The following is a 57,671-nucleotide window of genomic DNA, read 5'->3' as shown; positions in this document are numbered from 1 at the left end:
CCGGCTGATAAATGAGCTTCACCGTTCCCACAAGGTCCGGTTCCAACTCTTTAAGAAGGTAGGCCGCAGCCGTTACCATCGTCATATGCCCGTCATGGCCGCAGGAATGATTAGCCTGATAAACACCGTCCACTTCCTGCATCAGAGCATCCATATCCGCTCGCAGCCCAACAATTGGCCTTCCACTCCCAATCGTAGCTGTAAGTCCCGGTATATCACCAAACGTCTCCACCTGTATCCCTGCCGCTTCCAGCTCATGCTGAATATAATTCGTCGTTTCCCACTCACTCCAGCTCGGCTCAGGATGCACATGTAAATGATGAAACCACGCGTAGATCTTATTTTCTATACTCGTAGCCCGCATACAAGCCCCCTCCCTTCTTCTACTTAACATCCCTAGTTTACCAGAATTTTCGAAATTAGGAGACGGGAAAAGTTGCTTTTGGCAAATGAAGGGCTTAGAAGGGCAAGAGCGTAGAACAAGGGATCATGTTGTGGTTTTATCAACTCTATAGAGAAGGGTTAATTAACAAAGGGACAATAATCCTTAGCACCCTTGTTAGTATCCATTTCAGGAAATTTAGTGTAGATGGTTTGCTCTGATAAATCTGTATGAACATCTGAAAAGGCAGGGCTGTTCTCTTTAATTGTAGATTGGTCATAGTTGATAACGTTCATTGTTAAAACAGTTGAATATTTCATAGCTTTATACATTAAATGCTTAATCCCATTACGAGCAGCATAATGGCCACCATAATTGGTCCAATGTATTTCATTTTCGCGAATAATCACAATTAATTCATCGAAAAAATCAGCCTGTTGGTAAATAGGAGTAGGCATAGCCATGCCACTAACAAGATATAGTCTATTATTTTTTCTCTCATCAATAAAATCTATGTCCGGGTCTAGCCTTGTCCCCTTCGTCATGGGGTAGCTTATACATGATAAATTACTTTCCATCTTAAACCCGCCTTGCGCTTTTCCTATTTCTATTCCTTTAGCCTGTACGGCTCTAACTCATACGTCTTCTTTCTTCTTCCACCACGGTAATGATTTTTTCCAATAGACTTCCGTTCCTTTCAAGTGTCTTCCTTTGCTCGTCGAATTCAACCGCTCACGCCCGTCTTGTTTAATGTCTCATAGAAAAGGGTAGAAATGACGGGGTTGTATAGGCTGGAAGGGAAAGCTGCCATAGGTGGTTTTCCTGCTGTGTTTTATGGAGGATCATGCTCGGTAGATGCTCTGGTTACAAGGTTAGGACCTCTTGTCTTCTTCTCAATCGACGGTCTTAATTGAGCCTATACGGTCTACCCTGTAAAATACATAGTAGAAAATGAGCGAGAGTATAGGTTGAGGAGGCAGCCCCTTGACATTCGATGCGTTTATTACAGGTTTAGCTTTTATTGCTATTCATTTATTGACGAACCATATTCTCCCTGCTTCGAGGGTGCAGCGGTTGCGTTGGCTTTCGTTTTCGGGCGGGGTAGCGGTGTCTTATGTGTTTGTTTATATACTTCCAGCTTTGCATGAAGAGCAGTCCGATTTTGGGGATCAGACTGAGGGCTTTGCGATGGAATCCGAACTTTATTTTTTCGGTCTGATCGGTTTATTATCTTTATTTGCGGTACAAAACACGGCCAATTACTTTTTAAGACAGCGGGATGATGAAGAGGGCGGCCCTTTTTTTTGGGTTCAGGTGTCTTTCTTTTCTGTCTATAATTTATTAATTGCCTATATTGTTATTTCTGCTGATGTGGAAGGAGTGCAGGCTCTCTTTTATGTGATTGCGATCGGGATGCATTTTGTGGCGGTGGCCCATGATTTATGGCGTGAAGATGCCCGCCGTTATAATAAATTAGGTCGTTACATTTTGGCCTGTGGCATTATTATTGGTTGGCTTTGTGGAATGTTTCTTACCCTTACTCCGTTTGCGTTATCCATCGTCTTTGCGTTTATTTCCGGCGCGATGATTTTAAACGTGGTGAAATTTGAACTTCCTTCCGAAGCGCAGGCTCATTTCCCGATTTTTTCACTGGCAGCGATCGGCTATGCGGTTATCGTGATGACACTTAAATTCTTCTTTGAGTGGTAAGGGCTGTCAGCAAAAGTCGAGACCACATGGGCAAGATCCCCGTTCGCACGATGTTCACATAAATGGGAAGGGACCGGAATAAAAACTGAGAATATAAATATATAGAGAGAAGCAAACAAACGACGGCTACTATCTTACGAGGTGGGGATAACCTTGAGTGACCGCACAAACAAAAGGTTCGAATCCAGTTACCAACAGTTTGAAAAAGAAAGAAATGAACATGACTTGCCAGGGAAAGGCAAGCCGCTTTCGGACAAATTTTTAAAAGAAGATGCTTTGTCAGGTATTGTGAAACAGGCGAATTACACACCTCCGTGGATTGAGGTGCAGCAAGAGATCGGCCGGGAGATGGCTAGGGTTGTGAAACGAATGGAGGCAGGCGCGGCGGTTGCTTCAGATATTGAAGTGATTAACGAGCACATTCGCACCTATAATCGTATGTGCCCGTCTCCATCTATGCAGCGAGGATTAGTTTCTCAAGATACGATTAAACAGAAGGTTGAGCATTGGCGGTAATGCTCAACCTCTTGTTTTCATGATGGCTGTTTTTGGGCTTGAAGCAGAATAGACTGGCCGCTGAAGCTTTCAACGCTGCCATCCAAGGCTTGGTCAATGGAGAATGCTTGCTGAAACCGTTCGTCTTGGCTCAACATATAGGAACTAAGTTTTTCTTGTTCAGCCGCAGGGACTTTCATGCGGTCACACCAGTCGTTAAATGTGAATCGTTTTGAAAAGGAGCGGACCTGTTCAACGTTAAAGGAGTGCGCTTCGATCAGCTGCATCCACTCTGTTTTTTTAAACGCACGGTTATGGCTGGGATCGCGCCATTTTTCGATTTTATTATAAAAGTGGTCCAAGTCTTCGTCTTCCGGTGCTACATTATCAAGCACGTACAGCCGCCCGCCCGGCTTGAGCACGCGCCATGCTTCTTTAATAAAAGCTTCCGTCGCTGCGAAATGATGAGCGGCTAAGCGCGTGATGACAAGGTCAAATTGCTCGAGTGCGAAAGGTAATGATTCGGCAGCGGCTTCGGTGAAAGTTACGTTGGTATGGCCTTTGCTCGCCACAAAAGCTTGCGCTGTTTCTAGCATTTCCGGGGTCATATCTGTGGCTGTTACACGCTTTACGTGAGGGGCAACCGTATGGACAACATGACCTGCGCCGGTCGCTACATCCAGTACCTCCTCCTTGCCTGCTGCTGGTTGGATCGCCTCAAGCAGCGCCTGCAAATCCTCTCCTTTGGCGTGGAGCTCACTTTTGACATAATCATCAGCAGCTGCACCAAATGCTTTTTTCACTTCTTCGTTACTCATCGAATTCCCCCTTCCTTTCTTGTTATTATACACCCTGCACGAGAAAAAAATGGAACTCTTTTTTTCGGAGAACAAGAGCCGTTGCCGAAAAAAAAAACAGCCGTGAGCAATGATCACAGCTGAGTGTTTATCCTTATGGCAGCGCAGACGGTCATGTCTTCCGCTACGTTCTAAAAACCTCTCGATTTTTTAAAATAAAGGACTAGATGTCCGTAACGAAATCCCGCTATCGCTGCTCTGCATTGTCCTTTACGGCATGGATACGTCCGGCGAGGTCATGGCCGGGTCCATCTGATTCATCTCACCCGTCCCGGCGGGGGCGTTTAGCATGGGATCGAGCGATTGGTTCATATCAAAGCCGCCGCTTCCGCTCCCCATGCCGGGATCCATGCCTTCATTCATACCGCCCATGAATTGCTGGAGAAGTGCATCGATCACTTCAGGGTCGCCGCCTTCCATCAGTTCTTCCTCAAGTGATCCGAACATATCACCATCTTCTACGGTTTCATTTAGGAGATCGTCTTCGGGAGCGGTCTCTTGCTGCTCCGTGGCTGATGCTCCGCCAGGCTCAGCTCCAGCTGGTTCGTCATGCCCTTCAGGCGCTGGTTCGCCGGCAGGAGCTCCGCTGTCCATTTCTTCTTCCAACTCGGCAACACGCTCAGGTACACCGAAGGTTCCCTGTTCATTTCCGTCGAAGCTCTCAGCGGACGCGCCATCACCGGAACCTTCCCAAATATCGACTTCTTGATTGTCGCCGCCATTAAAAAAAGCATCACGCGATTGGCGGTTGCTATCTCCAAACGAGCTTTCTCCAGATTCTTCATCCTGATTAAAAACGTTGGAACTGTTGTCGCCAAAAGATGTATTCTCGTCTTCAAATGAAGAGGATGGAGCGGTGCCAAAGGAATCGTCCCCATTATTCATGCTTTCATTCATCTCAAAGGCATCTGTTTGATTCGGTACGAGGAACAAGGCTAACGTTGCGGCCGCTACTCCTAATTTTTTCAATATCGTTCACTCCATATGTATCATTCTTTGTACTTACATGCTTTATTCATAGCCTAACATATACAGCTTGTTTGTGAATCCTTCGATGCTACTCTCTGGATAGAATAAATGCGCCGGTCGGGGGAGGCCGGTACTAATCATTTTCCGCAACATACAAATCATTCCACAGCAAATACAAATCACTCGCCCAAAGAGATCAGCTCCTGCTTCAAGCGCGTAAAGAAAACTTGACCAAGCCAAGTCTACGACGTAGGCTGAGCCTTCGTTGCACGTATACCGTTTCCTTCAACTATTTTTACATGCTTTCGGTGTAAAAAAGCGTCAGCGGTTTTTCCGCTGACGCCGTTGCTTCATATCCCCTTAGCTGTCACCATGTTCTTTAGCTAATTTAACGAGAATGTGGCCCATCGCATGTTTTTCATCCTCATCAGCGACTTTCCACATTTCTTGAAGCAGCTTTTCTTCAGTGTTGCGCGGTTCTTCATGTCGCTTTAAATATTCAGCTACTCGTTCGGCACCTTTAGCAATTTGATGTTCGTTTAAGCCTAGTGCTTCGCCTTTTTCTATTTTTGACTTCAGGTAATCCTGAAATTGATTATAGCTCTGTAAGATGTCTTCCTTTTTTTCTTCTGGAATCTCTTTGATTTGGTTTTCCGCCTCACGTTTTGGGTCTGTCACATTATCACTCCTATTTTAAGATTGTGATAATCTATTGCCACCCATCGTAAAACTGAAACATAAATGCGGATATTTCTAAAGAGGAAGGTAAATATGATTCCAAAGTCTGTACATACACATATATATGGAGAGCCTCAGATAAGCAGGAAGGCTCCCATTTTAAAACGTTCTCTCCGTTGTTACATTTCATCTTCAAAATAAGATAAAGCTTCTTCTGCTTCATCTGTTTTGTACGTGACGCCTTCATGGTCCAAAATAAGATAAACTGGGAGTTCTTTTTCAATATCTAACGCGTTTACATAATCCCCCATCCGATGTCCGTCTTGCTGATGGACGGTAGCATAGCTCTCGAGCGGGGTTTCTGCCAACACTTCATTGAAGTCCTCTTCCTCTACGGATTCTTCGAGCACTTGTCCTTCGTCATGGACGATAATGATGCGGTAAGCTTCCTCATCATCAGGAAGTTGAGCGCCGATTAGTTCGTCCTTACCGGCCCCGTCGTCTAAAATCAAATGATCCAATTCAATGGTTGTCTGTCCGGTATTGTAGGTGCTAAGATCGTAATCGATATACATGCGGTCATGTGGATCTAACTCGTCCCACTCGATCGCCTCTCCTTCACTATTTGCTACTACCAGTTCATCTGTCTTTTCCACCTGCACCAAATGAACCATCGAATCGGTTACATCCGCGCCCTGTTCTTTTAGATGCTGCGCTCTGGCATCGGTAATATCCAGAATAACCCGCCCGTCTTCAATTCCTTCAAAATAGGCCACAATATGGTCATCCGTAATGACCTCCTCCTCCAACTCCTGGCCGCTGCTTCCTTGTCCGCAGGCCACCAACACACTTAAGCTGACAATAGAAAGAAGTGCAACCATACTATGTTTCATAACGCCCTCCTTTTACTGTGCACCACGACCCCTCTATCACAATAATGAATCAACGTGATAGACACCGTTCGCACTCAAGCACACGCGCGCTCATGTTTGGCTCCTTCATATACTTTTAACATAAAATCTTTAGGACTGTTTCTGTTCTATTCATATAAAACGATCTCGAATGAGAACTATTTTTGTATACAAATTCCCCGCTAGAAGCAGAAGTAAACCGCTCTCAAATCAAAAAATATGTAATAATGAGCTTAGAGGAGACCTGAAATTAACAAAATTATACGTGAAAAAACGCCGCCGATATACTAAAAGGGGGCGAGCGAGTGCGCAAGCGGGAGGAGTCCCTGCGCAACGAGAAGGGGTGACCCCGCACTCGAGAGGAGTAACGCCACAAGGAAGAGACGTCACTCCACACTAACTCGGAGCGAGGCCACATTCGGTTCGCGCCGCTCACATTGAATCGTAGGAAGAGAAGAACGGAGGATACGAATGACGGAAGCTCCAACCATATCTAAACTGACACAAACAGATTGGCCACGTGTACGTGAGATCTATCAAGAAGGGATTGATACGGGGGAGGCAACATTTGCCCAGGACGTGCCGTCATGGGAGGAGTGGGATCGAAGTCATCTTGATGCCTGTCGCTTCGTCGCTCGCCACCGAGGTCGTATCAGCGGCTGGGTCGCTTTAAGCCCCGTCTCCACAAGAGAGGTTTACGCAGGTGTGGCTGAAGTGAGTATTTATGTAAGCGCAGAAAGCACAGGCCAAGGCATTGGAAGCATGCTGCTTGGGACTTTAATAGAAAGCAGTGAGGATCATGGCTTCTGGACCCTGCAAGCAGGCATCTTTCCAGAAAACAAAGCCAGTATCCAGCTTCATATAAACCACGGATTTAGAGAAGTCGGCAGACGCGAGCGTATTGGCAAGATGCACGGTAGATGGCGGGATGTCATCCTTTTCGAGCGCAGAAGCGACCGAGTCGGAATCTAACGAAAGCAAACCTCCAACTAGCTGCTGAAAGAAGCTAGCTGGAGAATTTATAGCTGTTTTGCCAACACAAGAGCACCATCTTCTTTATGCATCTTTTACACAATAATACATCTCCTGTGTTTCAACCTCGCCACAGAAACCAGGCACCGGTTCATCCGTATGATGATTGCTAAGTTCCCCGACCGTAAACTCTAACCTAATGTCCTCTGCGACCCGAAGTTCTTCAACATGGTCATTACCTCTCTCTACGTCCTCACTTTCAACTGTCTCGGCAGGCTGGTGCCAGGTGAAGTCTTCGCTGCTCTTTTGTTCGATAACATAAGCAGTGACCCCATTGTGATCTGCAATAATGAGTGTGTGTTGCCGCACACTAATACGGTCTACAATCTGCTCTTGGTCCAGCTCGTTTTCTGCTTTTAATTCGTTCACAGCTATTCTTTCAGAAGGATATGTAGCTTCTTCCTCGCCACATGCTGCCACCCATCCCATCACAACAACTAACACGATGTAAAAAAGCCCTGTCCTTTTCACAGTTAACACCTTCTAGTCATTTTTTCACTCATACTTTGCATGAGATCTCTTCACCATGCTAATAAACCCGCCAACCAAAAGACCTGCAAAGACAAGGCCCAACCATAAGGAAATGAAATAAGCCCCATCAATTGGTTCACCAATGAAAAAGCGAAAAATAAGATGGGCCCCAACAATTACCACCGGAAAGAAAACCGTAGTAAACAACATAATCTTTACCCACTGCGGCACCGTAATCCCCCGTTCTCCACTACTTATCCTTTGTCGTTACCACTATGTACGAAGAGCTGTCAGCCTGTGATTCACTCTTAGCAAAAAAAGTCTTACCCTTCCATTATTTTCAACTACGAATACCGAAATTTGAAGGGAATTTCGACCTATTTCTCACCTTCCCGACATCCTAAATTTGTAAACCGATCCCCCTGCCCTGCATAATCTTCCTTCATTTCGCGCAAAGTAACAACAACCGTGCAAAGGAGGAATCACCCATGACTAGTTTCGTCCTTAAACTCTTGATCATACCATGTGTCCTCGTCCTCTCTATGCTGCTCCTTCCAAACGTCGACTACCCATGGTTCTGGGAACCCCTCATACTCGGTGTCGCGCTGGCTGTCGTCGGTGTTATTATGGAATACTTCATTTTAAAAAAAGGCCGCTTCTGGCTCAGCATTGCCATTGACTTCGGCGCCAGTGTCCTTTTCATCTACTTGGTCTCCAATTTACTACCAGACGCCCGCGTTACTTTCTTTGGCGCCGTCCTAATAAGCATCATCTTAACCATCATAGAAATCTTCATCCACCGCCACCTGCTCACCAGCGGCAAAGCCCAAAACGCCCCAGCCTAACAACCAACACCTTTCCTTTTAAAAAATACCAAGTTATACACACAAGCATAAGCCCTCGTCTATCGGACCAGGGCTTGCTTTATGTTTAGGCAGCCTTCGCCCCGCGTCTAAGGGGAAGAATTTAGCAGCTGTTATTCATTAAAGATGTGCCTCTCCACGTACGGATGATAAAAGGCTTCCGCCACCGACAAAAGGATCGCCGCAATAATGGAAGCATAGCCAAGCGGCACAAGCGTATCCAATAAGGCATAGGGCACGAAGAAAATCCCGGCAATTAACCAAATAAAGCTGACAATGATACAAAATTCAGTTAACACCGTCATGGAATTTCCCCATTTCCTTAGCAGCCATAAATCTCCGATTGGATACGTGATCGCAGTCATAATGACGGCTAACGTAAACACTTGACCAAGCGTTAGACCAAAAAAGAGATCTAAAATTATAAATAGCAGGATAGTAAAAATAACGAGTTTTGTCACAATCGCTATGATATGCCTCATACCGGACTCCTTTATTTTTTAATTACGTGCTCGGACGCAGATTGTGCTGCATCATTTCCTGTACGTCTTCAAGCTCTGCTTGTTCTGCCTTGCGCACCCGGTACCAGTCATTCGTTTGCAACGTATCAAACAGCTTGCGCTGATTTTCAATCGTTGTATCAAGGCAGCTGCGATAGACGTCGCGCAATTCATCATGGCTGCACTCCAGCAGGGTGTTGCTCACACTACGGAGGCGCCCTTTTTCTAGTTCTAAACATAATTGTAGTCGTTCACGGTCCGTCAATGCGCGTTGGTCCATATTATTTGGCACACGACACCCTCCTTTTGGTTCATATCATCTGCTTTTCGTTTTAATGCAAGTCACCAGCCTGGTTAAAATATTGAGAAAGGTCTTTTACAAGATGTTGATGTTTTTCGGCCAGTTCTTCCAATGTAGCGCGGAGGTCAGGATCATCACAGCCGGACGCGCACCAGTTCATGGTTTTTGCACAAAGTGCTTCAGCCCGAATTTCATCCTCAATGAACGATAATTCTCTAGTTGTGAGCTCACTCACTCATCTCACCACCTTCACTGTACCTTTTGTTCGTAGTATGGTTCACAGCTTCACTTTTATCCATGTATGAGTTGAGCACACTGTGGCAAACTACGGGTACTTTCGAAAAGGAGTGAGCGGAATGCCTCATAAAGGAGTGAGCGGAATGCCTCATAAAGGAGACAACAAATACAATACAGAGAAAGAAAACCACGCACGTGTAGAAAAAAATGAAGATAAACGCCCCGGCTACGGAGATAAAAAACTCGAAGGACCGAATCGTCCCTCCGAATAACGAACGAGTAGAAAGTATGGTGACAAAGCAAGGAGCTGACCTATAATGGCCAGCTCCTTTTTACATGCATGTTTTTTTCTAGCTGCAAACGGTAATTGTCTCTGTAGATGAATCAATTTCATCATTCAAAATAAGGTGTTAAACTCCGAATAATGAGTGACCTTCACTTCAGACGACGCTTTCCCGAGGGCTTGTCTTCAGCTACCTTTTTCGATGGGTAAAACCCATCGAAAAAGTGGATCTTCAGCCTGCGTGTTATCCTCTGGGAGCCGTCGTCATACGTTTCAGTCACTTTTGGAATGCCATATAGTAAATAAAAAATAAATAGCTAACATTCGTTTTATTACTCATAAAACGTCATGATGAAATTGATTCAGATCGTTATTAAAAAAGGAGGTTTTATGTTTGGATTTTGCTGACCTAAGAAGCAAATGGGACCTCGTCACTGGTGAAGCGCAAAAAAAGTGGGGGAAATTAACAGATGATGATTTGCAGCAGATTGAAGGCGACCGTGAAAAGCTCATTGCCAAACTGGAAGAGCGATATCATCTGTCCCGTGCGGAAGCCGAAAAAGAAATAGATGCCTGGTTAATGGATACCAATCTATAATGTTGGGCGGCGCATGGGACACAGACGTTTCCGCAAAAGCGTGATATTCGTTAAAGAACACGTGGCGAAACCAAGCCTACGGCGTAGGCTGAGCCTTATTGCGCGTATACCCATTCTTACGGTGAAAAAAAGGAACTGCCAGCCGGCAGCTCCTTTTTATAGTCATTTATCCTTGCAAGTTTTCAATAAAGAGGCGCACAACATCCGCACCGCCAATCATCGTGCCGAGTGTGCTACCGAGATTAGCGAGCACAACGATGAGTAAGATGCGGGTGACTTTATTCTGCCAGAAACCTTTCGCGCTCGTTACATCGTCAGAAAGCGACTCAAAATCCTCCACGCTCGGCCTGCGGAAATACGCCTGCACCAGACCGGCAAACCAGCCCGCCGCAACGAGTGGATTGAGCGACGTAAGCGGAGCAGCAATAAAGGCCGTAAGCACCGCGAGCGGATGCCCTAACGCGATCGCTGTCCCGAGCGCCGAGAACGAACCATTCCAAAGCAGCCAACTCATCATTTGCTGCATACCCACGGACGGGTTGGACATGAACGTGTACGCAATAATAGCGAGGATAAAAATCGGAATCGCCCAGGCGATAATCTTCGGCGCCTTCGATTTTTTCACTTTTGTTAATTGTTCCAAGTCCTGTTCCTTGTGAATTTCCTCTTTAATCCCCGGTACGTGCGCTGCGCCCAGCACCGCTACCACTTTATCGCCAGGCGCATCTTTAATCTTTTGCGATAAGTATTGATCGCGCTCATCAATGAGCGGCTTTTTTAAACGCGGGAAATGCTGGGTAAACTCATCAAGCATCGAATTCAGCATATCCTGTTCTTTCATTTTTTCCAATTCTTCTTCCGTGATTTTCTCTTTGTTGAAAATACCCGCGACAATCGCCATCAACAGCTTCATCTTTCCCCAGAAACCGACCTGGTGCCAAATACGGGAAAACGTCACTTGAATGTTGCGGTCCGCTAACACAAGTTCCGCGTCAATTTCTTCTGCAGACTCAATCCCCTGCATCATTTCCTGACCCGCATTAATGCCAAACTGCTTGGCCGTCCGCTTTTGAAAAGAAGAAATAGCCAGGTTCATAAGCAGAAGCGTCGCCTTCCGCTCTTTAATCACCTTAAAGATGTCCATATCTTTCCATTTATCGTGGTTTACAATCGATTGATAACGCTGTTCATCAAGTTCCACACATACCGAATCCGGATTTTCCGCTTTAATGACTTCTTTCACTTCGTCCGCACTCTTTTTTGAAACATGCGCCGTCCCAATAAGGACGAGTTCTTTTCCATTTATAGTTAACCTAGTAATGTTCTGATTCTCTTCGCTCATCTGCGACCAACCTTTACGAAAACTATATAGTTAAGCCATCTTCTCCCAGCTTTTTGACGCCTATTTTAAACGTGATCTTTTATAGTATGACGAAGAGATCAGGATTTGTAAATATGAGAAGGTGTGACGGAAAACGATCATTTTTCGGGGCAACGATACAGCTAGTTATCAAAATACATAACATTCGTGCCCGTTTACATAACATTCCCCTTATTTTCAGGAACCGATCTATTGATTTAAGTACGCCGCAACATTCTTTTCCACGCAGACCGGGGCAGCTGCACCACCGCAATACCAAGCAGCACACAGGCCATGCCAGCCAGCAAATACATCGTGATTGCTTCTCCGAGGATTAACGCTCCCAAGCTTACGCCGAAAACGGGCACAAGCAAGGATGAAACCACGGTGGTAGACGTGCGTACGACTTGAAGCAAATAATACCAGATGGCAAAACAAAGACTGGAGGCGACAAAGCCGGTAAACACAACAGTTCCCGCGGCTTCTAGCGTCCACGTGGTATTAAGAGGGGCTTCGAATAAAAAGGCCGCTCCTCCTAAACCAACTGTGCCAATGCCCATCTGCATCGCCGAAACGAACATGCTGTTATACATATTCAGCTTCATCCTGTAAAAAATATTTGCCACCGCCCAAATGACCGCAGCCAGTGTAACGAGCGTAACACCGAGCAATGCAGCCATTTCAAACGAAGCAACCATATCAGGCACGATCATGAAGCCAAGACCCAGCAAGACGAAGGTCAAACCGCCGGCAAGCCGTTTGGTAAAAGGCTCATTTAAAAACAGGACAGCGAGGATAACCGTCCAGACCGGCATCGTATAGATCAGAATCGAGGTGATGCTGGAGTCAATAAATTGAATGCCCAGAGCCATCAGCCCAAACACGCTCAGCGTCTGAAGGATTCCCAGCACAAGTAAACGACCGAACGGAATACGCTCAGGTACCCAGCTTCCCTGCCACAACCTCACCATGAGAAACAGGCACACCGAACCTACTAAAAACCGAAAAAACGAAAAACTAAATGGGTCTAAATCTTCTATTCCTATTTTCATAACAGGATAGGAAAGCCCCCACGTAAACGTTAAAAATAACACCAAGATGGCAATCATCCAGGGAGAAGGCCGTCCCTTCATATAAATACGTCCTTTCTTCTTTTTCCTCCTAATGGCTCAGCTCTCTTCTTCAAGCGGAACGTAACCCGTTTTTTCTATAATCCGCTGTCCTTGCTCCGACTGAACCCAATCAATAAATGGCGCGACTTTATCCTTATTTTCTTCTGTAGTAATCGCATAAAATTGATCCGTTAGAGGATAATCCCCCGCCTGGATTGCTTCTTTTGTCGGAGCAACACCGTCAATAGCTAAGTGGCGCGCATCTTCATGTGCTACCATCTCGTCTGAAAAGTAACGGAATGTAAAGCCGAGCGCATGCCGGTGGTTCCGGTAATCTGCCGTTTCTTCAATTATACCGCCCATACCGCTCACGACTTCTTCCACAGGCGGCTCAGCCAGTTCCCGACCTTCCATAAGCCGCTGCAGGGCGCTTTGACTGCCGCTTCCTTCCGGGCGTTGAAAGGCTTGAATGCCTGCATCTCTTCCGCCTAATTCTTTCCAATTTTCTATGTTTCCGCTATAAATCGCTTGAATGTCTTCCAATCTAACAGCCTCGACCGGGTTTGACTCATTGACAAAGAAAACAAACCCTTCACGGCCGATCGGAGTCATCTCAAGGCGCGCACCCTTTTCTTCAGCTTGTCTTTTTTGTTTTTCTGAAGGTTCAGCCATAAAAACAAGATCCGCCTCCTGACGAAGTAAACGATTGAAGGCTTCATCCGTTTGGTTGACTTGCACTTCCCCTTCGCGGGATGGATATGTAGCTTCAGGGTAAATGTGCTCAACGAAAGCAGCATAAACAGGATACAAAGCGGTCGCGCCGTCCATTTTCCAGGCTGCTTCCTCCAGTTGAAGCTCTGGCTCTTCTTCGAGTCGAACGACCTTATTACCATCCGTGAACGGTCGGTAGTCCTGAATCTCTATGTCCTGCGAACTCGCAATCTCCAAGTTTTCCAGGTGAGCTTGATAGCCAAAATCTGCAGCCACCACTCCCACAAGCAGCCCAGCAAAAGCTAGACTTCCTCCTTTGAACCAGCGGCGCCTCCATAGAGAAAGAGCTGCTATGCTTATGACGATTAAACCGATTGTCCCACCAATAATGATCTGGTTTCCCCACAGAAGCGTCTGCGTAAACTGGTGATAAATGAACAAGGTTGCCCCCACGAAACCAAGAAACATAGCAATAATTAGCGATAAGAAAGAATAATGGATCCAGCGCATGCTCTTCCCCCTTTCGACCCGACTTTAATGAAATTGTATCATACATGCCATATTTTTCATGAAAGACAGGCTCCTGTCCCGGTTTGCAATGTGAAAATATAAGCTTTGTGGTATCTACGGCATCATCGCGGCCAGCGGTTCGCTCTTTTTAATGAAAAAATCAGCCGCACATCCTTTCGCGACTGATTTCTCCTAACATTCTTTAATTAATAGACCCTGGTTCAGCTATTCGCTCCAAAACGGCATCCAGCCGTGGCTTTTTTCTTAAATTACGGATCTGATGTCCGTTATGAAAACTCAATCAAGCTGCGGCACGTGTGCCACCCGGCTGAGCTGCGGTTTTTCACCACGGAGAACGCCGCGTTAGCTGTCAGCGGCCGGCCCTTCTTTCACACGCCAAGGTAGTGGTTCTGGCTTTCTTTATCCGCTTTAAAATCTTCAGCGGTGGTTTCATAGACCATGCGTCCGTTTACAAGAATGTAAACTTTTTGAGCGGCGCGCAAGGCGAGGTCCAGGTTTTGTTCGACTAGCAACAAAGAGATGTTGCGCTCGGCCATTTGCTGGCAGACTTCTACCACCCGCTCAATGACAAATGTCGAGATTCCTTCGGACGGTTCATCCATTAAAATAAGGCGTGGATTGCGGACGAGCGCGCGTCCGATCGCGAGCATTTGCTGTTCGCCTCCGCTTAATTTGGTGCCGCCCACCTTCCGTCTTGCTTCAATCTCTGGAAACAGTTCATACACCGAATCAGGCGTCCATTCAAACTCGCCGGAACTGGGGGTGTAGGCCATTTCTAAGTGCTCATCGACAGATAAAGAAGGAAACAGCTGCCACCCTTGTGGCACGTAGGCAATGCCTAAATTCGCGGTTTGAAACGTTTCGTTAGCGGTGGTACGTTGCCCGTCAAATTGAATGTCACCTTCCCGGCGGATTTTTTCCAGTCCGAGAATGGATTTTAACAAGGTGGACTTTCCCATACCGTTTCTACCGAGGATGGCGACTCGTTCCAATTCATTTACGTTAAAAGATACGTCTTGAAGAATGTGAGCTTTGCCATAATACGCATTCAAATTGTCAACCGACAGCAGTGGGTGTGTCATCGGCTACCTCCTCTCTCTTTCATTCTGCGTTTTGCAATTTATAAATCGTGCGCACGTCTTCATTCTGTTTGATTTCTGCGGGGGTTCCTTCGGCAATTGAAGCGCCTTGATGCAAGACAGTAACGTCATTGGTGAGGCTCAAGGCAAAATCCATATCGTGTTCGATCGCCAGAATGATTTTTTCCGAGGCCAGGCGAGCAATCAATTTTTTCATGAAGACGCGCTCTGTCGGTGACAGCCCTGCCATCGGCTCATCAAACAAGATGATTTTCGGATCAGGTGCCAAGGCCATGCCCAGTTCGAGCTGGCGCTGTTCACCGTGCGATAAATTGCTGACAAGCGTATCCAGCTTCTTTTCCAGCGCCACACTTTCTGCGACTGTCCGGATGCGGTTTAGCCGCTTCTTGTTTTTAAACCACGGTACGAAGAAGGAAAAGAGGTGCTTCACTTCCCATTCGCTGCCTTGCAGGGCCAAATACAAATTTTCTTCCACCGTTAATTCGTGAAACAAATTAGAGATTTGATACATCCGCGCCAGGCCAAGCTGACTGCGTTTTTGTACCGGTGCATTGGTTACGTCTTCCCCAAAAATATGGACTTCGCCTTCATCGAGAGAAATCTCTCCGGTGATCAAGTTAAACAACGTCGATTTCCCCGCGCCGTTTGGGCCAATTAACACCCGGCTTCGACCGGTATCCACTGTTAAAGAAACGTCATCAATGGCCTTTACGCCGCCGAAGGACTTGGATACATTTTTAACGACCAGGGCCGGGGTCTCGTTCGTTGTGGCGCCTGACGTATTTGCTTCTGTTTTTATAGAATTACTCATCGTTTCTTCCTCCCCGTATACCATTTCTGATAAAGCGCATCCATGAACTTGATTTTGTAAATCGAGCCCATAATGCCTTTAGGGGCGTACATCACGACAAACAAGAACATTAAAGCGATAATGATCATATAACGCGAGGTGAAAGCGCTTAAAAAGATTTCAAATGTCTGCACAATGCCCATGCCGATTATGGCTCCGACAATGCTGTAAATGCCACCGAAAATCACCGCAATTAACACCATCGCCGCTGAATCCAAGTCAATAGCGCTCGGGTGCATAACGCCGATATAGTAGACGAGAAAGATGCCAGAGAGACCGGCAATAAAGGCAGAAATCATAAAAGCGATCCACTTCATCCGCATGACCGGATAGCCGAGCATGATCATGCGCGATTCGCTTTCACGTATGCCTTTTAGTTTCATTCCAAATGAAGACCGCGTAAGCGCAAGCACCCCGAATGTCACTAACAAAACGGTAAGCAAGAGAATGTAGTAGAACCCGACTTCTTGGCCTGCGACCGTAAATTGCATCACCTCGGGCCTGGTAATGCCAATCAATCCATTCGAGCCGTTTGTCACGGATGCCCACTGCAAGGCGACCGCCCAGACAATTTGGCCGAGTATAAGGGTAAGCATCAAAAAATAGATGCCTTGTGATCTGTTTACGAAAATTCCGAAAATGGCTGCTGCCACTAGCACCATGCCAAGAGCCGCGATAGCCGAGTATGGGAAAAACAAGATCTCACGCGTTTCCAGAATGGCTATGGTATAGCCTGCCACTCCTAAAAATGCGGGCACAGCCAGCGAAATTAATCCAACCTGCCCAGCTAGAAAAGCAAAGCTTATCGCCATTAGAGAAAAGTACATCACTCTTGTTGTCATGGTGGTAAAGAAATCGCTCATCAAAAATGGAATGGCTGCTAAAAAGAGCAACACAATAAGATAGAACACCCATTTGACGGCTTGATTCATGCTAATCCCCTCCCGAACAGCCCTTTTGGCCTGAAGATAAGTACTAATGCGACAGGGGCAAACATGAGAAACAATTGAAATTCAGGGAAGTAGAGACTTCCGAAGCTATAAATAAAGCCCATAATAAGAGCGGCTATGACCGATCCGCCAAAGCTGCCCATGCCTCCTAAAATAATGATTAACAAGGCATAGGTAAGAATCCGCCAGTCATCACCTGGGGACATCATTAAATGCGAGCCGCCGATCACTCCGACAATCCCTGCCAAAAAGCCAGCCACCACAAACATGGCGGTGAAAACAAAGCGGATATTCGTGCCCAGCGCCGAGACCATTTCAAAATCATCAACGCCGGCTCGTATCACCATGCCGATCTTTGTTTTATTTAATAGCAGCCAAAGCAGGACGCCGATGACGACTGCAAAGATAAAAATGAAAACACTCAGTTTCGGAACGACAATTCCTCCCAGATGGACTGGGCCTTGCAGCATTTCTGGATAAGCAATCGAACGCGGGTTGCCTCCCCAGATGACAATCATAAGATCAGCTAATATAAAAGCGACGGATAACGTAACTAACGTTTCCCGCAAATTGTCGCCGCGCACTTTTCTTAATAAGAAAAATTCAAGCAAAAATGCTAAAACCCCTGTAACCAACCCTCCCACAAGGATTGCCAAAATCCAGCTGTCGGTATAGTTCATCGTGCTTAAACCAACATAACCGCCGAACAGATAAAAAGCACCGTGCGCCAGGTTAGCAACCCTTAATAATGCGAATGAGAGGTTTAAACCAACAGCTATAATAAACAGCAATGAAGCCATCGTCAGCCCGTTGACTATCGTAATTAGCATGTGATCCCCCCTATGAAGCAAGGAAGGTTCTGGAAAGAAGGAGCCTTTTGCGGCTCCTCCTCCACAGATAACCGGCTCCTCACCTTACGTTTCTGCAACCAGCTGGCTGTGCTGGCAACGTTACTCCCAAATTCCACCTTCTTCTAACTCGTTCATATACTCCTCGCCAAAATACTCTTCTAAGTCTTCAAAGTATTCTTCAGCGGTATCGGCCGGGAAGTCTCTTTCATTGCCAGGCTGAGCCATATATTCATCTTGATAATCTTCATAAGGACCGAACTGGCTGACCTCTTCATACGTTTCGACCACTTCGTTTTGCAATTCGCCATCCACCAAGTCTACTCGTTTAATATAGATGTCTTGAACCGCGTGGCCATACTCATCAAAGGTGAACGCCCCGCGCGGTGAGTCACCAACTTCCATGTCTCGAATCGCTTCACTTAAAGCGGCGGTGTCACTTGTATCTCCGTCAGTCTCTTCAAGGGCATCCAAGATTACGCGCATCGTGTCATACCCTTGCAAGGCAATGCCATCCGCTTCTTCTCCGTGCATCTCCGCGTAGTTTTCCCTGAATTCTACGTTCTCTTCATGGTCCAAGCTCTCGGAGTAATGCATGGAAGAATAAACGCCTTCAAAGTTATCCGACACCTCTTCTAAGATCGGAATATCAGCTACATTTGTCCCGCCCAGCATTTGTGGGTAGGACTCATCCATGCCGTACTGTTCCCATGCTTCGTAAAACGCGATTGCATCTGCTCCGCCGCTGTTTAACAGGACAGCATCATACTCGTCAGCCATGCCCTGGAGTTCGCCCATAATAGCGCTGAATTCTAACGTGTCGGTCGGATGCCAGATGGTGTGTACTTCTTCTCCGCCGTTTTCAAAGAATCCGCGTTTAAACCCGGCAGCCTGGTCCCATGGATAGGCATAGTCTTGGCCGACCATGACGATCCGCTCATGTCCCATTTCTTCAGCTACATATTTACCAAAATGGAAAATGGTCTGCGATCCCGTCCAGCCTGCGCGCAGTAAGTTGTCAGAAGCATCGCGCATCGTCATGTCTTCCGGCGCTGAATAACCAGGCATAATTAAGGTATCTTCATTATTTTGCGCCCAGCTTGCTGCTGCCTCACCTTCATCCCCGGTTGACGGACCGATGACGATGTCTACTTCATTCCTGTCCCGCAAGCTATCCAGCCGGGTCATCAACTGTTCGGCATCAGCCTGCGAGTCTTCTACTACCGTGGTAATTTCATTGCCATTGAAGGTGTGGTCGACTTCGCTTAACGCAAGCTCGACGCCTTTTTCCACTTTTTCACCGTACGCCGCAAAGCCACCTGTCATCGGCCCTACGACCCCGATTTGAATGGCTCCTGCTTCTTCTGCTTCATCGCCATCGTCAGCATCGTCTTCGGTGTCGGATTCGGCACTTCCTTCGTCTTCTGTAACCCCGTCATCCATCTCTTCTTCCAGTTCTGTTTCCATTTCTTCCGTACAGGCGCTTGTGACAGCGAGCAAACTCGCCCCTAAAACAGCAAACGATACATGTTTCCATTTTATATTCATGTTCTTCCCCCCAGTTTAATCTTGCAGGTATGACCAACCGGATAACTGGTGACGCTTATATAGAAAACAAATGCACTTGTTTCTTCCAAATAAACGGGCTGAGTCGTCTCATTCGCCGTTTGCTTTTACGTGGTAATCTTTTTGAATTGTTCGACCTGCCCTTTAATAGCTGTTTCGGTAGGCAGGCGCTCAATGCTAGAGGCCCCGAAGAAGCCGTCGATCCCGTCGGTGGTTTGCATGATATATTCGGCATCTTCTGGTTCAGCGACCGGACCACCGTGCGAAATCACCATAATATCGGGATTTATTTCTTTGCCGGCGTCATGAATGGCTTGAATTCGTTTCGCACAATCATCCAATGTAAGTGCCGTTTGGGCCCCAATCGTTCCTTTGGTCGTAAGTCCCATATGAGCGACCAAAATATCCGCCCCTGCTTCCGCCATCATCGCCGCTTCGTTTTCATCAAACACATACGGCGTCGTCAATAAGTCTAGTTCGTGAGCTTTTCGTATCATCTCGACTTCTTTGTCATAGCCCATGCCCGTTTCTTCTAAATTTTTGCGAAGGTCACCGCCAATCAAGCCGACAGTCGGGAAGTTCTGCACCCCGGCAAAACCCATCCGTTTTAAATCTTCTAAAAATACGTCCATCATACGAAAAGGATCCGTCCCGCACACACCGGCCAGGACAGGAGTATGCTTTACGACCGGCAGTACTTCATCTGCCATTTCCGTTACGATTTTATTGGCATCTCCGTACGGCATCAGTCCGGCTAATGACCCTCGGCCGGCCATCCGAAAACGCCCTGAATTATAAATAATAATTAAATCAATGCCACCGCCTTCTGCCGCTTTTGCCGAAAGACCAGTGCCTGCTCCTCCTCCCACAATGGAAGTTCCTTCACTTACTTGCTTTTTCAATTTAGCCAAAATATCCTTACGCGCTAGACTCATACGAGATCCTCCGTTCATTTCTAGTTATAAAATTCAGAATTCTTTAATTCTGTTCCATCAGCTGCACTAATTTCTGCGCCATCGCTAAGGCAAATTCTTCATCATTGATATGTTGATTGCGTTCAATCACCTCTACTGCCTCACTTGTTACATGCTGCTTGATCGAATCAAACAAAGCCCGGTCTTCTTCTGGGCCGTAAAACGGCTGTCCTTCTTGATCGATGCCTGAGACGCCGTGAAGAGGCAAAAACAGAGCAGCAGGCGCTTTCGCCTTGTTCACTTTTTCGGAGAGAATTTTTCCCAGCTGCTTGTTTTCTTCCGTATTCGTCCGCATGAGGGTAATATTTGCATTGTGCTTATATAAATGGCGTTCTTTTAATGGTTCTGGTACGGTGTCAATGCCGCCGAAATTCACCATATCCAACGCCCCGGTGGACACGACTTGGGGAATATTGGCCTGGGCTGCGGCCTCCAGTCGCTCTGGGCCGGCGCTGAACACGCCTCCTACCAACTCATCGCACCATTCGGTCGTGGTGACATCAAGCACTCCGGAAATGTAGCCTGCTTCAATCAAAGATTCCATCGCCTGGCCACCGATTCCCGTCGCATGAAAGACGAGTACATCATAGCCCTGGTCTTCGAGATATTCTCTCGCTTTTGTCACACAAGGTGTAGTCAGGCCGAACATGGTTGCGGCAATTAAAGGCTTTTCTTCCTTTATTTCGGGCACTTCCCCTTTCACCATACCAAGGATGGCAAACGCCGCATTGGCTAAAATTTGTGAAGAAAATGGATTGATGCCGGAAATATCAACGACAGAGTGCACCATCGTAATGTCTTTTACGCCTACAAACGGACGGGTGTCGCCTGAGGCAAGAGTAGAGACCATCACTTTCGGAACACCGACCGGAAGAGCCTGCATCGCCTGGGTCCCGATCGTGGTCCCAGCTGAACCGCCTAGACTTAGAACCCCCGATATGTCACCGCTTTCAAAAAACTTAAGAGCCAGTCGGGCTGCTCCGCTCATCATGACATCAATGGCCTTGCCTCGGTCATCCGCTTGAATAAGCTGTTCTAACGCTTCACCTCCCTCTTTTGCCACTTCAGCGCTGGTAATATCCGGGGAGATGGGCGGTTTACCTTTAATGCCGCAATCCATGACGATCGTTTCTGCCCCGCCTTCTTCAATTCGTTCTTTAATGAATTGAAATTCTTCTCCCTTCGTGTCCAACGTGCCGACTAGTAAAATCTTTTTCAAACCAAAGCCCCCTTTCAATTGGTCTCCCCCCATATAGATGCAAAAGTGATGCCAAGTTGTAAAAGCCCGTATTAATACAGGCTGACGATGTAGATACAAAAAAAAGTGAGAAACGCATTTCTCACTTCCGTTCTCTTTTTTCTCACTCGTTGAGAAATTGTTCTCAACTTCGCTTAATTTCTCACGATCACAGCTTACCGAGAGTAGCGGGTTGGTTGTTCGAGGTTGTATTTTTTCATCTTATTATAAAGCGTACGCCTCGTGATCCCCAGGGTTTGCGAAGCTTTGGTGCGGTTCCAGCCGAACTGCTCCAGATGGTCAAGGATGAGCTGCTTTTCCACTTCTCCCGATACCTTCTTTCTCATCGGGGCGGGAAAGGTAGGCTCCGCAGCTACTGCTTCCTCCGGTACTGCCAGCTCTTGCACTGGCTCGGGCAGGTCCTTTAACTGAATGATATTTTCCTCGCATAATATCGCTGCTCGTTCTAGCGTGTGCTCAAGCTCGCGCACATTTCCGGGCCAATCATAGTTCACTAGCGCATCTAAGCTCGCGGCCGACGGCTTTTTAATCATAAGATTAAACTTCTCATTGATTCTCCCCAAAAAATGATTAACAAGTGCGGGGATGTCCTCTTTTCGCTTACACAGTGGCGGCGTGTATATGGAAACTACGTTTAAACGATAATAAAGGTCTTCGCGGAACATGCCTTTCTGGACAGCTTCGCGCAGATTTGAATTCGTCGCACAGATAATACGCACATCCACCTTGATCGTTTCACTTCCCCCGACCCGCTCAAATTCTTGCTGCTGAATGACGCGCAAAAACTTAGCTTGAATGTCCGGCTCCAGCTCCCCCACTTCATCGAGAAACAAAGTCCCATTGTGAGCAAGCTCAAATTTGCCAAACCGCTGTCTTTCAGCGCCGGTGAATGCACCTTTTTCATGGCCGAACAACTCACTTTCAAGTATTTCTTTCGGCATCGCCGCACAATTTATTTTCACAAACGGGCCATTATACCGCGGGCTGTTATAGTGAATGGCGCGCACCACAAGTTCCTTGCCAGTGCCGCTTGGTCCGTGCACCAATACATTGATATTTTTATCAGCCACTTTGCGCACAACATCATATAATTCCTGCATGCTCCGGCTTTGGCCGACAATCTCATCAAACCCTTTTTTCTTGACGAGCTCGGCTTTTAAACTTTCATTTTCTTCTTCTAGCTTGGAGTAATTTTTAAATTCGTTCGTCACTTCTTTAATACTAGCTTCCGCCGGGATCCGTTCAAAGCTGGAGCCGCCAATATAACCGACAGCCTGCGTGTTTTCATAAATGTATCCTGCCTGTTCTGCCTCGTTAATCGGTCCGCCGTACACCATCGGAAAAACATTCGGATTGACGTCCTGCGCAGCTTGAAAAATGCGATTAATCAAGTCCAGGCTTTCGTTTATGCTCGTGCTCTGGGTAACACCGAGATCCCCTCCGACCGTCCAGCCTAAATTAACACAAATCACATCCACATTGACGGCAGCCATTTGCCTGGCCTGCTCTTCATCAAACGTAAACGCAATCGTAAATAACCCTCTCTGTACAGCCTTTTCCATTAAATCGACCTCAGCCTGATACCCTAACCCTTCTTCTTCTAACGCTTCACGAAAAATACCATCGACCACGCCCACACTAGGAAAATTGTTCACCCCTTGAAATCCATGGCGCACAATTGTGCTGAGCAAGGTTTCCTGACTTTTGGTCGGATCGGTTGCACACGCTCCGAAAATAACTGGGATGTCTTGAATTCGCGGCAGTATTTCCTTACTGCCAAACTGAAAGACGGTTTCATTCCCGTTAGCAAACGGCATCATGCAAGCGAGAGAAGACACACCAGACGCGCGAAACCGGCCGGCATTTAAGGCAAGAATAAAATCAGCCCCGCCTTCATGCGCTTGTTTAGCCGAAAGTCCCGACCCCACCGCTGCCCCAATGATCGGTTTATTATCATTAATGCTTTCGTTCAACTGTTTAATAATCTCCGCTTTCGTTAACATAAGCGCCTCCCCCCGTGGCAAATTATTTATGTATGCGTTTTCAAACGATCGTTTAAATAGTTCTATAAACAAGACTTACCTGCCATCGTCCTAATGCTTATCTACTTCTATCATACTATTTTCCTGACAAAATATTAACACGTTGTCCCTCGTTTTCCAGGTGAAAGCTTGTCTTCACCCAGCAAACCAACACCGTTTTCACCCACAAGGAAGCGTTTTTGCTTCATTTACAGATCTGTTAAACTAAAAACATCTGTTATATAAGGAGAGGTTTACACTGGCTCGCTTCAACCAACAATTATGTTATGTGAGTGTTGTAGTTTGTACAGTGCTCCCTTTTTTAGTTCCCGGCCGCTTGCACTCAAACGGGTGGTATCAGTATGAATATGGACTCCCTCTTTCCTTTATCCATATTTACCAGCAGGACCCCGATACGGCCTGGCTTGGTTCAAACTTATTTACAGGAAACGACGGCCTTTCTATAAACCCGTTAGGTTTTCTCCTCAATATATTTATAATTTATGGGCTGTTCCTCTTTTTACTAAAAAAAAGGAAAAGGGATAAGTACAAAGATATCGACCGACCGCGTTCTTCATGAGGTAGGAACGTGACGACGGCTAAGGGCCTTTACAGTGTGTCCTTGGAAAAGAATAGTCATAAGAGATGGAAACCATGATGATTATGCCTTTTAAGATAAGGGGGAAGAAATGGGTATGAAACTATACGTGGATGCCGATGCAAGTCCTGCCAAAGATACAATTATAACAATAGCTGCAGAAGCAGAACTCCCTGTGGTGCTTGTGAAAAGCTTCGCTCACTTTTCCCATGCTGATGAGCCAGAGGGCGTGGAGACGGTTTACGTGGATAGTGGCAGCGAAGCAGCAGACTATAAAATTATGCAACTGGCGAAGAAAAACGACATCATCATCACCCAAGATTACGGTCTTGCCTCCCTGGGGCTCGCAAAAGGCTGCCAGGTCCTGCACCATAAAGGCTTCGCTTATACAAATGAAAACATCGATCGCCTTCTGGATACCCGTCACCTCAGCGCCATGGCTAGAAAAAGCGGACAGCGCACGAAAGGCCCGAAAGCCTACACCGAAGAGGAACGAGCCAAATTCGAACAGCTTTTACGACAGGTCATTCCTCAACAAACGCAGGAATGAGGCGCCGTTTGGCATTGAGCCGTGGCTGCTTCTCACAGCGGCCTTTTTAGAACAAGTCACAAGCCAACTTGCTGAGATATAGGTAGGAGGGGTGACGTGGAAGCAATACGGAGAGATTCAAAATATTAATACAACAAATAAATACCATCTAACTCCTGTCTCTTTTTAAGGAACATACAATTATATGTAAATAATGGAAATGAACACTTTCCTAAATGTTTATATTAGGTTGTTCCATACCACGAGACCCTCTACCGCCTATTGTTCCTACAACAGCTTTTGTAGAAAGCTCTTCGCCGAGAAATCGCAGAGCTCAGGACCGTTAGCCGTGAGTGTTGAGTTGTCTTCTCTACTACCACGCCGATAAACGTCAATCGCTCTACTGCCCATACGAAAAGCCAGTTGCTACCGGCTCCCTAACCGGTGCAACTGGCTTTTTCATATGAAAGACTTCGGCGGTTAACAACCCGAGCTCCCTGCACGCCTTTATTCCTCAAAATCAACGACGAGCTTCCCGATCATAGATCCGCTCTCCAATTGCTTATGGGCTTCACGCAGTTTTTCTGCATCAAGGCCGTAGAGCGTTGTCGTCAAGCTTGTTTCCAGCTTATGATGATCGATCAACTCGGCGGTCTGCTGTAGAATGTGGTGCTGATTGATCATATCAGATGTATGATACATCGAGCGGGTAAACATAAACTCCCACACAAAGGTGGCGCTTTTATGCTGTAAGTCTGATAACGGCAGGGGCCCTTCTGTTTCTACAATCGAGCAAATCTGCCCTTGCGGCGCAATGCATTCGACGAGGTTATGCCAATGCTCCTCCGTGTCGCTTAAACAAAAGATGTACGGCACCGCGTCATAGCCTTCTGCTTCGAGTTGGGGCTGAAGCGGCCTTTTATGATTAATCACGTGATCGGCGCCCCGCTGTCTGCACCATTCGCTAGTTTCATCCCGTGATGCGGTGGCGATGACTTTCATGCCGGCTCGCTTTGCCATCGGAATCGCCATCGAACCGACACCGCCTGCTCCGGAAATGATAAGTATAGCTTTTCCTTCCGCATTTGAAGAGGTTATCCCTAGCCGGTCGAACAATCCTTCTGCAGCGGTTAAAGTCGTAAGAGGGAGCGCTGCACTTTCTGTGTGTGTAAGTGTGCTCGGTTTTTTGGCTGCAATCCGTTCATCGACGAGCTGATATTCACTGTTCGAACCAGGACGGGTCACATCGCCGGCATAATATACTTCATCTCCCGGCTGAAACATTTCGACTTTTTCACCGGTCGCTTCTACCACTCCTGATGCATCCCAGCCGAGCACAGCGAGTTCCCCATCATCTTTTTTTCCGGATCGCACTTTTGTATCAACTGGATTCACAGAAGCTGCTTTCACGTTCACTAACAGGTCGTGGCCCGTTGCTTCAGGTACTTCCAACTCTGTGTTTTCCAAACTGTCTTGCTGCTCAATCGCTAACCCTTTTCGTACGCCAACTGCCTTCATCATTTCAATTCCTCCTCTGCCTCATCAAAAACCTTCGTCATTTAGGTACCTTTCCCTTCTATGACCTCTATAAAACATACAGCAGCTCCCTTAAACTTTCGGGGGAAGGCCGTTCAGCACCCGGCTTAAGCGACCATTGCAAGAAAGAGAACGCCTATACTCCGTTTGTTTACAAAGCCTTCATAAAAGCATCCGCAGGGGTTCATATCATCACAAAAAGACTGTATGATAAAGAGGGAAGCATTCACGCTCCATTCACCTATACAACCGGGTTCAATGACATATGACCTGCGCGCAGCCCGTAGTCCATGCAGAATATAAGTTCATACCTTCACATAATGAATAGAAAGGATAACCGTATGAATAATCGAACGTACACGATACCACCTTTACATAAAGAAATGGGCGAACACGTCCAAGCCTACATAAACACATTAACGAAACCACCTGGAAGTCTCGGCAGACTGGAGCCACTGGCGGTTTCTTTGGCTGAAATGAAGAATGATCCATTTCCAACCGTTTCTCCCCCCGGGGTTCTTGTCTTCGCGGCAGATCATGGCATAACAGCTGAAGGCGTCTCAGCTTTTCCGCAGGCAGTGACAGAGCAAATGGTGCGTAACTTTTTAAGCGGGGGCGCTGCCATCAATGTCTTTAGTAAAAACATAGGCGCCCTGCTAGAGATCATTGATGTAGGAGTGGCCGCCGATATTGACCATCACGATTTGATTCAAAACAAAGTACGGCCTGGCACAGCTAATTTTTTGCGAGAAGATGCGATGAGCACTCAGGAAGCCGAAGAAGCTATTCATGCCGGCTACGTGCAGGGAGAAAAAATCATCAACAAAGGCGCACAATGCCTCATCGTTGGTGACATGGGCATTGGCAACACGACGACAAGCAGTACAATACTTGCGCTGCTCGCCAATACAGATGCCAAAACAGTGGCAGGAAGTGGCACAGGTATTTCAGAGATTCAGTTACAGCATAAAGTAAAGATCATTCAGCAAGCTATTCAAGCGCGCAATCCTGACCGAAATGACCCGCTGGATATATTGGCTAAAGTAGGCGGATTAGAACTAGCAGGCATGGCCGGAGCTATGCTTGTGGCCGCAGAGAAAAAGACCCCCATTCTCGTCGATGGGTTCATCTGTACAGTAGCTGCCTTGCTAGCAAAATCTATGGCAAGTCATGTTAGCGATTATATGATTCTTGCTCACCAATCAGTAGAACCAGGTCATGATATTGCTAGTTCCATGTTAGATAAACAACCGCTGCTGGACTTAGAGCTTCGACTGGGAGAAGGGACAGGCGCAGCACTTGCTTTTCCACTGCTCCAGTCAGCAGCCTCCATGGTAAACGAGATGGCGACATTTACATCAGCAGGTATCTCCGGAAAAAGCAACAGCTGAAGACGGCGCAGTACGGTCTTGCCGCTGACGCAGAAGCGGTACCCGCAGACAGCGTACACTTTCCGCTTCTTCTTCTTTAAACCAACGATAAAATGCAAAGGAAATCTATCATGCTAGGAACGTTTCTTTTATTTAATGAACCACTTCTTGCTGGCGCGATCATCATTGCAGCTGCCATCTTATTAGATTTAGTCATCGGCGACCCGCGCTGGCTCCCCCACCCTGTTGTGCTTATAGGCAAGTTTATTTCCTATATCGAACAGCGAGGAAATCACGGCAGCCATAGGCGGCGAAATGGCATCATTCTTGCCGTGTCCGTTAGTATACTCGTGTTGTTTATCACCTGTACTCTCGTAGTTACAGCCTACTACATTCACCCGCTTGCAGGGGCTGCTGTTGAAATTCACCTTATTTCAACCACAATTGCGATAAAAGGCCTGCGCGCAGCTGCTCTAAACGTTTATGTTCCGCTTGTTCAAGGAGATGTCGTCGAAGCGAGACAACAGGTAAGCATGATCATTGGGCGTGATACAGACCATTTACCTGAAGACGAAATTGCGCGCGGTGCGGTGGAAACGGTGGCTGAAAATACAGTTGATGGGATAACAGCTCCCTTATTCTGGGCTTTGGTCGGCGGAGCGCCTCTGGCGATGGTGTACCGGGCTGTTAATACGTTAGATTCAATGGTTGGCTACAAGAATGAAACGTATGGGCAGTATGGATGGGCTTCAGCTAAAACAGACGATGTGATCAATTGGCTACCCGCCCGCTTAACCGCGTTCACCATGTGGCTGGCTTCTTTTTTTATCAAAGGCTCGAATAGAAACCAAGCTTGGAAAATCACAGTACGTGATGCCCAGAAGCACCCGAGCCCTAACAGCGGCTGGCCTGAGGCGATGACGGCAGGTTTACTCGGCATACAGCTTGGAGGCGTTAATTATTATGATGGAGAAAAATCTGTACGGGCTGTGCTGGGGGACCCCTGCAAGAAGACAGTGCCTGCCGATATCAAGCGAGCTATTTTCTATATGCATGGGGGCTGGATCGTATTTCTGCTGATAGGAAGTGCTCTCCTGCTTATGTTTAACTAAATCAATCAAGCGAGGTGAAAGAATGAAGTGGCCAGATCACGGCGGGCAGCCTGAACAGTTGAAGCAGCTTTTTAACATAGACGATGATGAGATGAAAACAATCGACCTTAGTGCAAACCTAAACCCTCTCGGCCCACCAGCTTGGTTGAAGGAAAAACTCAGTGACCTCTATGAGACAATTTCACGTTACCCGGACCCGACCTATTCCAGCAGCAAAGCCTCATTAGCGGCTTTTGAAGGGATCCCTGAAGACAACCTGCTGCTCACAAACGGTGGTGCCGAAGCTATTTTTTTAGCAGCGAAATATTTTGAACATGGGCAGGCGTTAATCGTCCACCCTACATTCTTAGAATATGAGCGAGCGTGCAACCACTATCATGTAAAGACCGAAGATGTTTATTACGATCAAGAAACAGGCTTCCAACTGCCGCTCCGTTTAATCGAAGAAAAACTCAACCACACCGATGTGTTATTTCTCTGCCGGCCGAACAACCCGAGCGGCACCGTGGTAAAAGAAGATGATATACGCTCTCTCTTAGAAGCCGGCAAACAAACGGAGACGTTTATCGTCGTGGATGAGGCCTTCGTAGATTTTCTTCCTTCTACTTACCCTTCTCTTTCAACCTTGCTGCCTGCGTATCCAAATTTGATTGTGCTGCGGTCGCTAACCAAGATGTACACCATTCCCGGGCTCAGGGTCGGCTATATGATGGCGGATAAGGATATCATTGCGTCTTTACAAGCAGAGCAGCTGCCTTGGAGCATTAACGCGCTCGCTCATGAACTTGTGCCCTCTTTAGTTGAAGATACAGACTTCGTACGCCATACCACCTCATGGTTAAACGAGCAATGGCAGAACATATCACAGACGCTGGCCAGCTTAGATTTTTACGTTTCACCATCAGAAGTAAACTTTTACCTGTTGCAGGACCAGCGTCAGCCCACGCGCACGGAGGAATTGTTCCAATTTTTGTTGCAGCACGGAATTGTAACCAGGCATACCCACAATTTTAAAGGACTAAATGGAAAGTTCCTTCGGGTTGCTATAAAAGCTCAACCAGAAAATGAGCACTTACTTGCCATCCTGCGAAAATGGAGAAATGAGTCATGATCGTATTCATTTCTGGCGGCGCGCGCTCAGGTAAAAGTGATGTGGCCGAACGTACGGCCCTTTCTTTATTTCACGACTGTAAAGATGCAAAGGAAAATAGCTCGCTCTATTACATAGCAACGGCGAAAAAAACCGACCTTGAAATGGAGAAACGCATCCAACTTCATCAGCAGGGGAGAGGCAACGAGTGGAAGACGATTGAAGAGCCTTATGAACTTTCCTCCTTTTTAACCAGCTGCAAAAAGAATGATGTCATTTTAATCGATTGTTTAACCATTTGGTTAAGCCAGGTTCTATTTGAAAAAGAGCTGAGCACGGATTCCATAAAAAGGGCTGTGGCTGACTGGCTAAAACTCGCGGCCAGGCAGCAATTTCATGTAATCATTGTTTCCAACGATGTAAATGAAGAGCTCCTTCCAAAGGACGAAGGGGTGCTGACCTACATTTACACGCTCCAGCAGCTGCACCAACAGATCGCAGACCAAGCAGAGCAGGTTATTCAAGTGGTTGCCGGCCTTCCTGAATACTGGAAAGGGGGAGAACGATGAAACAAGCGACCTTTGGCTTCTTGTTAGCTCTGCAATTTCTGACCCGGCTGCCTGTGCCGGTTTCCTGCCCGTGGAATCAACGCACGAGCAGATGGGCTCTGCGCAGCTACCCGCTCGTCGGCCTCGTCCTGGGCTCCATTTTAGCTCTGCTCCTGTTGCTCTTAGGCCCGTATCTCCCCCTTGAATTCCTGACCTTGCTTATTATTACGGGCTGGGTATGGCTGACAGGTGGGTTGCATTTGGACGGCTGGATGGACGTGGCCGATGCCGTCGGTTCCAACGCGCCGCTGGAAAAGAAATGGGACATTATGAAAGACCCGCACGTCGGGAGCTTTGGCAATATTGCTCTCGTATTCTTGCTGGCTTGGAAAGCGTTGCTCGTTTACATGCTCCTGGACATAGAAGTTCTTATTTATGCCTTGTTGTTTATTTTAGCTTTTTCCCGGCTGGGAGCCGCCGTATTGCTAATTACGCTCTCTACTGCCAAACAACAGGGCTTTGCCTGGGAATGGAAAAAAAACGTAACCAGGCTTGATATGGTCTACGCGCTCGTTCCGGTCCTCGTACTGCTTTTCTTTTTCCCTGCTTATTTATATATCCTTCCTGCTTATTTTCTATTTATTGCCGTAATGGGCATATGGATTAAGCGGACCTTTACAGGAACGAATGGCGACTTATTAGGCACTGCAATTGAAGGAGGAGAACTATGGGGACTGCTTATCACGTGGATTTATTTCTCGTTCGTCATGGGGTAACGGCGTGGAATAAAGAGAAAAAGTACTTAGGACATACCGACCTCGGCGTGATGAAACATGAGCTTGAGACGGTAAAAGAACTGAAACAGCACCTTCAGCAGCTAGATTTTGATTCGGTATATACAAGCGATCTGCGGCGCTGCCGCGAGACGTTATCATATTTGGACCTGCGAACGCCGGAAACAGTCGACGAGCGCTTACGGGAAATGAACTTCGGGGATTGGGAAGGCAAAACGTATGAAGAGTTACAGCACATCCAACAGTACCGGAACTGGGTGGATGATTGGGAAAGCGGTGCGACACCAAACGGAGAATCAGGCGCCGAGTTTAAAGCAAGAATCGAATCATTCCGCGACGACCTTTGTCACCACCTTGAGGGACAGGATCACGAGAAACAGAACATTCTTATTATGACCCATGGAGGCGTCATTCGTTACCTTGCCTCCACGTTTGTTGCTGCGCGCACGTTTTGGGAGCTTGGGGTCAAACACGGACAAGGAATGCGGCTATCTTTAACGGTGGAGAAAGGGGAATGGAGATGCAGCTCATTATCGGCGGTGCCTTTTCCGGAAAACGAAACATCGTCCAGGGCATGACGCAGGCCTCCAGTTGGATCTCTGCTTATAATGGTGAAGCGTTATCAACCTGGCAGGACAACTGGCGCCCGCATACTACGCTCGTATTAGAAGGCTGGGAAACGTGGCTTAAAGACGAGCTGAGCGAGCAGCAAACCGAAGACTTGCGCGCCCGCTATCAATCTTTTTTTCTGCAGTTAAAAGCAGCAGAGCAAAAACGAAGCGAGGAGATTATTCTTATTATGCTAGAAGTAGGAAGAGGGCTTGTCCCCCTGAACAAAAAGGAGAGGCAGTTACGAGATTATTTGGGCTGGGCCGCCCAGGATGCGGCAGCCCTAGCCGACGAGGTTCATTATGTATGGAATGGCCTTGCCCGGAAACTAAAATAAGATAGTATCATAGCTTCTATCTAAAGAAAACTTAGCAAAGTCAAGCCACGGCATAGGCTGAGTCTTAATTGCACGTATTCCGTTTCCTTTAAATATATACATTCATACGGTGTAAAAAACAACTGCCGCCTCTTGTTTCCACAAAAGGCGGCAGTGTTATTATGTGAGGTAATGATCACTGTAGAAAAAGTGAGCACAGATTTTGGTTCCGGAGATGCTTCTCTTTTTAAAAGCTGTCATCTCTTGCCAACGTCCGCTCTAATGCTTGAACCATTGCTTCATATACTCCCTCGCCAATCGCTTTTCCGATCCGGGTGCCAGAACCTGCATAGGGGGTTTGTGTACCTGTCTGGGTGGCCGCGAGGAGTACACTGTCGGTGGACGTACCAGTCGCTAAACTGCCTGACTCTTCATCGCAGATGTCGAGGTCCTGCAGCGCTTTAGCCTTGGCTTCGGTCACCGACATGACTCCGTTAATAAACGCCCCATCAGTTAAATGAGCATCCATAAACACCATAATATTGATAGTGCCTACTTCTTGGCTTTCTACCGTTTTCTTTTCGGCCGTAATATCAACCGCATTGCCGACACCAGCTGTAATACAAACCAAAAGCGGGACCCCGTGAATGTGCCGTTCGACCCACGCGCTGTCTTTAATGTAAACAGCGGTCATCATGCCGGCTGCCTGTTCACTCGGAATGCTCAAGTCCTCCATCCAGGTGCGTACATCGTGAAGCGGATCTGAGCTGTCGTACTGTTTATCAACATGGAAGTTACAAAAATGCTTGAGCCAGTCAATGCCGGAGCCGGCAACGCCATTGCTTACAGCCCGGAGTGGTTGGTCGAACGCAATATGAACATGGTTCTCTCTTTGTTGAACCGTATACAGCGATTGAAAATCTCTTTTACCCGTTGTCCTACTTTCTTTAGGCGTCATCAACAGCTGTGGACGTGCGACCACAGGGTGTGGCTGCGTCCGCACGTCCACTTCGTATACGCGCTGCAGCTGCTTTTCTTTGCGCAAGGTATTCACATCCCCTACATCGGCAAATGTACCTTGATGAAGCAAAGCCACCCGGTCGGCATAAAGAGAGGCTATATTTAAATCATGCAAAATGGCAAATACGGTAACGTCCCGTGTAGCTTGCCATGTTTTCAACAAGTCCAACAATTCAAACGAATGTTTAATATCTAAATGGTTGGTCGGCTCATCCAATAACAATATTTCCGGTTCTTGCGCTAACGCTTTGGCCAGCAGGACACGTTGTTTTTCGCCGCCGCTTATTAAGCGGAAGCGCGTGTTACGGAATTGCTTCGTGTCTGTCACCTCAAGAACATGCTCAATCACGCGGCGGTCTTCTTTGGATAGCGTTTTTAACAACCCTTTTTGATGCGGGTAACGCCCGAGCCGCACAATCTCTTCGACCGTATAATCAAAGGAGACCTGCACTTCTTGGGAAAGGACGGCCACTTTTTGGGCCTTCTCAATTTTTGACATCTTCTCTACCGGCTTGCCGTCAATATAAATGGTGCCGCTGTCAGGCTCCAACCGGCCCGTAAGCAATTGAAAGAGCGTGGTTTTCCCACTGCCGTTAGGCCCTATGAGCGCAAAGAATTCACCTCGTTGAATGCTGAAGTCTAAGCCTTGAATAACCGGGTTGCCGGCATACCCCCCAACTAGACCCTTTACTTCAATCATGCCGGGTTCCTCCTTCCCAGTCGTTCTCGGACGAGCAAGAACGCAAATATCGGTGCCCCTATTAATGCCGTAATCACGCCAATCGGCAATTCCTGTGGCGCAATAATATTGCGGGCAACCAGATCGGCTAAGACGAGAAACGCTCCGCCCGTAAGCAGAGAAAGCGGCAAAACATGACGGTGGTCTGGACCGGTCACAAGCCGGACAAGATGAGGTATAACAAGCCCGACAAAACCGATGGAGCCTGACACAGCCACTGCTGCCCCGGTAAGCAAGGACGCTCCCGCCAGAATGCTAATTTTCCCTCGTTTCACATGTACGCCGATGTGGTCGGCTGCGTCCTCGCCGAGAGCAAGCGCGTTTAACTCCCGGTAATGCAGGAGCAGAAGAAAGACTCCGACAGCCATAAATGGCAGCATCAGTTGAACATAGCTCCAACCTCGCATACCGACACTACCATATAACCAATAAATAATCTGCGTCATCGAATCCTGGTCGCTTAAAGCGATAATCAAGGAAATAATCGAGCCAATAAACGCACTGACGATAATCCCCGCCAGAATAATCGTTTCAATAGCAAGCCCCCGGCTGCTTAAATGGACAAGCCCAAACACGATCAATAAAGTAATCATACCACTGATAATCGCAACGACTGGGAGGGTGAAATCACCCAGTCCCACAATCGAAACATTGAAAAATAACACAAAAACGGCACCGAGCGAGGCACCTGAAGAGACGCCGATCGTATACGGATCTGCCAGCGGGTTGCGCAATAAACCTTGAAAGGCAGCGCCTGCTAAGGCCAAGGAAGCGCCTACACACAGGGCCAACAGCACCCTGGGGAGACGAATGTTCCAGATGATCATTTTTTCATTTTCCGGCACATCTTCCATCCAGCCGAGATTAAAGGCTTCTTCCATGATGATATGTACAAGCGTCGGCACAGGAATCGTAACACTGCTTGTTAATAAGCCAAGAAGGATTGTGCCAAGCACAACCCCTCCACTTGCGGCGTACAACCAAACGACCTTACTCCGCAAAAATGTCTGGATAAACGAGCTCGGCAAGTGTTTCAACCCCTTCAATCAAACGAGGACCAGGCCGCACCACCGTATCTTCTTCGACTTCATAAATCCGTTCTTCTGCTACTGCGGGCACTTCTTCCCACCCTTCGCGCGAAGCAATATCACCATACACATCATCTGAGTGATACGTCGTTAAAATCACATCCGGGTCAAATTGAACCGCTTCTTCTTCAGTAATCGAGATCCAGCCTTCTTCTTCAGCAGCAGCATTCTCTGCTTCAATGAGCTCTAGCATTTCATGCATGAATGTATTCTGACCAGTGGTAAAGATATCAGGTTCAGGCGAAACTTCCACCCAGACCGTCTTCTCTTCTTCAACCGCTTCAGCTTCTTCTGCAATCTCATCATAGCGCGTCTGCATATCCTCAATGATGTCAGCTGCTTCATCATTGACACCTACAGCTTCGCCCATCAGGCTGATCTTGTCATACACGCCATCAAACGACTCCGTACTTCCGACGACAAATACATCAATGCCTGCTTCCTCAAACTGCTCTAGAGTAGCACCATGATTCTCATAGTGATAATCGGTGACAAAGACAAGGTCCGGCAACAATGAAAGAATGAGCTCGTCATTCATATCCTGTCCGCCGACCGTTTCAATGTCCTCGGTTTCTTCAGGATAATTACAAAAGTCGGACACACCAATCAAGCGGTCGCCAACTCCTAATTCAAACAACGTTTCTGTGAAACTCGCTTGGATGGAAATAATTTCTTCCGGCTCTTCTTCAATCGTCACTTCATTGCCTGCGTCATCTGTCAGCGTGACAGGGAATGCCTCACCGTTGTCCTCTTCAGCTTCGTCTTCTTGCTGTTCTTCGGTCCCAGCTTCTTCCTCTTCCTCTTCTTCTGCCTCCGGCTCTTCTTCCGCCACGTCTTCTTCAGCGAGGTCCTCTTCCTCTTCTGCAGCTTCTTCGTCTTGAGCACAGCCCGCTAAAATCATGGCGGCGATTAGTCCAGTCATCCAAAAATACCGATATTTTCTTTCTGTACGCTTCATCTTGCTTCCTCCCCTGTTCATTTCCTTTGCGAACAAAAAAAGCCCTATCCCCACAGGAAAAGCGCTTAATAGAGACTTCAATGCAAACATGCCTAAAAACAGTCAAAGGCACACGTCACCAGCCACCCATTAAACAACCTTTTCCTCGAAGATGTTTAATAAACGAACAGGCAGGTCTCCTGACTCACGCTTTTACAGTTCACTGCCCTTCCCATGCCGGCCTGGCACAGTGGAGTTTCCAGCTCACCTGAACGCTTACAGTGGCGGGACCGTGTTGGACTTGCACCAACTTCCCTTTTCACCTTAACGAATCAGCACCTCTTTTTGCCTGTTCGTTAAGTGACCTGTTCGTACCGCTATTTTGTTCTTCGCTTCATTATAGAAAAGTTCTCCCAGTCTGTAAATCTATTTGTCTTCGCCTACCTTCTCTGTGCCCATCATCTGGTAGATTTTTTGAAGGTCACAATGAGTGCGAACAACAGCCGCCAGCTCATCGAACGCTTCCTCACGCTGTGCGGCAAATGATTGGCGCCCTCTGATAGGAGCTAACCCTTTTTTCGCGCGGAGCACGTTCAAAAATGATTCTCGAAAGCAGTCATTGTGAAACAAGCCGTGAAAATACGTTCCAAATACGTCAGTTTCTGTATCCGCAGCCCCTTCACTACGGTCGCTGAGACGAATTAACGGGCGGGCTCCTTCCTCAAGCTGTGAGTCACCCATATGAATCTCGTAGCCCGAAACCGGGATGTCTTCGTCCTGAAAATTGATGGTTCCCTCCGACCGTACCGTCGTCTTTTCTTTTCTCATCGAGGTTTCAAGCGGCAAAAGCCCTAACCCTTCCGCATACTGCAGATCGGATTCGACGCTAAACGGATCTCTAAGCGTGCGTCCCAACATTTGATAGCCGCCACAAATACCTACCACCGTCGTCCTCTTAGCTTGCGCCAGTTCGGCAATTCGCTCAGCCAGTCCGTTCTCCTGTAAAAAGGTAAGATCCAGCAATGTGCTTTTGCTCCCGGGGAGAATGAGGAGGTCGGGTTCGCCAAGCTCTGCTACTTGACTGACAAAGCGGACATGGCAATCGGGTTCGTCAAAAAAAGGATCCGCATCAGTGAAGTTGGAAATACGCGGCAGTCGGATGACCGCAATATCGATCGCTTTTGTTGGGTCAGCTTGAGCAGTATAACGGTCCAACACCACCGAATCTTCCGCTTCGATGCGCAAGTTATCAATATGCGGGATTACGCCGAGGACCGGGATGCCCGTGTATTCTTCGAACCATTTAAGACCCGGTTCAAGCAGGGACACATCCCCGCGGAATTTATTAATCATAACCCCCGCCACCCGCTCACGCTCATGCGGCTTTAACAGCTGAAGGGTACCGACGAGGCTTGCAAACACTCCGCCTTTTTCAATATCGCCGACTAAAATAACGGGAGCATCCGCAATTTCTGCGACCCGCATATTGACGAGCTCACGGTCGTTTAAATTGATTTCTGCCGGACTGCCCGCCCCTTCAATCACAATATGGTCATAAGCCGCGGACAACCGCTCATACGCCTCTCCGATCAGCTGTTTGCCTGTTTCAAAAAAATGCTCGCGGTAGCCGCCAGCAGCCATCGTTTCATATGGCTTCCCATGAACCACCACCTGGGAGGACTGTTCTCCGGTCGGTTTCAGCAGAATCGGGTTCATGTCTGTTGTCGCTTCGGTACCTGCGGCCTCAGCCTGCACGCCCTGCGCCCGCCCGATTTCTTTCCCATCTGCTGTAATATACGAATTCAGCGCCATATTCTGCGATTTAAACGGAGCCACCTCATAGCCGTCCTGGGCAAAGATACGACAAAACGCCGTCACGAGCGCGCTCTTGCCCGCGTCTGAGTGGGTGCCTTGAATCATGAGAGAACGAGCTTTAGCCATCCATTTTCTCCTCCTTGCAGCAGGTAATCCAGTTTTCTACTAGTTCCGGACAGGAAGCAAAATGAAGATGCGTATAACCCGCCACAAGATTTGCGTGTACATACCCTTCCTGCTGCTCACCGCGCATGCCTTTTGTTTTAAAGGCCGGGCTGAACGACTCGTTTGCTTGAAAGGAGGAATAATGGAATTCATGCCCTTTTGCTTCAAGTCCTTCTGCTAATAAAAAGTTTTCCCCTTGGACTTCGCGGTAGCCGATCGCTTGAAGCCTCTCATGCATCTGCACCGACCCAGGAATGAGGCCAACCATTTGGTAAACCTCGTTGTCTACCGTTGCGAGCTGCTCGCACAAATACATAAAACCGCCGCATTCTGCCACAGTCGGCATGCCTTTTTCTATCGCGCTCCGTACCGACTGAAGCGCTGTTGTGTTTGAGGCAAGCTGGTCGGCAAACACTTCCGGGAAGCCTCCGCCAAAATACAAGCCGTCCGTTCCCTCAGGTACTGGCTCGTCTTGAAGCGGGGAAAAGTAGACAATGTTTGCTCCGTACGCTTCAAGCAGTTCTAAATTCTCTTCATAGTAAAACGTAAAAGCAGCATCACGGGCGACAGCAATTTGTACGTCCCGATGCGGCTTTGCCTTAAAGACGGATGGTTTCGCCGCCGCGAGCGCTTTCGTTTCTGCCAGATCGTATAGCTTCTTCAGGTCTACGGAAGCTGTAACCTTTTCACCCAAGTCTTCAAAAAAATCATCGAGATTGCCTCGCTCAATGGAAGGCACCAAACCGAGGTGCCGTTCCGGCATCGTAAGCGCCCCGTCTTTTTGAAGATAACCAACTACAGGAATCTCGCACTCTAACTCAACCGCTTCCTGAATCAATTCAAAGTGGCGCTTGCTGCCGACTTGATTGGCGATTACTCCTTGAATGTTAACGTCGGCGGAGAGGGACTGGAAGCCTTTCACTATCGCCGCCGCACTGCGCGCCACTCCGCCACAATCGACCACAAGAATAACCGGACTTTTCGTCAGCACACTGATCTCTGCTGTGCTCCCTTTGTTGGACGTTGGGTCTTTTCCATCATAAAAACCCATAACCCCTTCAACAATGGAAATATCCACCTCTTTACTGCCGCGTCGAAGTACTTCCTGCATCACCTCAGGCGTCATCATCCAGCTGTCCAAGTTCCGTGAGCGCCGCTTTGTCACAGCGGTGTGGTAGGTGGGGTCTATGTAATCGGGCCCGCATTTAAACCCTTGCACCTCATAGCCTTGTTGTTTAAACGCCTTCATTAAGCCGACCGCTACCGTCGTTTTTCCTGAGCCGCTTCCTGTTCCTGCAATCACCAGTCTGCGCTCTCCCATTTTTATTCTCCCTTCGTTAATGGCCTTACGCTGTTACCCGTTCATCTTTTCTTAAAATTCAATCCCTTTGACTGCAGGAACACCTTCGTCGTAATAATGTTTCTCCACGTCAATGACTGACACGAGGTCCGCAAGCGTAGTAATTTCTTCTTTTGCATCACGCCCGGTTATGACCAAATGTACATGCTCCGGCTTATCTTTAATCATCTGAACCACTTCTTCCAATGGCAGCACATCATCAATTGGAAACTTCTCAATCGCGAGCGCATTATTCAGCTCGTCCAAAACGACGACATCATATTCCCCGCTGAGTACAGCTTCTTTCGCCTTGGGCCACGCTGTACGTAGCGCTTCCCGGTGCTCCTCGGGCGTTTTCGTCCACGTAAAGCCGATGCCCAGCTGTTCAACCTCCACCCCAAGCTTCTCGAAGGCTAGTTGTTCGCCGTACGAGCGCTGGGCTGATTTGATAAATTGATAGATTTTAGTCTTCATCCCCCGGCCGGTTGCTCTGAGCGCCAGCCCCATCGCTGCCGTTGTTTTGCCTTTTCCATTTCCGGTATAGACGAGAGTTAAGCCACGCTGACCTTTTTCCATACCTCATACCTCCCCAAACGTTTAATAAGTAACCTCTACCTTGATCATTGTAACGCAAGACTGCTAGTTCTGCTGTAGTCAATTCAGCTAAAATTTCGAAGAGGTAGTATTTTTAATGGAGAGTGGCTCGTTCTGACTTCGCTTCAGGCGGGCGCTTTCACCTCAGGCACAAGGGTGGCCTCGGCTTAGTCTTGAGCGTTTCATCCGCTCAGAGAAGCCAGATCGACTTTGAAAAACGGCAATGTTACGTATTTGCTCGCAAATGCAGCCTATCTGCAACCATCTAACGTAGAACTGCTACCTTTTAAAAGAACGGACGAGCACATTCGTCCACTATATTATTCCTTCAGGAAGGTATATCCAGGTCGTTCAATACCAATACTGTGGCAAAATGCACAAAATGGGAGGACGCTTGGGCGATGGATAAAGGCCAATCTTCATCCGGGCATAGGCACCTGGACAAAATTTTCGAACAATTCAAAAGTGTACTGGCGAACCCGGAAGCAAAGAAGCAGGGCACATCGCCTCATTGGAAAGACTCGGTACACTTGCCGGCTCATGACCCCGAGATTCCAAGCCCTGCTCATACCAAAGCTACTTTTATGGCATTCGTTGATGCTATCATTCCATCGACGTTGGGCGCTTTGGACTTGCGCTTGGATGAATATATGATTTGGAGCTTAAATCATTATATAGCCATGCAAGGGGAATGGGGCGTAAAAACGATTCCCTTATCTACCCCTGTGGCTCAGTTACTAGATATCGGAGCTTCCCACCAAATCGTTTCCGGTTCGATGCGTCTTCCTGACTTTTCAGTTAATCCGGACGGAGGCCCATTTGCCTCACTTTCTTCTAACGACCGCCTGGAAGCCGTCCGTTTACTTGAAAATACTCAAGTCGACCTGCACCTGTTACCGCTGCCCTTTCAAAATAATGCCGATCTTGTCAAAAACATCGTCACGGTCCTTCACCAAATGGTCATGTTCGGTTATTATTCCGAATGGTTTTCCTACGGGGCAACCAGGCTGGCTTACCCGGAAGACCGGCGCCAGGAAAGACAGCCGTTTATTTGGGACAGTCTCGGTTATCCTGGCCCCTCCTATGGCCACCGCTCTTTGCGAGGATTTTTAGTTAAAGAATTCGCAGATGGGGAGGGGAGAGAATGAGTTTCGATGCGGATGTCATCATCATCGGGGCCGGAGGAGGCGGTGCTGTAGCTGCCAAAGAACTTGGCGAATTAGGCATCAAAGTGATTGTCCTCGAAGCTGGTCCTTGGTATGGGAATAAGAAGTGGAGCGAGCCGAACCGGGAAAAAGGAAGCGTCAGCAGCAACAGCGCTGAAGATCTTGATATCGCCCTCTTCCGAAATCAGTTTACCAAGCATGAAAACACGATGAACGAGTATGAATTCGGCCGTATAAGGTGGGGCCCCGCAGACCGCCGCCGTCCGTCCTGGCATAGGAATGTCCCTAAAAATGGTCTGGTTTGGCAGGCTGCAGGGGTGGGCGGCACGACCCAGCACTACTGGGCCAATTCGCCGCGTGGGTACGCGAGCGCGATTGACGGCGTCTGGCCGCTCTCTTACCGGGAATTAATCCCTTACTATGAAAAAGCTGAAGCCACCCTGCCCGTTCGGCCAGCCCCCACTACGCCCAAAGAAGAATTATTTTATTACGGAGCCGATAAGGCAGGCTGGTCCATGATCAACACGCTAAATCCGACGTCCCCCGGATACCGGCCCCAGCCTAATGCAATACTCCATCCAAATGACCAATTGATGGATACGTCGCTTAGTACTGAAGAGTTATCCAAAATGGAAGGCTGCACCCTTTGCGGTCACTGCGTCAACGGCTGCCCGCACGGCCCTTCCGTTGATAAAACAGCTAAACGCGGAACCAATGTAAGTTATGTTCCACTGGCGCTGAAAACAAACAACGTCGACATCAGGCCGAACAGTTATACGATTAAAATTTTAACGGAAGAGGACGATAAAGAAGGCATTCGCGCCACAGGTGTTCAATACAAAGACACATGGACTGGGGAAATCGGCGAATTATACGCAAAAGTCGTGGTGATGGCCGCAGGCTGTATTGAAACACCACGATTATGGCTGAACTCCGGCCTTCCCCAAAATGACTGGGTAGGCAGAGGACTGACCAACCATTATTGGGACTGGATCACAGGGGTCTTTGATGAGAAGGAGTTAATGAACATTCTCGGCGAACCTCATGTGAACCCATTTACCGGCCCTACCTCAGGAGGACGGCTGGATTATCCCGGCCTCGGCTGTATTCAGCCGTCCGGCGTGAGCCCCGGCCTGTTTGCTTCTTTGACATTTGGCTTTACGGACAGCGGTTATCACTATGCACAGACCGATTCACCCAACCCTTATTGGGATAAAAAAGGAAGAGTCACCGGAGATGAATTACGCGAGCTCATGAATCAGTATAGAAACACATTAAGCATCATGATCTTAACCGATGACCAGCCGCATAAGAAGAACGGCATCAGTTTGGATACTAATTTAAAAGATGAGCACGGGCCTGTCCCCGTGGTTAGGTACACAGCAAGCCAAGAGGATAAAAAAAAGAGAGAACAGCTTGTCAAAATTTCCGCCGATATTCTGCGCCATGCCGGTGCAAAGCAGATCATCCGCACCGACTGGCCCGCTCATTTATTTGCCCATATTGAATCGACGATGCGCATGGGCTTTGTCGTAGACACAAATTGTGAAGCCTACCAGGTGAAACGTCTGTTTATCGCTGACAACAGCGCCCATTATAACGGCATTGGCGGGCCGAACCCGACCTTAACCACCCAAGCGCTTACCACGCGGACTGCTGAAAAAATCGCACTGAAATATTTCAGTTGAGCCTGGGGAGAGTTATGTATTTTGTGGTGAATATTACGTATTTGTTCGCGAATGTTATGTAAATCATGTGGAATGTTATGTATTCGCTAATGAAGGCACCGAATTTTCCGCCCTGCGCAGAAGACCGGTGCCTTACGCGTGTGCAGCCCTCTTCACAAATGCCGCGTTCAGGTTTTCTTTTTCAAAGTTACTATTAACTGTTTAGATTCATCCAATCTTCCAAGGTTAAATAAGCGACCGCTTCAAAGCCTTGACCTTCCCCGTACGGTTCCACGACCACGGTGCCCATGTCTGGAATTTCCCCAAAGCCGACATCCGGCGGAAAGCTGTGCGCAATAATGACTTGATTTTCCCCGGCTGGCGGTTGGACTTCAAACAGGGGCATCAGGTCATTGATAAGCTGCGCCTGTTCTTCCTCGGTGGCCGCGGCAAATAAATCATAGACTTCCACCCATTCCTCTTCGACTTCCACGTTTTCTTCACCGAAAGCCAACTCAGCTGTCTCAATCGCTCTGCAAAATGGGCTGGCCGTCACCGGATGTGCAACCGGAACCCCTAAGCTGCGAAGAGCGGCTCCATACGTTTCTGCTTGTCTTCTCCCTTCATCGGAAAGATTTCGCTGGGTAGCACAGTCATCAAAATCCAATTCCGGTTGATCTGCTCCCACCGTAGCTTCTGCATGGCGGGCATAGAGGATATACCCCCCTTCACGCAGTCCATTTAGGAGCGAGCGGTTACGGGAGGTTTGCGCTAATTTCTTTCTCTTCGTTTCCACCGCGATTTTAGACATTCGTTTATAACGGGCAGCCAAAGCTTGATTGATAAATTGATGGTCGCCAAAATAGTAATATAAAGCTGGATTGTTTATCGAGGCTGCCTTTAGCTGTTCAAACCGCTCTGCCTGGGCAGCATGATACAAAGCGAGTTGTTCAGGAGTGAGCCACATACCCAGATATTGTTGTTTTCGCAACGTCATTTCCCCTTCAACATCATCCATTCTAGATTTTTCACCTTGGGTATTGTATGTCATTCGCCCTGAACTGTGCATGACGAGAGCCTATGTGAAAAAATTCACGAAAGGGGTGTTGCTTCATTGGGAAGGCTCTTTTCCTTCGCTGCAGACAGACGCTTTCACGGCAGGCGCAAGGGGGAAGCGGCTTGGCCTTCACTTCGTTTGACCCCGTCGTGCCTACGTTGCGGCGGAGAGCGTTGCATTCGATCGGGGAGCCCACTCACCAGGCCCGCTTGTTGCGTTGCAAGAGCGCATCATGACTAACTGCGGTTCTTCACCTTTCGAGCGTATGATTTATAAGCGCCTCAAGGGGTAACTTGGACGTTTTAGCGAAAAAGTGGACGTTTTGACCCTCAATTTGGACAGTTCGACAAGATTCTTGGACGTTTCGACAAGATTCTCGTACGTTTACGGTTAAAATTGGACGTTTTCAACAGGAACGCCTTGAAGGAAATTTGAAAGATAACCAGCAGCGGGGATATGCAAGCTGCTACTCCTTGATCACTCGGACCACCTTCCACGGCCTGCTTCCCGCGCTTCTGCTTCAATCTCGAAAAATTCCTCTTTATAACGCACGTCCGGCTCAAAGACTACCACTTCGGCCAACCCTTCTTCTAATAGCCGCTCTTGATACATCTCCCCCTCTTCTAAGTACACGTAGTAGAGCAAGCGGTCGTATTGGTCGCGCTCCGAAACGTCGCGTTCTAAAAACACCGTTTCTCCCAGCAAGAGCTCTTCCGCAAATTCATCGGCTTTTTCGCCATATGGTTCAGGCTCGCAGCCGGCAGGGCTGTGCTCGTGACAAATTTCCGGGGCGTCCACTAAAATCGGGCGCACCCGTTCTTCTCCCTCGCCTTTAATAACCACATCAAAGGTGTCGCCGTCCACAATGTAGGACACTTCTCCTTGCACGACATCTTTCTCTTCCAGATTTGGCGGCGGGTCCCGTTCGTCGATGACAGAGCCGCAGCCGGCCACTATGTTTACCAACGCTAACAGCATAATGACTCGATACATTCGCCTCTCCTTTCAACCCTTACATCCATGCTTACCGGACAAATACTGATCATTCTCAAGCAAATACTAATCATTCTCTGTAAAATACTAATCATTATACAAAAAGAAGCCTCGTTTAGCGAAAAAAAGCCTTGGAGAGGCCGGCTCTCTCAAGGCTTACATAGGGGGAAGTGTACGCTTACTTAACAGAGGCTGAGGCCTCGCTTTCTGAAGAATCCATGGCTGCATAAATGATTTGGAGGGCGGTTAACCCGTCCTCGCCTACGACGGGTGGTTCCGTTCCTTGTACGACAGCTTCGATAAACGCATCAATCACGCCGCTGTTCGTTTGGTTATCATTCGTCTGAATGGCTTCTAATTCATACTTAACCGTCTCACCGTCGTGTTTAATGATTTCTAGCTGACAATCATGGCTGTCGTATAACTTCATCATTCCTTTTTCGCAATAGAGGACAGTGCTATTATCTTCCTGGCCGTAGTACGTCCAGCTGAAGGCGCCGGTTCCCAAGGCTCCGCTTTCCATTTTTATAATACAGACCATATTATCGCAAACTTCAATCGGTTCACCTTGTTCGTCCGTCTTATCTAAGGCCCCTTCGTAGGAAGAAATAAACGCAACTTCATCTTGAAGCAAATAACGAATCAAATCGACTTTATGAATGCCTAAATCACCCGCTACTCCCAGGGCAGAGCGATCTTTCTTAAAGAACCAGGGGGATTTGCTTTTACTGGCGCTCCAATGTTCCGGCCCTTGGTGCCCGAAAGTGGTACGAAATGTTAAGACCCTGCCCATTTCACCCGTTTCCAGAATTTCTTTGGCCTTCTGGTGCGTGCGGAGCAAGCGCTGGTTATGATCAAGCATCAAAATTTTACCCGACCGCTTTTGTGCTTCAATGACGATTTCCGCTTGTTCTACCGTTGAGGCTATTGGTTTTTCACAAAGGACGTGCTTGCCGTGCTCTAACGCTTTCGATGTAATAATGTGGTGCAGTTCATTCGTGGAACAATCACTTACTGCGTCAATGGCCGGGTCTTCCAGCATTTCCTCCAGGGAAGCGACTGCGCGCCCCCCAAACCCCTGCGCTAAACGATGCGCTCTTTCAATGTCGGTCGGGTCGTAAAAGGCAACAATTTCAGCGTCCTTATTATTCACATATTCCGGCGCATGCCTGTGCCTAGTAATGGACCCGCAGCCTACAATTCCTACTTTAACTGTCATTCACGTTCCTCCTATCCCTTCAGCGCTGCTACGTTCTCTTTTGCAGCAGCACAGCGACAATAATAATGACACCTTTCACCACACCTTGCAGATATGGAGAAATACCCATCAAGTTCATTATGTTATTTAGAACACCCAAAATAAGAATGCCAAAAAATGTTCCGATTATTTTCCCTTTGCCTCCATTCATTCTCGTGCCGCCGATAATAACAGCCGCAATGGCGTCCAATTCATAGAGATGACCCGTATTGGATGTAGAAACAGAGCCAAGCCGTGAAGATTCTATGATACTTGCAACCCCTACTAAAAAGGTACACAGCATATAAGCCATTATTTTCACTCTGTCGACTGGAATCCCTGAGAGGAGGGCTCCCTTTTCATTACTGCCAATCGCGTACACATGGCGCCCGAATTTTGTTTTATTCATAAGTAAATGCAGGAGCACGGTCAGGAGTAGAAAAATAATGATCGGATAAGGCACATTGAACAAGGTACTGTTTGATATCAACCGAAATGCATCTACGTCACCAGAAATGCTGCCGCCGTCCGCAATATATAAACCGAGTGACCTGGCAGCCGCCATTACCCCTAACGTCACAATAAAGGCGGCGATTTTTCCTTTGCTGATCATCACGCCATTTAAAAAACCGATAAACAGTCCGAAAAACAAAGCTGCCGCAATGGCTGCGAGCACACTTCCTGTATCATTTAAAACGATCATCGTAATGGCACCTATGAACGCCAATACCGAACCGACTGATAAATCAATCCCGCCGGAAATCATGACCACCGTCATACCTAGAGAAATGATGCCAATAACAGCTACCTGCCTGAAAATATTCGACATATTGGCATAGGTTAAAAAGCCATCATGCATGATCGTGGCAAACAGAAGCAAAACCACAAAGGCAATAACCACGCTGTATTCAGACCAAAGCCATGATAAACGACTACTTACATATCCTTTATTTACTGGATTAACCGCCGGATTAGCCATACGCATATTCCTCTCTTTTTGACCCTGTTGCATGAAGTAAAATTGTTTCTTCAGTGATCTCTTCCCGTCCTAGTTCCGCGGCGATTTCTCCCTGGTACATGACGAGAAGGCGGTCGCATATTTTTTGTAGTTCGGGAACTTCCGTTGATAACACGATAATCGCTTTCCCCTGTTCCGCTAATTCTTGAATCAGGTGGTAAATTTCACTTTTGGCGCCAACGTCAATTCCTTGCGTCGGATTATCCAAAATGATGATATCGGTGTTTACTTCAAGCCATTTGGCCAAGACGACCTTCTGCTGGTTGCCTCCGCTTAAATTAGTAATCGGATAATTGGGGTCTGAGACCTTGATGTTTAACTTTTCTCTGTAGGCTTGAAACTTACTTTTTTCTTTTCTACTTTGAATAAAACCAAAGGTGAGAAAGTGATCGAGCCCGGCGACACTCATGTTATGCATGACGCTCATATCTTTGATAATGGCATTTTCTTTTCGATTCTTAGGAACCAAGCCGATTTTTGCGCGAATGGCGTCTCCAGGGTTTTTTATTTTTACCGGCTTGCCATTTACCATGATACGGGCCCTGGAAGGCTGTTTCCTAAACCCAAAAATCGTTTCAAACAATTCAGACCTGCCGTCTCCGGAAAGCCCGGTGAACCCCAATACTTCTCCGGCCCGCGCGTCAAAGCTGATGTTTCGAAAATACGTGCCGTCGCTGAAGTTTTCGACTCTTAATTTGGAGCTGCCGATCGGCCGCTTAGTATAATGCTCTTCTTTGGCAAGCTCTTTACCGACCATGAGCTTCGTGATTTGTTCTTCGTCTGTGTCACGGATAGAACCGGAACCGACAAATTCTCCATTCCGTAACACCGAATAACGGTCACAGACATGCAATACTTCTTTTAATTTGTGAGAAATATAAATAATGCTTACCCCGGATGCTTTTAAAGACTTCATCAGTTTCATCAGATTGCTGATTTCGTTATCTGTTAACGAAGTAGTAGGTTCATCCATAATGATAATCTTCGAGTCTTCTAACAGCGCTTTGGCGATTTCTACAATTTGTTTATAAGATGTATCCAAATCGCGGACATACGTTTTCGGGTCTAAGGCCACGTCCATTTTATCCAGTATGTTTTGCGTCTCTTTGATCATTTTTCTAGTATTTAACAATCCTTTAGTTGTGGCTTCCTTGCCCAGGTATAAATTTTCATAGATCGTTAAGTCGGAAATGACATTCAGCTCCTGGTGAATGAAACTGATCCCCGCTTCTTTTGAATCCCCCGGTTTTAAGAAAGCCTGCTTTTCCCCCTGCAGCGCAGTAGTGCCGGCATCAGCGCGAAGAACGCCGCCTAATATATTCATCAATGTCGATTTGCCTGCGCCATTCTCCCCGAGAAGAGCATGAATCTCTCCTTTATTTACTTTTAAATCAACGCCTTTAAGAACCTCGACTTTACTAAAAGCCTTATAGATTCCCTCCATTTCCAGTAAATAATCGCTCACTTATCCTCACCTCCATACTTAGCAATGAAACCGGGTAAAAGTTCCCCGGCTTCATTGACCAATTTGTTAGTCTGGAACGGTTTAGTACACCGCATCCTCGTCGTAAAATTCATCGACATTTTCAACCGTAATTCTTGTCGCTTCCAGAACAATGTCCTGTTCTTCCGGCGGATTACCTTCTAATACATCCACCGCTACCTGGATCCCGTCTTTAACCATCAACGGAGAATAATAGAAGGTAGCCTCAACCACTGTTTCGTCTTCTTGGATAAGTCCGTAGACGCCTTTATGGCCTCCAGCCCCGGTCACAAATTGAATATCATCTCTGCCTGCTTCTTCAATCGCCTGCAGGACACCTAATGCCATTTCATCATCGTGCGTGTAAACAGCGTCAATTTCCGAGTGGGCGGTTAACACATCTTCCATGACAGATAAGGACTGCTCAGTTTGAAATTCGCCGGACTGCTGGGTAATAACTTCGATATCGGAACCTTCAATCGACTCTTCAAAGCCCTGCGTTCTTAAATCAGTCACTGAAGACGGCGTGCCAATAATTTCAACCACTTGGCCTTCTCCGTCCAGCTCTTCAACAAAGTACTCCCCTGCTTCTTGGCCAATTCCTAAATTGTCCCCTTTTACGAGATGGGTATAATTGTCACTCTCTAATTCTCTATCTACCACGACAAGAGGAATATCTGCAGCTTCAATATTTTCCGCAACCGGCGTCATTGCATCAGACTCCGTCGGCAGCATGACGATAATATCAACATTTTGAGAAATCAAATCGTCGATGTCATTCGCCTGCTGGTTCGGGTCAGAAGCGGTAACCATAATATGGTCATACCCTTGTTCTTCGATTTCATGCTGCGCATTCGTAATAATAGCTCCTAAGAACCCATGGTCAGCTTCTGGAAAAGACATGCCGATTACCGGGCCGTCTCCATCACCGTCGCCGCTGCCATCTCCCCCTTCTGCCGCGCTTTCCTCATCCCCGCCACATGCTGCCAGAAGCATAAGTAACGTGATGCCCCCCGTGATATGCAACTTTAAACTCTTCATTTCAACCCCTCCTATATTTGGTGAAAAATGATGCTTATAAAAATTCCGCAATCGCGACTTGCACTATTTAATTGCGGAAGTTAAGCCGATTGTAAAATTGATAATTTTCTAAATAAAATTTTTTCTATTTTTGATAAATATTTACTTTTATAGCGCTGTTATAGCAAGCCATTTAAACTAAGAACCATGGCCGCTTTGCGCTATCATGTATGTTTGAGTTATATTGTTGCTTCACATAACGGAAAATCTCATGTTGGTGGTCACTAAAATAGGTAAGGAGAGACGGCGAAGCTTCCACATTATTCGCCGCCACGCTTATATAACGTTTTGAATCCGTTTACAATTTTGCTCTTGGGAAGCACAACACAGTCCGCGCGCTTACCCCAGCGTTGATTCTCTTATAATGAGTTCGTTATCAAGCAGCGTGCTGCTGACCGGTTCGTCGGGAGTGTTGATTTTTTGGAACAGCATTTTAGCTGCCTGCGAACCGATTTCATACATAGGCTGTGCAATCGTTGTAAGGGCAGGGTTCGTCATGCTGGCAAACGGAATGTTATCAAAGCCTACGACTGCTATATCTTCAGGAGCCTGCAGGCCTTCTTCATTCATACGTTTCAAGGCGCCAATCGCTAAAATATCAGATACGGCAAAAATGGCTGTTGGTTTATCATCTGCTCTAAGCAGCTTCCTCATTGAATTCTGGCCCGCTTCAAAGTTCAGTTCTGAATTTTTAAGGATCCATTCGTCTTTAATCGGCAGCCCGTATTCCTCTAACGCTTTCAAGTACCCTTTTTTTCGGTTTCTTGCATACTGAAACGTTTCATCGGAATTGATAATCGCAATCTTTTCATGGCCCATCGTGATTAAATGCTTAACTGCTTTATAAGAAGCCTGGGTGTCATCAATGGAGATATATGGAATATTCAAATCTTCATTGTATTCACAGCATTGAATCACTGGGTAGCGATTAGCCAGGTCCTGCAGCATCTCGACCTCCACAGCCGGGTCCATAAATATAACGCCATCGGTGAGCTTCTGTCTCACGTAGTCTAAAAACACTTTTTCTCGTTCAGGTTCTGAATCGGTCGTACATAGAAAGACATTATAGTTTTCTTTTCTAACAATGTCTTCAATACCTTGCACAATCTGCGCATAAAAAGGATTGGAGATCGTCGGCACAAGGACCATGATTAAGCGGCTTTCAGAGTTGCGGAGATTTCTCCCCAACATGTTCGGCTCATAGTTTAACCGGCTTATGACTTTCTCTACTTTTTCCTGCGTCTTTTTCGCGACAGTTCCTTGATTGTTGATAACTCTTGATACAGTGGCTACGGAAACGCCTGCTTCCTCGGCAACCTTATGGATGTTTAACATGAACCGTTCTCCTACTTTCATCGATAGTTTCTCTCTTATTGTAATAAATTTAGCCGCTTTCTGCTTAACCTCAATTATAAAATGTGATGAAAATAGTTCTTGGTTAACACGGATACATATTTAGGAGTTTGAGGAATTAAATTTAATGTAATCCGTTACAAAAAATATAGTTTACGTTCTCATTTTTGTCAATAAATATTTGAAAATTTGTTTATTTTAAGTTTTAAATTGACGTTGTAAACCCTTTCAATCTATACTTAATTTATGTAAACCGTTACATCAATTATTCTTAAAGGGGGATTTTTCTTTGAAATTAGGGGTTTTTACCGTCTTATATTCACACCTTTCGTTGGAACAGTTAGCTAAAAAGTTGAAAACGTATGGCCTGGAGGCTGTTGAACTAGGTACTGGAGGCTATCCCGGCCATTCACATTGTGATCCTGATCTGTTATTAGAAGATACTGATCAATTCGCTTTGTTTAAAAAGACACTTGAAGAAAACGATTTAACAATCAGCGCCTTAAGCTGCCATGGCAATCCACTGCACCCGCAGAAATCGATAGCAGAAAAAGACCATGAACTTTTTCTGAAAACGGTAAAGCTGGCTGAAAAGCTGGAAGTTCCTGTCGTTAATACATTTTCAGGGTGCCCGGGCGATCACGAAAACGCGAAGTATCCAAATTGGCCGGTTGCCCCGTGGCCAAACGATTATCAAGAAATCTTAGACTGGCAGTGGAAAGAAAAAGTAATTCCTTATTGGAAAGAGGCAGAGGCGTACGCATCCGCGCACGGGGTCAAAATCGGGCTGGAACTCCACGGGGGCTTTTCCGTGCACTCACCTGCTACGCTGCTTCGGCTTCGAGAAGCTACGGGAGACGCACTCGGAGCAAATTTAGACCCCAGCCATATGTGGTGGCAGGGCATTGATCCGGTTCAAGCCATACGAATACTAGGGGAAGCAAACGCGCTGCATCACTTCCATGCCAAAGACGCGACGATTGACCCTGTCAACATCCATAAACACGGAATTACCGATATGCAGACCTATGACAAGATGCTCGACCGCGCCTGGCAGTTCCGGACAGTAGGCTACGGACATGATAGTAAAGTATGGGCCGATATCATCAGCACGCTCCGGCTGGTAGGATATGACGATGCCATCAGCATTGAACATGAAGACGGATTGATGTCAGTGGATGAAGGTTTTTCTAAAGCAGTGAACCATTTACAGCCGCTGCTGATGCGTGAGCCAATGGGAGACATGTGGTGGGTGTAATTTCCATCTTCTTCGGAGCGGGAATGGTGGGATAGGTATATAACCTTAAAACGGGGGCTGAAAAAACTACGGAAAGTACAACCCAGCTCTAAAACATGGAGCGGGTGCGTAGTCTCGCTTTCAGGATGCGTAGTGACGAGGAGTGAAGGTGGCATCGCGGCTCATTAGTGTGACGTCACGCGACTCAGGTGTGGCGTCTCTCTAACCGAGTGCGGCGTCTCTCTACTCAGGTGTGGCGTCTCTCTACTCCAGTGTGGCGTCTCTCTAACCGAGTGTGGCATCACTCTACTCCAGTGTGGCGTCACTCTACACGAGTGTGGCGTCACTCTACACGAGTGTGGCGTCACTCTACACGAGTGCGGCGTCACGCGTTTTCCCTCCTCTATTTGCGGTATGTCAGCGGCGCGAACGGAATCATCCAGTTTTCCTATGATGAGTAGAAAGGGGCTTCCCTTTTGAGACAGGCCGTTGCCCAAAACACGGCTAGGCTGCTGGCACGGACATTTAAGCGGAGGCGGAACCTCTCTGACCGAAGAATCCCACCTACATACGGCTTATTTCTGCAAGCGCCGGACGGTCAACCTTTATTCGTTCTCCTCTCGCTTCTGTTGAAATTCGTTCTGAAAAACGGCTTTGACGTTGGTAAGCGAGCGTTCTTCGATAAAATAAGCGATCGCTGCTTCCGCTAAAGCGTACGTCCCGGCATAAGCTACCGCCCCGGAGACGGCGTGCCCGGCAACCGGGAACAGCCGGGCCAGCTGGCGGGCGAGCTGCCTGAAGGCAAAACCGGCGGCGACGTTCACGCCGAGCGCGCCGAGAAAGTCTTTCATATCTTTTTTGGTTAACGACCTGCCGCTAATGAGTGCGATGGTGCTGATCATCGTCATTTGCATGCCGGTAATGACGGGAAGGTCCGCGAGCGGAATTGGCTGGGCCCCCACTGCTCCGGTGAGTCCAGCCATCCGCTTCCCGATCCGGCGTGCCAACTTTTTTTGAATCGCCTGCACTTTCGAGAGCTTCGCCAGCACCATTTGCGCTTCATTGGGGAGCTGTTCAATCAAAAAGTCCAGCAGCTTGTCGACGTTCCAGCGCAGGTCATATACTACTTCACCTGCTTCGATTTCAAAGTACGCCGCGACCGGGATCACTGTTACCGGGCTTCCGGCCGATGCTGCCAATTTGTCCGCGAGAATGGCTTGAGCGTGCTCGATATTTTTTTGTTTTTCACCGTGGTCAAAAGGTGGGCGGTCAGCTGATTTGGGACTCAGCTCATCTACTTGCGTCACCACTCCGATCAACGGCGCCTCGTATTGATGCTTTTCCTGGATGAATGCTTTAAGTTCCGCTAGCTGCTTCGTGTCTTCATCTATGCGGCCGCTGACTTCCTTGGCTTTGCTGATAAAAAGAATCGCGTCCGGGCACTTGTCCTGAATGGCCGCCTGCACTTCAGCAAGGGAGGTCTCTTCTCCATGCGCTTCTTCAGGCCGTTCCGCTTCTCCCAGGCCGCGCGTATCCAAAATCTCGAGCGCGCCTGAGGCCGAAGAATAGGTGTACCACGAGCCGGTGCCTGTCTGCGCTTTGACATCACCAACTTCCGCCCTCACCTCGCCGAAAATCGCATTAATTAAACTGGACTTCCCGGCCCCGCGCCTGCCGACAATTGCAATCCGGGCCGGACGCGCGTCAAATACGAAAGCACGCAGCTCTTCCAATTCCGCACGGATCCCCTCTTTCGCTTTTGCCGGCAGTCGCGCTTTATCCAAGCCTTCATGCACATACTCCATATATTCTTTCACTTGCGTGTATTTTTCTTCTTTATGTGAGCCCACTACACTGCCCCCTTTTTTCAGTTTCTTATTCCTTGCTTTACCCGTAGTAGGACTAAGCCACGCCTTTCTATGATTTTTATTCATAAAAATACCAGAACCCCCGTTTTTGCGTATCTAAATCGGAAAATAGAAAAACCAGCCGCTAGCGACGAAGGGCGGCTGGTTTTTCTTCGTTTCTCGCGGTGGTTAATGGACACCTATTCCGCTTAATGGACCAAATCACGGCTTTTTGGCTGCCTAACGGCCATGTCTTCCTCTCATGTGGCAAAACGCCTTTTGGGTGGCTTTTTTTGTAAATAACGTACTTGATATAATTTGCTGAAATCAGCAAATAACGGAGCAATTGTCCGTAAGCCAGTACAGCGGCCTGCCTATGTTCATGCCCTGCCCAGCTCGCACTGCACCGCATCCTCTAAGTCATGCCCGCCGCACACAAGCCGGCGATCAGCACCGCTTCCGCTCAGCCGCCAATCTGCACGTCACTTGCCGTTTCTAGCTCCCACTCGTGAATTTCCCAGTCGCGGGCGCCCGTTTCAACGAACGGATCCTGCTTCAAATAAGAAATCGCTTCATCCTCATCACTAGCCCGGTAAATCACCAGTCCACCGCTTCCATCGCTGAACTTTCCATTCATAAGCACTTTCTTCTCTTCTTTCATTTTCTCTAGAAATTCTAAGTGCGCCGGTCGGTGTTCAGCGCTCTTCTCTTTATCTTTCATCGGTAAAAAAACAGCAAAATACTTCATCTTCCATTCCTCCTATATGTAGGTATCATTTTTTCCCAAACAAGCCAAGCGCGCCAATTCGTTCGACCGCTTCGGCCAAACGCGATTCGTCTTCCAGGAGGGCGACGCGCACGTAGCCTTCGCCGCTCTCCCCAAAGCCACGCCCCGGGGCCACGACCACTTGCGCGTGCTCCAATACGTAATCAGCGAACCCTTCACTTGTGAAGCCTTCTGCCACCGGGAGCCAGGCGAAAAACGATCCCGCCGGGGCTTCTGCGTCCCAACCGATCGCGCACACCGCTTCCATCAGCACGTCACGCCGCCGCTCATAAAGCGCCGCCAGCTCGCGCACGCTGTCCTGGGGTCCGGTCAACGCTTCGGCCGCCGCTTCTTGGACAGCGCCGAACAAGCTGCAATACATATGGTCTTGAACTAAGTTGATCGCTTCGATCACCGATTCATTGCCAGCCATAAACGCCACACGCCAGCCCGCCATGTTATACGTTTTCGAAAGCGTCATCGCCTCCACACCGACTTCCTTCGCGCCCGGCGTCTGCAGGAAACTCGGCGGCTTATAACCGTCAAACCCGATTGCCCCGTAGGCAAAATCGTGCACAACACAGATTTCCTGCTTCGTTGCCACATCTACAGTCTCTTTGAAAAAAGACTCAGTAGCCGCGGCACCGGTCGGGTTATTCGGATAATTGATGAAGAGAAGTTTTGCTGCTTCCAGTGCGCTCTCAGGGATCGCGTCGTAAACCGGCAGGAAGTTATTCTCCGCAGTCAGCGGCATCTTCTCCATCTTCGCACCGCTTAGCGCAATGCCGGACCAGTAGTCCGGGTAGCCTGGGTCAGGAACGAGCGCGGTATCACCAGGGTTGAGCAGACATTGGCTGATTTCAACCAGCCCCGTCTTCGCCCCGAACAATACAGCCACTTCACGTTCTGGATCAAGTGACACCCCATATTCACGCTCATAATAAGAAGCGGCCGCTTCCTTTAACTTCGGCAGGCCGCGAAAAGGCGAATACTTGTGGTATTTTGGCTTTTCCGCCCCCGTTTGCAGCGCTTCGACAATATGGTCGGGCGTCGGCTGGTCCGGGTTGCCCTGCCCGAGATTAATCACGTCTCCTTTTTCGTTCTGCACCTTTTTGGCTTTTTCCACGAGCGCCGCGAAAAATTGGTCCGGCAGGCGCTCTAACCGATCTGCGTAAGAAAACTGCATCGTTGTGGGCCTCCTTAAGTGTCGTGATGGTTGCTTCGACAAGGTTCTTCTCTTCTTTTCTTTTCCATACAAGGGGCTTGAATTCCTGCTTCATATGGGCTGTTTTTTCGTTGTGGTCCGGGTTGACTTCCAGGATGCGGCCGGTTTCTGCTTTATACTTTACGCCATATAAAAACCTCCGCCAGCTTTCCTATGAAGCAGCGGAGGTTCCTTTCGTCTGTTTGATTGGCGAGAGAACGGCAAGGACAAGTGCACAAATTAGAATCAGGCCGGAGCCGAAGGTAAACGGCACACCCCACTGTTCCGCCACAAATCCTGCCACCGATGAGCCGGCAACCACGCCGAGCGAGAAAAAGGCGTAAAAAATACCGTACGCCTTGCCGCGGTCCAGTGCCGTTGAAGCATTGGCGACCATCTGGTTCATCGACGGGAAAATCAGCGCAAAGCCGGTTCCGTAAATCACCATGGCGGTAACGAGGAGCGCTATGTGTTCGACAAAGCTGACTAGGCCGAGGGAAGCCGCGATTAAGATAAGCCCAGCGACCACAAGTTTCAGCGGAGCCACCCGTTCATATACTCGGTTAAGTGGCGTCACGAAAATAACGAGAGCGGTAATACCGTACAAGCTCAGCAGCATGCCGGTCATGGCCGAGGTAAAATCAATTTCTCCGATTTTCAACGGCAGCGCAAACGCGAGCGTCCCGTTGCTGATCATAAGCGCAAACGCAGCCAGCGAAGCCTGCAGGAGAGTGAGATTTTTAATAAGCGGGACAAAATCGCCCAGCTGCACCTGCCCGCGTGCGCCTGGCGTGCTTTGCCCGGGGATATAACGGTACGCAACCAGGACAGTTACTAAAAACAATCCAGCCACAAAAAGAAAAACAGCGCTGTACTCGCCCTGAGCGGCGAGCGCACCTCCAATCGCCGGCCCCGTAATAGCCGCGATTCCGATCGAAGCGCCTGCGAACGCCATCGTCCTGCCGCCTTGCTGCGTGCTGGAGCGGTCGCCGATCAGCGCAAAAGCACCGGGTATCAACACCCCCCCGGCTAAGCCGTGGATAAGCCGGATGACAAAAAGCTGTTCCCCGCTTTGCGCCAGCGGATAAAAAAGCAGAATCACCCCAACGCTGACCATACCAATTACAAGCACAGGGCGGCGCCCGATCCGGTCAATCCAATGCCCGCCGATCACATTGCCCGCCATATTCGCAAGCGAATACACGGCCACAATCGCGCCGGCAAGCGTTTCAGTCGCGCCCAGACTCAGCGCGTAGGGCGTAATGATCGGCAGCTGGATAAACGTATCTATAAACACAACGATAATAACGATATACAACATCCGCGACATAACAGCTTCTCCTTCACTTTTACCTCTTAGCTCCCATTATAATATGAGCCTGTCTTCATTTTCGACAAAAAGGAACGGAATCACACAGAATGTTCATTTTGAAAGGGGAAGCCCGTTTGTTTTGGAAAGGAATTAGGAAGCGCCGGCTTGTGCGGCGCTTTTTCTTTTTCGGGCTGGACCGTGGTATGTCAACACCAAACTGGACACATTTATAAAGTTGCTTTTTTAAATTCCATGGGAGACTGATAACCTAATGAGCTGTGTAAACGAATGTGATTAAACCAATGAACATAATCAAACAATTGGAGGTCAAGTTCTTGTTGGTTAGGGAACGTTTGATTATGTACGAATTCTGTTTTAATGGTTTTAAATGTAGCTTCAGCTACAGCATTGTCATAGGGAGTTCCTTTATGACTTAAAGAACGTTCTATACCGAAGGTGTGTAATGTGTCTTCAATTTGTTTAT

General features: G+C 47.8%; 58 protein-coding genes and 1 riboswitch (1 of these 59 running past the window's edge). Of the genes, 17 read left to right on the top strand and 41 right to left on the bottom strand.

The window, feature by feature from the left end; all coding sequences use genetic code 11:
- Together D469_RS0116915 and D469_RS0116910 are read right to left on the bottom strand one after the other, a co-directional pair.
- Window positions 1-364 carry the start of an amidohydrolase gene (locus tag D469_RS0116915; RefSeq protein ID WP_018924576.1) on the bottom strand. The gene continues 776 nt to the left of window position 1, outside the view, so only the first 364 of its 1,140 coding nucleotides appear in the window; it begins with the start codon at window positions 362-364; its stop codon lies off the left edge, out of view.
- 158 nt (window positions 365-522) lie between these two features.
- Window positions 523-960: a hypothetical protein gene (locus D469_RS0116910; protein ID WP_018924575.1), complete on the bottom strand. Its 438-nt coding sequence runs from the start codon at window positions 958-960 to the stop codon at window positions 523-525.
- A 406-nt stretch (window positions 961-1,366) separates the two neighbouring features.
- Here D469_RS0116910 and D469_RS0116905 point away from each other — a divergent pair, with 406 nt between their 5' ends.
- A complete protein-coding gene (locus D469_RS0116905) occupies window positions 1,367-2,092 on the top strand; it encodes a hypothetical protein (RefSeq protein WP_018924574.1) in 726 nt (241 codons plus the stop codon).
- A 153-nt stretch (window positions 2,093-2,245) separates the two neighbouring features.
- Window positions 2,246-2,608, top strand: a complete 363-nt coding sequence (locus D469_RS20695; protein ID WP_018924573.1) for a DnaJ family domain-containing protein — start codon at window positions 2,246-2,248, stop codon at window positions 2,606-2,608.
- 17 nt (window positions 2,609-2,625) lie between these two features.
- Here D469_RS20695 and D469_RS0116895 read toward each other — a convergent pair whose 3' ends face one another.
- From D469_RS0116895 to D469_RS0116880, 4 genes are all read right to left on the bottom strand, one after another.
- Window positions 2,626-3,405: a class I SAM-dependent methyltransferase gene (locus D469_RS0116895; protein WP_018924572.1), complete on the bottom strand. Its 780-nt coding sequence runs from the start codon at window positions 3,403-3,405 to the stop codon at window positions 2,626-2,628.
- Between the two features lie 249 nt (window positions 3,406-3,654).
- A complete protein-coding gene (locus D469_RS0116890; RefSeq protein WP_018924571.1) occupies window positions 3,655-4,413 on the bottom strand; it encodes a hypothetical protein in 759 nt (252 codons plus the stop codon).
- A 360-nt stretch (window positions 4,414-4,773) separates the two neighbouring features.
- Window positions 4,774-5,091 (bottom strand): DUF3243 family protein, encoded by a 318-nt coding sequence (locus D469_RS0116885; RefSeq protein ID WP_018924570.1) that lies wholly within the window; start codon window positions 5,089-5,091, stop codon window positions 4,774-4,776.
- Between the two features lie 179 nt (window positions 5,092-5,270).
- On the bottom strand, window positions 5,271-5,984 hold the full coding sequence (locus tag D469_RS0116880) for a hypothetical protein (RefSeq protein ID WP_018924569.1): 714 nt from the start codon (window positions 5,982-5,984) through the stop codon (window positions 5,271-5,273).
- Window positions 5,985-6,473: 489 nt separating this feature from the next.
- Here D469_RS0116880 and D469_RS0116875 point away from each other — a divergent pair, with 489 nt between their 5' ends.
- A complete protein-coding gene (locus tag D469_RS0116875; protein ID WP_018924568.1) occupies window positions 6,474-6,974 on the top strand; it encodes a GNAT family N-acetyltransferase in 501 nt (166 codons plus the stop codon).
- An 84-nt stretch (window positions 6,975-7,058) separates the two neighbouring features.
- Here the strand turns inward: D469_RS0116875 and D469_RS0116870 are convergent, their stop codons facing one another.
- On the bottom strand, window positions 7,059-7,505 hold the full coding sequence (locus tag D469_RS0116870) for a hypothetical protein (RefSeq protein ID WP_018924567.1): 447 nt from the start codon (window positions 7,503-7,505) through the stop codon (window positions 7,059-7,061).
- A gap of 24 nt (window positions 7,506-7,529) precedes the next feature.
- On the bottom strand, window positions 7,530-7,736 hold the full coding sequence (locus D469_RS0116865) for a hypothetical protein (protein ID WP_018924566.1): 207 nt from the start codon (window positions 7,734-7,736) through the stop codon (window positions 7,530-7,532).
- 257 nt (window positions 7,737-7,993) lie between these two features.
- Between D469_RS0116865 and D469_RS0116860 the strand changes: the two genes are divergently transcribed.
- Window positions 7,994-8,350 carry a DUF2512 family protein gene (locus D469_RS0116860; RefSeq protein WP_018924565.1) on the top strand — a complete coding sequence of 119 codons (357 nt, stop codon included), beginning with the start codon at window positions 7,994-7,996 and terminating at the stop codon, window positions 8,348-8,350.
- Between the two features lie 131 nt (window positions 8,351-8,481).
- Here the strand turns inward: D469_RS0116860 and D469_RS0116855 are convergent, their stop codons facing one another.
- From D469_RS0116855 to D469_RS0116845, 3 genes are read right to left on the bottom strand one after another with little or no spacing between them, the layout of a single operon-like run.
- A complete protein-coding gene (locus D469_RS0116855) occupies window positions 8,482-8,850 on the bottom strand; it encodes a DUF2512 family protein (RefSeq protein WP_018924564.1) in 369 nt (122 codons plus the stop codon).
- A 22-nt stretch (window positions 8,851-8,872) separates the two neighbouring features.
- Window positions 8,873-9,160 (bottom strand): spore coat protein, encoded by a 288-nt coding sequence (locus tag D469_RS0116850; protein WP_018924563.1) that lies wholly within the window; start codon window positions 9,158-9,160, stop codon window positions 8,873-8,875.
- A 40-nt stretch (window positions 9,161-9,200) separates the two neighbouring features.
- Complete coding sequence (locus D469_RS0116845; protein WP_018924562.1) at window positions 9,201-9,404, bottom strand: hypothetical protein; 204 nt, start codon at window positions 9,402-9,404, stop codon at window positions 9,201-9,203.
- Window positions 9,405-9,525: 121 nt separating this feature from the next.
- Here D469_RS0116845 and D469_RS22195 point away from each other — a divergent pair, with 121 nt between their 5' ends.
- Both D469_RS22195 and D469_RS0116835 read left to right on the top strand, forming a co-directional pair.
- Window positions 9,526-9,678, top strand: coding sequence for a hypothetical protein (locus D469_RS22195; RefSeq protein ID WP_018924561.1), 153 nt, complete (start codon window positions 9,526-9,528; stop codon window positions 9,676-9,678).
- 405 nt (window positions 9,679-10,083) lie between these two features.
- Complete coding sequence (locus D469_RS0116835) at window positions 10,084-10,287, top strand: CsbD family protein (RefSeq protein WP_018924560.1); 204 nt, start codon at window positions 10,084-10,086, stop codon at window positions 10,285-10,287.
- 166 nt (window positions 10,288-10,453) lie between these two features.
- Here the strand turns inward: D469_RS0116835 and D469_RS0116830 are convergent, their stop codons facing one another.
- From D469_RS0116830 to D469_RS0116780, 11 genes are all read right to left on the bottom strand, one after another.
- The gene (locus D469_RS0116830) at window positions 10,454-11,629 is read right to left on the bottom strand and encodes a TraB/GumN family protein (protein WP_018924559.1); all 1,176 of its coding nucleotides are present in this window, start codon (window positions 11,627-11,629) and stop codon (window positions 10,454-10,456) included.
- Window positions 11,630-11,865: 236 nt separating this feature from the next.
- The gene (locus D469_RS0116825) at window positions 11,866-12,780 is read right to left on the bottom strand and encodes a DMT family transporter (RefSeq protein WP_018924558.1); all 915 of its coding nucleotides are present in this window, start codon (window positions 12,778-12,780) and stop codon (window positions 11,866-11,868) included.
- Window positions 12,781-12,816: 36 nt separating this feature from the next.
- A complete protein-coding gene (locus D469_RS0116820; RefSeq protein WP_018924557.1) occupies window positions 12,817-13,980 on the bottom strand; it encodes a PstS family phosphate ABC transporter substrate-binding protein in 1,164 nt (387 codons plus the stop codon).
- Window positions 13,981-14,369: 389 nt separating this feature from the next.
- Window positions 14,370-15,083, bottom strand: coding sequence for an ABC transporter ATP-binding protein (locus tag D469_RS0116815; protein WP_018924556.1), 714 nt, complete (start codon window positions 15,081-15,083; stop codon window positions 14,370-14,372).
- A gap of 19 nt (window positions 15,084-15,102) precedes the next feature.
- The gene (locus tag D469_RS0116810; protein WP_018924555.1) at window positions 15,103-15,912 is read right to left on the bottom strand and encodes an ABC transporter ATP-binding protein; all 810 of its coding nucleotides are present in this window, start codon (window positions 15,910-15,912) and stop codon (window positions 15,103-15,105) included.
- Entirely contained in the window at window positions 15,909-16,883 is a 975-nt protein-coding gene (locus tag D469_RS0116805; RefSeq protein ID WP_018924554.1) for a branched-chain amino acid ABC transporter permease, read from the bottom strand. The genes D469_RS0116810 and D469_RS0116805 overlap by 4 nt, the downstream gene beginning before the upstream one ends.
- Window positions 16,880-17,731 (bottom strand): branched-chain amino acid ABC transporter permease, encoded by an 852-nt coding sequence (locus tag D469_RS0116800; protein ID WP_018924553.1) that lies wholly within the window; start codon window positions 17,729-17,731, stop codon window positions 16,880-16,882. The genes D469_RS0116805 and D469_RS0116800 overlap by 4 nt, the downstream gene beginning before the upstream one ends.
- Before the next feature lie 120 nt (window positions 17,732-17,851).
- Window positions 17,852-19,297: an ABC transporter substrate-binding protein gene (locus D469_RS0116795; RefSeq protein WP_018924552.1), complete on the bottom strand. Its 1,446-nt coding sequence runs from the start codon at window positions 19,295-19,297 to the stop codon at window positions 17,852-17,854.
- Between the two features lie 125 nt (window positions 19,298-19,422).
- Window positions 19,423-20,250 (bottom strand): phosphoenolpyruvate hydrolase family protein, encoded by an 828-nt coding sequence (locus D469_RS0116790; RefSeq protein WP_018924551.1) that lies wholly within the window; start codon window positions 20,248-20,250, stop codon window positions 19,423-19,425.
- A 43-nt stretch (window positions 20,251-20,293) separates the two neighbouring features.
- Window positions 20,294-21,508, bottom strand: a complete 1,215-nt coding sequence (locus D469_RS0116785) for a Tm-1-like ATP-binding domain-containing protein (RefSeq protein ID WP_026286290.1) — start codon at window positions 21,506-21,508, stop codon at window positions 20,294-20,296.
- A gap of 194 nt (window positions 21,509-21,702) precedes the next feature.
- Complete coding sequence (locus tag D469_RS0116780; protein ID WP_018924549.1) at window positions 21,703-23,550, bottom strand: phosphoenolpyruvate hydrolase family protein; 1,848 nt, start codon at window positions 23,548-23,550, stop codon at window positions 21,703-21,705.
- Window positions 23,551-24,263: 713 nt separating this feature from the next.
- Here D469_RS0116780 and D469_RS0116775 point away from each other — a divergent pair.
- Window positions 24,264-24,716, top strand: a complete 453-nt coding sequence (locus tag D469_RS0116775; RefSeq protein WP_026286289.1) for a YaiI/YqxD family protein — start codon at window positions 24,264-24,266, stop codon at window positions 24,714-24,716.
- Window positions 24,717-25,202: 486 nt separating this feature from the next.
- On the opposite strand, the gene D469_RS0116770 is transcribed toward D469_RS0116775, so the two are convergent.
- Window positions 25,203-26,213: a zinc-binding alcohol dehydrogenase family protein gene (locus tag D469_RS0116770; RefSeq protein WP_026286288.1), complete on the bottom strand. Its 1,011-nt coding sequence runs from the start codon at window positions 26,211-26,213 to the stop codon at window positions 25,203-25,205.
- Between the two features lie 359 nt (window positions 26,214-26,572).
- On the opposite strand from D469_RS0116770, the gene cobT reads away from it, so the two are divergent.
- The 7 genes from cobT (at window position 26,573) to D469_RS0116735 (ending at window position 32,091) form a co-directional block, all read left to right on the top strand.
- The gene (gene cobT / locus D469_RS0116765) at window positions 26,573-27,622 is read left to right on the top strand and encodes a nicotinate-nucleotide--dimethylbenzimidazole phosphoribosyltransferase (protein ID WP_018924546.1); all 1,050 of its coding nucleotides are present in this window, start codon (window positions 26,573-26,575) and stop codon (window positions 27,620-27,622) included.
- A 110-nt stretch (window positions 27,623-27,732) separates the two neighbouring features.
- Window positions 27,733-28,713: an adenosylcobinamide-phosphate synthase CbiB gene (gene cbiB / locus D469_RS0116760; RefSeq protein WP_018924545.1), complete on the top strand. Its 981-nt coding sequence runs from the start codon at window positions 27,733-27,735 to the stop codon at window positions 28,711-28,713.
- A gap of 22 nt (window positions 28,714-28,735) precedes the next feature.
- Window positions 28,736-29,824: a threonine-phosphate decarboxylase CobD gene (gene cobD, locus D469_RS0116755; RefSeq protein ID WP_018924544.1), complete on the top strand. Its 1,089-nt coding sequence runs from the start codon at window positions 28,736-28,738 to the stop codon at window positions 29,822-29,824.
- On the top strand, window positions 29,821-30,372 hold the full coding sequence (locus D469_RS0116750) for a bifunctional adenosylcobinamide kinase/adenosylcobinamide-phosphate guanylyltransferase (protein WP_018924543.1): 552 nt from the start codon (window positions 29,821-29,823) through the stop codon (window positions 30,370-30,372). Before cobD ends, D469_RS0116750 begins: the two co-directional genes overlap by 4 nt.
- Window positions 30,369-31,127: an adenosylcobinamide-GDP ribazoletransferase gene (gene cobS, locus D469_RS0116745; RefSeq protein WP_018924542.1), complete on the top strand. Its 759-nt coding sequence runs from the start codon at window positions 30,369-30,371 to the stop codon at window positions 31,125-31,127. Before D469_RS0116750 ends, cobS begins: the two co-directional genes overlap by 4 nt.
- Window positions 31,079-31,723 (top strand): histidine phosphatase family protein, encoded by a 645-nt coding sequence (locus D469_RS0116740; protein WP_018924541.1) that lies wholly within the window; start codon window positions 31,079-31,081, stop codon window positions 31,721-31,723. Before cobS ends, D469_RS0116740 begins: the two co-directional genes overlap by 49 nt.
- Entirely contained in the window at window positions 31,666-32,091 is a 426-nt protein-coding gene (locus D469_RS0116735; RefSeq protein ID WP_018924540.1) for a bifunctional adenosylcobinamide kinase/adenosylcobinamide-phosphate guanylyltransferase, read from the top strand. The genes D469_RS0116740 and D469_RS0116735 overlap by 58 nt, the downstream gene beginning before the upstream one ends.
- 226 nt (window positions 32,092-32,317) lie before the next feature.
- Here the strand turns inward: D469_RS0116735 and D469_RS0116730 are convergent, their stop codons facing one another.
- From D469_RS0116730 to cobO, 6 genes are all read right to left on the bottom strand, one after another.
- The gene (locus D469_RS0116730) at window positions 32,318-33,790 is read right to left on the bottom strand and encodes an adenosylcobinamide amidohydrolase (RefSeq protein ID WP_018924539.1); all 1,473 of its coding nucleotides are present in this window, start codon (window positions 33,788-33,790) and stop codon (window positions 32,318-32,320) included.
- Window positions 33,787-34,857, bottom strand: coding sequence for a FecCD family ABC transporter permease (locus D469_RS0116725; RefSeq protein WP_026286286.1), 1,071 nt, complete (start codon window positions 34,855-34,857; stop codon window positions 33,787-33,789). The genes D469_RS0116730 and D469_RS0116725 overlap by 4 nt, the downstream gene beginning before the upstream one ends.
- Complete coding sequence (locus tag D469_RS0116720; RefSeq protein WP_018924537.1) at window positions 34,820-35,875, bottom strand: ABC transporter substrate-binding protein; 1,056 nt, start codon at window positions 35,873-35,875, stop codon at window positions 34,820-34,822. Before D469_RS0116720 ends, D469_RS0116725 begins: the two co-directional genes overlap by 38 nt.
- A 152-nt stretch (window positions 35,876-36,027) precedes the next feature.
- A riboswitch (cobalamin riboswitch) is annotated at window positions 36,028-36,212 on the bottom strand.
- Between the two features lie 68 nt (window positions 36,213-36,280).
- Complete coding sequence (locus D469_RS0116715; RefSeq protein WP_018924536.1) at window positions 36,281-37,795, bottom strand: cobyric acid synthase; 1,515 nt, start codon at window positions 37,793-37,795, stop codon at window positions 36,281-36,283.
- A complete protein-coding gene (locus D469_RS0116710) occupies window positions 37,788-39,155 on the bottom strand; it encodes a cobyrinic acid a,c-diamide synthase CobB (RefSeq protein WP_018924535.1) in 1,368 nt (455 codons plus the stop codon). The genes D469_RS0116715 and D469_RS0116710 overlap by 8 nt, the downstream gene beginning before the upstream one ends.
- 51 nt (window positions 39,156-39,206) lie before the next feature.
- Window positions 39,207-39,749 carry a cob(I)yrinic acid a,c-diamide adenosyltransferase gene (gene cobO, locus D469_RS0116705; protein ID WP_018924534.1) on the bottom strand — a complete coding sequence of 181 codons (543 nt, stop codon included), beginning with the start codon at window positions 39,747-39,749 and terminating at the stop codon, window positions 39,207-39,209.
- Window positions 39,750-40,168: 419 nt separating this feature from the next.
- Between cobO and D469_RS0116700 the strand changes: the two genes are divergently transcribed.
- Both D469_RS0116700 and D469_RS0116695 read left to right on the top strand, forming a co-directional pair.
- Window positions 40,169-40,915, top strand: a complete 747-nt coding sequence (locus D469_RS0116700) for a hypothetical protein (protein ID WP_018924533.1) — start codon at window positions 40,169-40,171, stop codon at window positions 40,913-40,915.
- On the top strand, window positions 40,912-42,621 hold the full coding sequence (locus D469_RS0116695) for a GMC family oxidoreductase N-terminal domain-containing protein (protein WP_018924532.1): 1,710 nt from the start codon (window positions 40,912-40,914) through the stop codon (window positions 42,619-42,621). Before D469_RS0116700 ends, D469_RS0116695 begins: the two co-directional genes overlap by 4 nt.
- A gap of 193 nt (window positions 42,622-42,814) precedes the next feature.
- Here the strand turns inward: D469_RS0116695 and D469_RS0116690 are convergent, their stop codons facing one another.
- The 7 genes from D469_RS0116690 to D469_RS0116660 form a co-directional block, all read right to left on the bottom strand.
- Window positions 42,815-43,618 (bottom strand): histidine phosphatase family protein, encoded by an 804-nt coding sequence (locus D469_RS0116690; protein ID WP_018924531.1) that lies wholly within the window; start codon window positions 43,616-43,618, stop codon window positions 42,815-42,817.
- A 516-nt stretch (window positions 43,619-44,134) separates the two neighbouring features.
- Window positions 44,135-44,650, bottom strand: coding sequence for a thermonuclease family protein (locus D469_RS20690; RefSeq protein ID WP_018924530.1), 516 nt, complete (start codon window positions 44,648-44,650; stop codon window positions 44,135-44,137).
- 178 nt (window positions 44,651-44,828) lie between these two features.
- Window positions 44,829-45,869 carry a Gfo/Idh/MocA family protein gene (locus D469_RS0116680; RefSeq protein WP_018924529.1) on the bottom strand — a complete coding sequence of 347 codons (1,041 nt, stop codon included), beginning with the start codon at window positions 45,867-45,869 and terminating at the stop codon, window positions 44,829-44,831.
- 28 nt (window positions 45,870-45,897) lie between these two features.
- Window positions 45,898-46,866 carry an ABC transporter permease gene (locus D469_RS0116675; RefSeq protein WP_018924528.1) on the bottom strand — a complete coding sequence of 323 codons (969 nt, stop codon included), beginning with the start codon at window positions 46,864-46,866 and terminating at the stop codon, window positions 45,898-45,900.
- Window positions 46,859-48,370 (bottom strand): ATP-binding cassette domain-containing protein, encoded by a 1,512-nt coding sequence (locus D469_RS0116670; protein WP_018924527.1) that lies wholly within the window; start codon window positions 48,368-48,370, stop codon window positions 46,859-46,861. Before D469_RS0116670 ends, D469_RS0116675 begins: the two co-directional genes overlap by 8 nt.
- Before the next feature lie 81 nt (window positions 48,371-48,451).
- Window positions 48,452-49,429 carry a substrate-binding domain-containing protein gene (locus tag D469_RS0116665; protein WP_018924526.1) on the bottom strand — a complete coding sequence of 326 codons (978 nt, stop codon included), beginning with the start codon at window positions 49,427-49,429 and terminating at the stop codon, window positions 48,452-48,454.
- A gap of 378 nt (window positions 49,430-49,807) precedes the next feature.
- Complete coding sequence (locus tag D469_RS0116660; RefSeq protein ID WP_018924525.1) at window positions 49,808-50,803, bottom strand: LacI family DNA-binding transcriptional regulator; 996 nt, start codon at window positions 50,801-50,803, stop codon at window positions 49,808-49,810.
- 307 nt (window positions 50,804-51,110) lie between these two features.
- Here D469_RS0116660 and D469_RS0116655 point away from each other — a divergent pair, with 307 nt between their 5' ends.
- On the top strand, window positions 51,111-52,079 hold the full coding sequence (locus D469_RS0116655) for a sugar phosphate isomerase/epimerase family protein (RefSeq protein WP_018924524.1): 969 nt from the start codon (window positions 51,111-51,113) through the stop codon (window positions 52,077-52,079).
- Window positions 52,080-52,663: 584 nt separating this feature from the next.
- Here the strand turns inward: D469_RS0116655 and D469_RS0116650 are convergent.
- The 5 genes from D469_RS0116650 to D469_RS0116630 all read right to left on the bottom strand — a co-directional run.
- Window positions 52,664-53,908, bottom strand: a complete 1,245-nt coding sequence (locus tag D469_RS0116650) for a GTPase family protein (RefSeq protein WP_018924523.1) — start codon at window positions 53,906-53,908, stop codon at window positions 52,664-52,666.
- Between the two features lie 460 nt (window positions 53,909-54,368).
- Window positions 54,369-54,653, bottom strand: coding sequence for a YciI family protein (locus tag D469_RS0116645; protein ID WP_018924522.1), 285 nt, complete (start codon window positions 54,651-54,653; stop codon window positions 54,369-54,371).
- A 25-nt stretch (window positions 54,654-54,678) separates the two neighbouring features.
- On the bottom strand, window positions 54,679-55,857 hold the full coding sequence (locus D469_RS0116640) for a pyridoxal phosphate-dependent aminotransferase (protein ID WP_018924521.1): 1,179 nt from the start codon (window positions 55,855-55,857) through the stop codon (window positions 54,679-54,681).
- 190 nt (window positions 55,858-56,047) lie between these two features.
- On the bottom strand, window positions 56,048-57,205 hold the full coding sequence (locus tag D469_RS0116635) for an MFS transporter (protein ID WP_018924520.1): 1,158 nt from the start codon (window positions 57,203-57,205) through the stop codon (window positions 56,048-56,050).
- Window positions 57,206-57,414: 209 nt separating this feature from the next.
- Window positions 57,415-57,671, bottom strand: a 257-nt coding sequence (locus D469_RS0116630) for an IS3 family transposase (RefSeq protein ID WP_018923921.1), incomplete at its 5' end; no start/stop codon positions are given.

Origin of the sequence: Salsuginibacillus kocurii DSM 18087 (assembly GCF_000377705.1) — a bacterium.
GTDB classification, from domain to species: Bacteria; Bacillota; Bacilli; order Bacillales; family Marinococcaceae; genus Salsuginibacillus; species Salsuginibacillus kocurii.
The sequence above is the reverse complement of the archived record's forward strand: the minus strand, read 5'-3'. Positions and strand labels throughout refer to the sequence as shown.

What these genes read in the sequence shown, in the direction of transcription:
- D469_RS0116875 (WP_018924568.1), top strand. Translation starts at nt 6,474, where the DNA reads ATGACGGAAGCTCCAACCATATCTAAACTGACACAAACAGATTGGCCA.
- D469_RS0116700 (WP_018924533.1), top strand. Translation starts at nt 40,169, where the DNA reads ATGGATAAAGGCCAATCTTCATCCGGGCATAGGCACCTGGACAAAATT.
- D469_RS0116660 (WP_018924525.1), bottom strand. Translation starts at nt 50,803, where the DNA reads ATGTTAAACATCCATAAGGTTGCCGAGGAAGCAGGCGTTTCCGTAGCC.
- D469_RS0116825 (WP_018924558.1), bottom strand. Translation starts at nt 12,780, where the DNA reads ATGAAGGGACGGCCTTCTCCCTGGATGATTGCCATCTTGGTGTTATTT.
- D469_RS0116665 (WP_018924526.1), bottom strand. Translation starts at nt 49,429, where the DNA reads ATGAAGAGTTTAAAGTTGCATATCACGGGGGGCATCACGTTACTTATG.
- D469_RS0116645 (WP_018924522.1), bottom strand. Translation starts at nt 54,653, where the DNA reads ATGAAGTATTTTGCTGTTTTTTTACCGATGAAAGATAAAGAGAAGAGC.
- cobO (WP_018924534.1), bottom strand. Translation starts at nt 39,749, where the DNA reads ATGGAAAAAGGTCAGCGTGGCTTAACTCTCGTCTATACCGGAAATGGA.
- D469_RS0116855 (WP_018924564.1), bottom strand. Translation starts at nt 8,850, where the DNA reads ATGAGGCATATCATAGCGATTGTGACAAAACTCGTTATTTTTACTATC.
- D469_RS0116810 (WP_018924555.1), bottom strand. Translation starts at nt 15,912, where the DNA reads ATGAGTAATTCTATAAAAACAGAAGCAAATACGTCAGGCGCCACAACG.
- D469_RS0116730 (WP_018924539.1), bottom strand. Translation starts at nt 33,790, where the DNA reads ATGATTGAAGTAAAGGGTCTAGTTGGGGGGTATGCCGGCAACCCGGTT.
- D469_RS0116910 (WP_018924575.1), bottom strand. Translation starts at nt 960, where the DNA reads ATGGAAAGTAATTTATCATGTATAAGCTACCCCATGACGAAGGGGACA.
- D469_RS0116820 (WP_018924557.1), bottom strand. Translation starts at nt 13,980, where the DNA reads ATGCGCTGGATCCATTATTCTTTCTTATCGCTAATTATTGCTATGTTT.
- D469_RS0116770 (WP_026286288.1), bottom strand. Translation starts at nt 26,213, where the DNA reads ATGAAGGCAGTTGGCGTACGAAAAGGGTTAGCGATTGAGCAGCAAGAC.
- D469_RS0116775 (WP_026286289.1), top strand. Translation starts at nt 24,264, where the DNA reads ATGAAACTATACGTGGATGCCGATGCAAGTCCTGCCAAAGATACAATT.
- cbiB (WP_018924545.1), top strand. Translation starts at nt 27,733, where the DNA reads ATGCTAGGAACGTTTCTTTTATTTAATGAACCACTTCTTGCTGGCGCG.
- cobD (WP_018924544.1), top strand. Translation starts at nt 28,736, where the DNA reads ATGAAGTGGCCAGATCACGGCGGGCAGCCTGAACAGTTGAAGCAGCTT.
- D469_RS0116880 (WP_018924569.1), bottom strand. Translation starts at nt 5,984, where the DNA reads ATGAAACATAGTATGGTTGCACTTCTTTCTATTGTCAGCTTAAGTGTG.
- D469_RS0116690 (WP_018924531.1), bottom strand. Translation starts at nt 43,618, where the DNA reads ATGGATGATGTTGAAGGGGAAATGACGTTGCGAAAACAACAATATCTG.
- D469_RS0116715 (WP_018924536.1), bottom strand. Translation starts at nt 37,795, where the DNA reads ATGGCTAAAGCTCGTTCTCTCATGATTCAAGGCACCCACTCAGACGCG.
- D469_RS0116895 (WP_018924572.1), bottom strand. Translation starts at nt 3,405, where the DNA reads ATGAGTAACGAAGAAGTGAAAAAAGCATTTGGTGCAGCTGCTGATGAT.
- D469_RS0116750 (WP_018924543.1), top strand. Translation starts at nt 29,821, where the DNA reads ATGATCGTATTCATTTCTGGCGGCGCGCGCTCAGGTAAAAGTGATGTG.
- D469_RS0116790 (WP_018924551.1), bottom strand. Translation starts at nt 20,250, where the DNA reads ATGAGTCTAGCGCGTAAGGATATTTTGGCTAAATTGAAAAAGCAAGTA.
- D469_RS0116710 (WP_018924535.1), bottom strand. Translation starts at nt 39,155, where the DNA reads ATGGGAGAGCGCAGACTGGTGATTGCAGGAACAGGAAGCGGCTCAGGA.
- D469_RS0116635 (WP_018924520.1), bottom strand. Translation starts at nt 57,205, where the DNA reads ATGTCGCGGATGTTGTATATCGTTATTATCGTTGTGTTTATAGATACG.
- D469_RS0116695 (WP_018924532.1), top strand. Translation starts at nt 40,912, where the DNA reads ATGAGTTTCGATGCGGATGTCATCATCATCGGGGCCGGAGGAGGCGGT.
- D469_RS0116640 (WP_018924521.1), bottom strand. Translation starts at nt 55,857, where the DNA reads ATGCAGTTTTCTTACGCAGATCGGTTAGAGCGCCTGCCGGACCAATTT.
- D469_RS0116800 (WP_018924553.1), bottom strand. Translation starts at nt 17,731, where the DNA reads ATGCTAATTACGATAGTCAACGGGCTGACGATGGCTTCATTGCTGTTT.
- D469_RS0116680 (WP_018924529.1), bottom strand. Translation starts at nt 45,869, where the DNA reads ATGACAGTTAAAGTAGGAATTGTAGGCTGCGGGTCCATTACTAGGCAC.
- D469_RS0116805 (WP_018924554.1), bottom strand. Translation starts at nt 16,883, where the DNA reads ATGAATCAAGCCGTCAAATGGGTGTTCTATCTTATTGTGTTGCTCTTT.
- D469_RS22195 (WP_018924561.1), top strand. Translation starts at nt 9,526, where the DNA reads ATGCCTCATAAAGGAGTGAGCGGAATGCCTCATAAAGGAGACAACAAA.
- D469_RS0116675 (WP_018924528.1), bottom strand. Translation starts at nt 46,866, where the DNA reads ATGGCTAATCCGGCGGTTAATCCAGTAAATAAAGGATATGTAAGTAGT.
- D469_RS0116740 (WP_018924541.1), top strand. Translation starts at nt 31,079, where the DNA reads ATGGGGACTGCTTATCACGTGGATTTATTTCTCGTTCGTCATGGGGTA.
- D469_RS0116830 (WP_018924559.1), bottom strand. Translation starts at nt 11,629, where the DNA reads ATGAGCGAAGAGAATCAGAACATTACTAGGTTAACTATAAATGGAAAA.
- cobT (WP_018924546.1), top strand. Translation starts at nt 26,573, where the DNA reads ATGAATAATCGAACGTACACGATACCACCTTTACATAAAGAAATGGGC.
- D469_RS20690 (WP_018924530.1), bottom strand. Translation starts at nt 44,650, where the DNA reads ATGTATCGAGTCATTATGCTGTTAGCGTTGGTAAACATAGTGGCCGGC.
- D469_RS0116795 (WP_018924552.1), bottom strand. Translation starts at nt 19,297, where the DNA reads ATGAATATAAAATGGAAACATGTATCGTTTGCTGTTTTAGGGGCGAGT.
- D469_RS0116735 (WP_018924540.1), top strand. Translation starts at nt 31,666, where the DNA reads ATGCAGCTCATTATCGGCGGTGCCTTTTCCGGAAAACGAAACATCGTC.
- D469_RS0116780 (WP_018924549.1), bottom strand. Translation starts at nt 23,550, where the DNA reads ATGTTAACGAAAGCGGAGATTATTAAACAGTTGAACGAAAGCATTAAT.
- D469_RS0116815 (WP_018924556.1), bottom strand. Translation starts at nt 15,083, where the DNA reads ATGACACACCCACTGCTGTCGGTTGACAATTTGAATGCGTATTATGGC.
- D469_RS0116720 (WP_018924537.1), bottom strand. Translation starts at nt 35,875, where the DNA reads ATGAAGCGTACAGAAAGAAAATATCGGTATTTTTGGATGACTGGACTA.
- cobS (WP_018924542.1), top strand. Translation starts at nt 30,369, where the DNA reads ATGAAACAAGCGACCTTTGGCTTCTTGTTAGCTCTGCAATTTCTGACC.
- D469_RS0116860 (WP_018924565.1), top strand. Translation starts at nt 7,994, where the DNA reads ATGACTAGTTTCGTCCTTAAACTCTTGATCATACCATGTGTCCTCGTC.